The 57,671-nt window shown below is 53.4% G+C and carries 56 protein-coding genes and 2 tRNA genes; 40 read left to right on the top strand and 18 right to left on the bottom strand.

Annotated elements, in window-relative coordinates; genetic code table 11:
* The first annotated feature begins 228 nt into the window (after positions 1 to 228).
* From Q4551_RS12065 to Q4551_RS12050, 4 genes are all read left to right on the top strand, one after another.
* Entirely contained in the window at positions 229 to 1,290 is a 1,062-nt protein-coding gene (locus tag Q4551_RS12065) for a YHYH protein (RefSeq protein WP_303434093.1), read from the top strand.
* Positions 1,291 to 1,371: 81 nt separating this feature from the next.
* Positions 1,372 to 1,899, top strand: coding sequence for a hypothetical protein (locus tag Q4551_RS12060; RefSeq protein WP_303434092.1), 528 nt, complete (start codon positions 1,372 to 1,374; stop codon positions 1,897 to 1,899).
* A gap of 167 nt (positions 1,900 to 2,066) precedes the next feature.
* A complete protein-coding gene (locus Q4551_RS12055; RefSeq protein WP_303434091.1) occupies positions 2,067 to 3,401 on the top strand; it encodes a DUF3422 family protein in 1,335 nt (444 codons plus the stop codon).
* Between the two features lie 159 nt (positions 3,402 to 3,560).
* Positions 3,561 to 4,097 (top strand): RNA methyltransferase, encoded by a 537-nt coding sequence (locus Q4551_RS12050; RefSeq protein ID WP_303434090.1) that lies wholly within the window; start codon positions 3,561 to 3,563, stop codon positions 4,095 to 4,097.
* Between the two features lie 6 nt (positions 4,098 to 4,103).
* Here the strand turns inward: Q4551_RS12050 and Q4551_RS12045 are convergent, their stop codons facing one another.
* Complete coding sequence (locus Q4551_RS12045; protein WP_303434089.1) at positions 4,104 to 5,903, bottom strand: DUF885 family protein; 1,800 nt, start codon at positions 5,901 to 5,903, stop codon at positions 4,104 to 4,106.
* 161 nt (positions 5,904 to 6,064) lie between these two features.
* On the opposite strand from Q4551_RS12045, the gene Q4551_RS12040 reads away from it, so the two are divergent.
* The 14 genes from Q4551_RS12040 (at position 6,065) to Q4551_RS11975 (ending at position 16,801) form a co-directional block, all read left to right on the top strand.
* The gene (locus Q4551_RS12040; protein WP_303434088.1) at positions 6,065 to 7,009 is read left to right on the top strand and encodes a DUF4892 domain-containing protein; all 945 of its coding nucleotides are present in this window, start codon (positions 6,065 to 6,067) and stop codon (positions 7,007 to 7,009) included.
* Between the two features lie 6 nt (positions 7,010 to 7,015).
* Positions 7,016 to 7,942 (top strand): patatin-like phospholipase family protein, encoded by a 927-nt coding sequence (locus Q4551_RS12035; protein ID WP_303434087.1) that lies wholly within the window; start codon positions 7,016 to 7,018, stop codon positions 7,940 to 7,942.
* Between the two features lie 132 nt (positions 7,943 to 8,074).
* A complete protein-coding gene (gene prmB, locus Q4551_RS12030; RefSeq protein ID WP_303434086.1) occupies positions 8,075 to 9,013 on the top strand; it encodes a 50S ribosomal protein L3 N(5)-glutamine methyltransferase in 939 nt (312 codons plus the stop codon).
* Positions 9,014 to 9,098: 85 nt separating this feature from the next.
* The gene (gene aroC / locus Q4551_RS12025; RefSeq protein ID WP_303434085.1) at positions 9,099 to 10,214 is read left to right on the top strand and encodes a chorismate synthase; all 1,116 of its coding nucleotides are present in this window, start codon (positions 9,099 to 9,101) and stop codon (positions 10,212 to 10,214) included.
* 11 nt (positions 10,215 to 10,225) lie between these two features.
* On the top strand, positions 10,226 to 11,383 hold the full coding sequence (locus tag Q4551_RS12020; RefSeq protein WP_303434084.1) for an MFS transporter: 1,158 nt from the start codon (positions 10,226 to 10,228) through the stop codon (positions 11,381 to 11,383).
* A gap of 43 nt (positions 11,384 to 11,426) precedes the next feature.
* The gene (locus tag Q4551_RS12015; protein WP_303434083.1) at positions 11,427 to 11,678 is read left to right on the top strand and encodes a DUF6489 family protein; all 252 of its coding nucleotides are present in this window, start codon (positions 11,427 to 11,429) and stop codon (positions 11,676 to 11,678) included.
* Positions 11,679 to 11,914: 236 nt separating this feature from the next.
* Positions 11,915 to 12,307, top strand: a complete 393-nt coding sequence (locus Q4551_RS12010; RefSeq protein ID WP_303434082.1) for a phasin family protein — start codon at positions 11,915 to 11,917, stop codon at positions 12,305 to 12,307.
* A 76-nt stretch (positions 12,308 to 12,383) separates the two neighbouring features.
* Positions 12,384 to 14,186 (top strand): alpha/beta hydrolase, encoded by a 1,803-nt coding sequence (locus Q4551_RS12005; protein ID WP_303434081.1) that lies wholly within the window; start codon positions 12,384 to 12,386, stop codon positions 14,184 to 14,186.
* A gap of 164 nt (positions 14,187 to 14,350) precedes the next feature.
* Positions 14,351 to 14,680, top strand: a complete 330-nt coding sequence (locus Q4551_RS12000) for a multidrug efflux SMR transporter (protein WP_303434080.1) — start codon at positions 14,351 to 14,353, stop codon at positions 14,678 to 14,680.
* A 189-nt stretch (positions 14,681 to 14,869) separates the two neighbouring features.
* On the top strand, positions 14,870 to 15,313 hold the full coding sequence (locus Q4551_RS11995) for a hypothetical protein (protein ID WP_303434079.1): 444 nt from the start codon (positions 14,870 to 14,872) through the stop codon (positions 15,311 to 15,313).
* Positions 15,297 to 15,557, top strand: coding sequence for a YheU family protein (locus Q4551_RS11990; protein ID WP_303434078.1), 261 nt, complete (start codon positions 15,297 to 15,299; stop codon positions 15,555 to 15,557). Before Q4551_RS11995 ends, Q4551_RS11990 begins: the two co-directional genes overlap by 17 nt.
* 45 nt (positions 15,558 to 15,602) lie before the next feature.
* A complete protein-coding gene (locus Q4551_RS11985; protein WP_303434077.1) occupies positions 15,603 to 15,800 on the top strand; it encodes a hypothetical protein in 198 nt (65 codons plus the stop codon).
* 331 nt (positions 15,801 to 16,131) lie between these two features.
* Positions 16,132 to 16,506, top strand: coding sequence for a type II toxin-antitoxin system RelE/ParE family toxin (locus tag Q4551_RS11980; RefSeq protein ID WP_303434076.1), 375 nt, complete (start codon positions 16,132 to 16,134; stop codon positions 16,504 to 16,506).
* Positions 16,499 to 16,801 carry a DNA-binding transcriptional regulator gene (locus Q4551_RS11975; RefSeq protein ID WP_303434075.1) on the top strand — a complete coding sequence of 101 codons (303 nt, stop codon included), beginning with the start codon at positions 16,499 to 16,501 and terminating at the stop codon, positions 16,799 to 16,801. The genes Q4551_RS11980 and Q4551_RS11975 overlap by 8 nt, the downstream gene beginning before the upstream one ends.
* 364 nt (positions 16,802 to 17,165) lie before the next feature.
* Here Q4551_RS11975 and mnmC read toward each other — a convergent pair whose 3' ends face one another.
* The 5 genes from mnmC to Q4551_RS11950 form a co-directional block, all read right to left on the bottom strand.
* Positions 17,166 to 19,247, bottom strand: a complete 2,082-nt coding sequence (gene mnmC / locus Q4551_RS11970) for a bifunctional tRNA (5-methylaminomethyl-2-thiouridine)(34)-methyltransferase MnmD/FAD-dependent 5-carboxymethylaminomethyl-2-thiouridine(34) oxidoreductase MnmC (RefSeq protein WP_303434074.1) — start codon at positions 19,245 to 19,247, stop codon at positions 17,166 to 17,168.
* Between the two features lie 88 nt (positions 19,248 to 19,335).
* Positions 19,336 to 19,905, bottom strand: a complete 570-nt coding sequence (locus Q4551_RS11965; protein WP_303434073.1) for a peptidylprolyl isomerase — start codon at positions 19,903 to 19,905, stop codon at positions 19,336 to 19,338.
* An 81-nt stretch (positions 19,906 to 19,986) separates the two neighbouring features.
* Complete coding sequence (locus tag Q4551_RS11960) at positions 19,987 to 20,715, bottom strand: TIGR04211 family SH3 domain-containing protein (RefSeq protein ID WP_303434072.1); 729 nt, start codon at positions 20,713 to 20,715, stop codon at positions 19,987 to 19,989.
* Positions 20,716 to 20,737: 22 nt separating this feature from the next.
* On the bottom strand, positions 20,738 to 21,037 hold the full coding sequence (locus Q4551_RS11955; RefSeq protein WP_303434071.1) for a YciI family protein: 300 nt from the start codon (positions 21,035 to 21,037) through the stop codon (positions 20,738 to 20,740).
* A gap of 3 nt (positions 21,038 to 21,040) precedes the next feature.
* Positions 21,041 to 21,646 carry a septation protein A gene (locus tag Q4551_RS11950; protein ID WP_303434070.1) on the bottom strand — a complete coding sequence of 202 codons (606 nt, stop codon included), beginning with the start codon at positions 21,644 to 21,646 and terminating at the stop codon, positions 21,041 to 21,043.
* Positions 21,647 to 21,711: 65 nt separating this feature from the next.
* Here Q4551_RS11950 and Q4551_RS11945 point away from each other — a divergent pair, with 65 nt between their 5' ends.
* The 7 genes from Q4551_RS11945 to rluB all read left to right on the top strand — a co-directional run bounded on the left by Q4551_RS11945 (position 21,712) and on the right by rluB (position 28,456).
* Positions 21,712 to 22,575, top strand: coding sequence for a PHP domain-containing protein (locus Q4551_RS11945; RefSeq protein ID WP_303434069.1), 864 nt, complete (start codon positions 21,712 to 21,714; stop codon positions 22,573 to 22,575).
* Between the two features lie 101 nt (positions 22,576 to 22,676).
* On the top strand, positions 22,677 to 23,300 hold the full coding sequence (locus Q4551_RS11940) for an L-threonylcarbamoyladenylate synthase (RefSeq protein ID WP_303434068.1): 624 nt from the start codon (positions 22,677 to 22,679) through the stop codon (positions 23,298 to 23,300).
* A 77-nt stretch (positions 23,301 to 23,377) separates the two neighbouring features.
* Entirely contained in the window at positions 23,378 to 24,427 is a 1,050-nt protein-coding gene (gene trpS / locus Q4551_RS11935) for a tryptophan--tRNA ligase (protein WP_303434067.1), read from the top strand.
* Between the two features lie 106 nt (positions 24,428 to 24,533).
* Positions 24,534 to 25,739, top strand: coding sequence for a tryptophan--tRNA ligase (locus Q4551_RS11930; protein WP_303434117.1), 1,206 nt, complete (start codon positions 24,534 to 24,536; stop codon positions 25,737 to 25,739).
* A gap of 80 nt (positions 25,740 to 25,819) precedes the next feature.
* Positions 25,820 to 26,650 (top strand): ScpA family protein, encoded by an 831-nt coding sequence (locus tag Q4551_RS11925; RefSeq protein WP_368501392.1) that lies wholly within the window; start codon positions 25,820 to 25,822, stop codon positions 26,648 to 26,650.
* Positions 26,643 to 27,605: an SMC-Scp complex subunit ScpB gene (gene scpB / locus Q4551_RS11920; RefSeq protein WP_303434066.1), complete on the top strand. Its 963-nt coding sequence runs from the start codon at positions 26,643 to 26,645 to the stop codon at positions 27,603 to 27,605. The genes Q4551_RS11925 and scpB overlap by 8 nt, the downstream gene beginning before the upstream one ends.
* Positions 27,602 to 28,456 carry a 23S rRNA pseudouridine(2605) synthase RluB gene (gene rluB / locus Q4551_RS11915; RefSeq protein ID WP_303434065.1) on the top strand — a complete coding sequence of 285 codons (855 nt, stop codon included), beginning with the start codon at positions 27,602 to 27,604 and terminating at the stop codon, positions 28,454 to 28,456. Before scpB ends, rluB begins: the two co-directional genes overlap by 4 nt.
* Before the next feature lie 12 nt (positions 28,457 to 28,468).
* Here the strand turns inward: rluB and Q4551_RS11910 are convergent, their stop codons facing one another.
* From Q4551_RS11910 to Q4551_RS11890, 5 genes are all read right to left on the bottom strand, one after another.
* Entirely contained in the window at positions 28,469 to 29,392 is a 924-nt protein-coding gene (locus tag Q4551_RS11910) for a GGDEF domain-containing protein (RefSeq protein ID WP_303434064.1), read from the bottom strand.
* Positions 29,393 to 29,702: 310 nt separating this feature from the next.
* Positions 29,703 to 30,458: a YciK family oxidoreductase gene (locus Q4551_RS11905; RefSeq protein WP_303434063.1), complete on the bottom strand. Its 756-nt coding sequence runs from the start codon at positions 30,456 to 30,458 to the stop codon at positions 29,703 to 29,705.
* A gap of 91 nt (positions 30,459 to 30,549) precedes the next feature.
* On the bottom strand, positions 30,550 to 31,209 hold the full coding sequence (locus tag Q4551_RS11900; protein ID WP_303434062.1) for an HAD family hydrolase: 660 nt from the start codon (positions 31,207 to 31,209) through the stop codon (positions 30,550 to 30,552).
* Complete coding sequence (gene ubiG / locus Q4551_RS11895; protein ID WP_303434061.1) at positions 31,206 to 31,934, bottom strand: bifunctional 2-polyprenyl-6-hydroxyphenol methylase/3-demethylubiquinol 3-O-methyltransferase UbiG; 729 nt, start codon at positions 31,932 to 31,934, stop codon at positions 31,206 to 31,208. Before ubiG ends, Q4551_RS11900 begins: the two co-directional genes overlap by 4 nt.
* Positions 31,935 to 31,967: 33 nt before the next feature.
* A complete protein-coding gene (locus Q4551_RS11890; protein WP_303434060.1) occupies positions 31,968 to 33,272 on the bottom strand; it encodes a TRZ/ATZ family hydrolase in 1,305 nt (434 codons plus the stop codon).
* Positions 33,273 to 33,742: 470 nt separating this feature from the next.
* Here Q4551_RS11890 and gyrA point away from each other — a divergent pair, with 470 nt between their 5' ends.
* From gyrA to pyrF, 11 genes are all read left to right on the top strand, one after another.
* Entirely contained in the window at positions 33,743 to 36,424 is a 2,682-nt protein-coding gene (gene gyrA / locus Q4551_RS11885; RefSeq protein WP_303434059.1) for a DNA gyrase subunit A, read from the top strand.
* Between the two features lie 59 nt (positions 36,425 to 36,483).
* Positions 36,484 to 37,566 (top strand): 3-phosphoserine/phosphohydroxythreonine transaminase, encoded by a 1,083-nt coding sequence (serC, locus tag Q4551_RS11880; protein WP_303434058.1) that lies wholly within the window; start codon positions 36,484 to 36,486, stop codon positions 37,564 to 37,566.
* Between the two features lie 65 nt (positions 37,567 to 37,631).
* Positions 37,632 to 38,723 (top strand): prephenate dehydratase, encoded by a 1,092-nt coding sequence (pheA, locus tag Q4551_RS11875; RefSeq protein WP_303434057.1) that lies wholly within the window; start codon positions 37,632 to 37,634, stop codon positions 38,721 to 38,723.
* 112 nt (positions 38,724 to 38,835) lie between these two features.
* Entirely contained in the window at positions 38,836 to 39,948 is a 1,113-nt protein-coding gene (gene hisC / locus Q4551_RS11870) for a histidinol-phosphate transaminase (RefSeq protein ID WP_303434056.1), read from the top strand.
* On the top strand, positions 39,945 to 42,194 hold the full coding sequence (locus tag Q4551_RS11865) for a bifunctional prephenate dehydrogenase/3-phosphoshikimate 1-carboxyvinyltransferase (protein WP_303434055.1): 2,250 nt from the start codon (positions 39,945 to 39,947) through the stop codon (positions 42,192 to 42,194). Before hisC ends, Q4551_RS11865 begins: the two co-directional genes overlap by 4 nt.
* The gene (gene cmk / locus Q4551_RS11860) at positions 42,187 to 42,903 is read left to right on the top strand and encodes a (d)CMP kinase (protein ID WP_303434054.1); all 717 of its coding nucleotides are present in this window, start codon (positions 42,187 to 42,189) and stop codon (positions 42,901 to 42,903) included. The genes Q4551_RS11865 and cmk overlap by 8 nt, the downstream gene beginning before the upstream one ends.
* A 157-nt stretch (positions 42,904 to 43,060) precedes the next feature.
* Complete coding sequence (gene rpsA / locus Q4551_RS11855) at positions 43,061 to 44,743, top strand: 30S ribosomal protein S1 (RefSeq protein WP_303434053.1); 1,683 nt, start codon at positions 43,061 to 43,063, stop codon at positions 44,741 to 44,743.
* Between the two features lie 322 nt (positions 44,744 to 45,065).
* Complete coding sequence (gene ihfB, locus Q4551_RS11850; protein ID WP_303434052.1) at positions 45,066 to 45,377, top strand: integration host factor subunit beta; 312 nt, start codon at positions 45,066 to 45,068, stop codon at positions 45,375 to 45,377.
* Between the two features lie 23 nt (positions 45,378 to 45,400).
* Positions 45,401 to 45,685 carry a LapA family protein gene (locus tag Q4551_RS11845; protein ID WP_303434051.1) on the top strand — a complete coding sequence of 95 codons (285 nt, stop codon included), beginning with the start codon at positions 45,401 to 45,403 and terminating at the stop codon, positions 45,683 to 45,685.
* A gap of 9 nt (positions 45,686 to 45,694) precedes the next feature.
* On the top strand, positions 45,695 to 46,879 hold the full coding sequence (locus tag Q4551_RS11840) for a hypothetical protein (protein ID WP_303434050.1): 1,185 nt from the start codon (positions 45,695 to 45,697) through the stop codon (positions 46,877 to 46,879).
* Positions 46,876 to 47,610 (top strand): orotidine-5'-phosphate decarboxylase, encoded by a 735-nt coding sequence (gene pyrF / locus Q4551_RS11835; protein ID WP_303434049.1) that lies wholly within the window; start codon positions 46,876 to 46,878, stop codon positions 47,608 to 47,610. Before Q4551_RS11840 ends, pyrF begins: the two co-directional genes overlap by 4 nt.
* 314 nt (positions 47,611 to 47,924) lie before the next feature.
* On the opposite strand, the gene Q4551_RS11830 is transcribed toward pyrF, so the two are convergent.
* The 5 genes from Q4551_RS11830 to purM all read right to left on the bottom strand — a co-directional run bounded on the left by Q4551_RS11830 (position 47,925) and on the right by purM (position 51,313).
* Positions 47,925 to 48,000 (bottom strand) — tRNA-Asn (locus tag Q4551_RS11830).
* 143 nt (positions 48,001 to 48,143) lie between these two features.
* Complete coding sequence (dcd, locus tag Q4551_RS11825) at positions 48,144 to 48,725, bottom strand: dCTP deaminase (RefSeq protein WP_303434048.1); 582 nt, start codon at positions 48,723 to 48,725, stop codon at positions 48,144 to 48,146.
* 26 nt (positions 48,726 to 48,751) lie between these two features.
* A complete protein-coding gene (locus Q4551_RS11820; protein ID WP_303434047.1) occupies positions 48,752 to 49,567 on the bottom strand; it encodes a DUF3108 domain-containing protein in 816 nt (271 codons plus the stop codon).
* Positions 49,568 to 49,595: 28 nt separating this feature from the next.
* Complete coding sequence (gene purN / locus Q4551_RS11815; protein ID WP_303434046.1) at positions 49,596 to 50,264, bottom strand: phosphoribosylglycinamide formyltransferase; 669 nt, start codon at positions 50,262 to 50,264, stop codon at positions 49,596 to 49,598.
* Complete coding sequence (gene purM, locus Q4551_RS11810; RefSeq protein ID WP_303434045.1) at positions 50,261 to 51,313, bottom strand: phosphoribosylformylglycinamidine cyclo-ligase; 1,053 nt, start codon at positions 51,311 to 51,313, stop codon at positions 50,261 to 50,263. The genes purN and purM overlap by 4 nt, the downstream gene beginning before the upstream one ends.
* 441 nt (positions 51,314 to 51,754) lie before the next feature.
* On the opposite strand from purM, the gene Q4551_RS11805 reads away from it, so the two are divergent.
* Positions 51,755 to 52,765, top strand: a complete 1,011-nt coding sequence (locus Q4551_RS11805; protein WP_303434044.1) for a DUF2066 domain-containing protein — start codon at positions 51,755 to 51,757, stop codon at positions 52,763 to 52,765.
* The gene (gene hda, locus Q4551_RS11800; protein ID WP_303434043.1) at positions 52,765 to 53,466 is read left to right on the top strand and encodes a DnaA regulatory inactivator Hda; all 702 of its coding nucleotides are present in this window, start codon (positions 52,765 to 52,767) and stop codon (positions 53,464 to 53,466) included. Before Q4551_RS11805 ends, hda begins: the two co-directional genes overlap by 1 nt.
* Before the next feature lie 227 nt (positions 53,467 to 53,693).
* Here the strand turns inward: hda and Q4551_RS11795 are convergent, their stop codons facing one another.
* Positions 53,694 to 54,881: a pyridoxal phosphate-dependent aminotransferase gene (locus tag Q4551_RS11795; RefSeq protein WP_303434115.1), complete on the bottom strand. Its 1,188-nt coding sequence runs from the start codon at positions 54,879 to 54,881 to the stop codon at positions 53,694 to 53,696.
* A gap of 125 nt (positions 54,882 to 55,006) precedes the next feature.
* On the opposite strand from Q4551_RS11795, the gene uvrB reads away from it, so the two are divergent.
* Complete coding sequence (gene uvrB / locus Q4551_RS11790; RefSeq protein ID WP_303434042.1) at positions 55,007 to 57,037, top strand: excinuclease ABC subunit UvrB; 2,031 nt, start codon at positions 55,007 to 55,009, stop codon at positions 57,035 to 57,037.
* Between the two features lie 99 nt (positions 57,038 to 57,136).
* A tRNA-Val gene (locus Q4551_RS11785) sits at positions 57,137 to 57,213 on the top strand.
* A 200-nt stretch (positions 57,214 to 57,413) separates the two neighbouring features.
* Here Q4551_RS11785 and Q4551_RS11780 read toward each other — a convergent pair.
* Positions 57,414 to 57,671 (bottom strand): integrase core domain-containing protein (locus Q4551_RS11780; RefSeq protein WP_303434041.1); only part of this gene is annotated, 258 nt, incomplete at its 5' end.

Genomic DNA, 57,671 nt, shown 5'->3' with positions numbered 1-57,671 from the left:
CGTTATGCTATTTGTCAGATATTTGTAAGTAATCGTTGTTTATTATTAAGTTGGCCGGTTTTGTTTCTGGAGGAGTGTTTTAATGTCCTTAATTTATTCCGTATTGATACGGTGAATATAAAACCTTTAGTGTCAACTGTTGAATGTAAAAGCACTCATACAAAAGCTGACATTTTATGATAAAAGGCTTGAGTGGTTATGCGATCTATTATGTTAGGAAGTGCGTTAATGTGCTTATATTCAATAAGTGGATGTGGCGGCTCCGACAGTGTCTCAACCACCGATTCCGACACCACGTCAGATACAGAAACAAGCACTGAGACCAACACGGACAGCAGTGGTTATTTTGACGCTTCGCTGTTTGATACATCGGCATTGTCGCAAACGCAAGTGAGCTGCACGCTGGAGAACAATAGCACCACAACCTGTTACCAGCTGACCTTTGCTGCCAACACCGTGGGTGATACCGAAGACAGCGGCACGATTGGACCTTATTGCCCGCCTTCCATCAATACCTCTCGGGATGAAGCCGGTGTTGGTATCTATGATGGCACCACCACCCCTGGGTTTCAGTCTTTGGTGGATGCTGCTGTGGCGATGGACGCCGACGGCTACGATATTGTTGATGAAGACGGCAATATCCGCTTTAGTGATCTGACCCAGGGCAGTGAGGAAGCGGGTTTCAGTTATTGCCTGTCGGCCAATTTTGATTCTTCCCTGGAAGTGACATTTTTGATTCCGGTGACACCAGAGCTCAGAAGTGAGCCTTATTATTTTGGCACCATCGACAGTATTGGCATGGGGGTTAACGGCATACCGCTGACCGCCAATCCACCCAGCGTTACCGTTGCTGAAGCCGGAGTGGGCGGCACCGGAAGTGGCAATATCCCGGCTCTGGATTTATGTGGTGGTCACCCTGATCCTTCCGGTTATTATCATTGGCATTTTATCCCGCAATCCATTAATACCGTATATGCGGCGGATGATTATAACTACACCGAGCTATATGATATCAGCTGCAATAATATTTATATTGATTATGACAACCCGTCGGCATTTGCTGGCCTCGCCAAAGATGGTTTTCCTCTTTATGGCGCATTGGATTCCGTCGATGGTCTGGATACCGAGCCTGCTACTGTGGCCGAGCTGGATGAGTGTAACGGACATAGCCATGCAACCAATGAATACCCTGACGGAGTTTACCATTATCACGCGCTACAGGATCAGGCACCCAATAATCCTCCTTGCCTGATGGGCAGTTTTGTTGATCGCAGTGTGAGCGTGCAGTAGGACGTGCACTGGGGAGTAAAGGTGCGCAGGATGGAAACATGTTTTGCGGCATCTGTTTTTACAATAAAGCAGGAGGTTTGAGTGTTACGTCTTTTTCAACTGTGTCTGCTGTTGGGCGTTTATGTGGTATCCCCTGCAGTGTTGTCGCACGATGTGAATATGGCGACGTTCCAGGTTCGCTATGTCGAGTCACAGGGTTGGGTCTATGAAGTGATGACGCCGTTATACAACCTCGACCGCTCGTTACATATGACGCACCCGGACGCCCCGGATGCGGACTTCGACAGTGTGGCGTACAAAGAAAGTGTGGTTGCCTATATCAAGCAAGGGTTTGATATGTCGGTGTCTGATGCTCAGGCTGCCCCGGATTCTGGTGATCTGGCCGTCAGCCTGGGACGAGGGCGCATCAAGCTGGACAATCACCTCAGTGTGTTGCTCTTCGAGATAAAGGGCATGCCGACAGATGTATCAAAACTGGCATTTCATATCTCCAGCATGACGGAATACCGGCCTGCCAAAAATGTCTTCAGGGTTATCCATGGTGAGCATATCCAGCGTTATTGGCTGACGCCTGGGAATCACTATGCCGGGGCTATAACGTTATTGTAGCGGCTGGTTCTGGATCAAGTTCAGAACGACGCTGCTGCGAGGTCATGGATCACTTGCCGCTCAAATATAAATAACTCTCTGGTATTGGGCCTAATAGACACCTTGGCGACAGGGTGTTGTTCCCTGTAGTCTGGTTTCATTTTTGACCACTCAGGATGTGTCGACTCATGATCTGTAATACCCATGCGCCGGATATCGCCAGTCCCAGTCTGTCGTTGAATGTGCATCCGATGCGCTCTGTGTTGTATGAAGAGCTGCATAACCGTCCTTCCCCGGTGATTGAGGGCAGCTGCCAGGTCGCGCATTTTACCGTCAAGCTGAATGACAACCGCCAGGAACTGCATGCCCATGTGGTGGAGTTGTGCCGCCGTTACAGTGTGCCAGCGCCGGACCCGGATTCTTCCTGTTTGTATCAGGATTTTGGTGGCTTTGAGTTGCGCTGGGAGCGCCATCTGGAGTTTGCCAACTTCACCTTTATTGTTGCAACCGAAACGCCATTCGCAACCGATGCACTGGCGTTTATTCCCAAGGACTGGCTGGCGGCGATGCCCGGAGAGCTGGTTGTGGCCGTGAATCTGTCGCTGGTCAAGGAGACACCCGACGATCAGCAGCTGTTTGACTGGTTCGAAGGACAGCGGGTGTCCGGGGCATCGGTGGCCAGTGGTCAGGCCCTGGTGTGGACGGCCTTCCGGCTGCACAGTGATGGTTTTGGCCGTATCGTGGCCGTCAACAGAGGCTTGAATCCGTATCAGACCGGGCGTTTGGTGCAGCGGCTGTTTGAGCTGGAAACCTACCGGCTGATGTCGCTGCTGGCATTGCCGGTGGCGCGTAAAATGAGTAATCAACTGACCTTGGTGGAAACCAGCCTGGCGCAACTGATCCAGAATATTTCCGAGTTGGAGAACCAACTGGAAGACCGGGATTTGCTGACGTCGTTGTCGCAGTTGGCTGCCGATGTTGAGCGCTATCGCTCGGATACCAATTTTCGGTTTGCGGCCGCCAAGGCGTACCACGATCTGGTGCGAGACCGTCTCGACCAGCTAAAAGAAGAGCCGCTGGAGGGCGTGCAGAGTTTGCGGGAATTCCTCGAACGGCGCTTAACTCCAGGGATCAAAACCTGTAATTCGGTACGGGATCAGCTTGAAGACTTGTCTCGCCGTATTCACCGTACCACCAGTCTGTTACGTACCCGAGTGGACTTGTCGATCCAGGAGCAAAACCAGCGTTTGCTGACGTCGATGGATAAACGCAGTGAGCTGCAGTTACGTTTGCAGCAAACGGTCGAAGGGTTATCCGTGGTGGTTATCTGTTACTACTTGCTGGCACTGATCGGGATTGGTGCGGATGGCCTCAAGGCGCTGGGCGTTCCTATTGAACCGTATCTGTTGAAGGCGTCGGCCTTGCCGGTGGTGCTGGTGGTGGTGTTTGTTGCGATTCACCGCTTGCGTCATCATCTGAATGAGAAGATGGCGAGTCTGGATGGAAAATCCGGAACGGATTAGTGGATTGGCTACCGGTTTGAGTCGCTGCTTGTGAGCCAGCCGTGAAAGCAGGGGCTGCCACGCCATGGAAGGCGGGTATCGGATTCGTGGCCGGGGCGATTTTTACATAAGAATTTTTAGTATGATGGGCCTGAATACCTTCAAATTCAGGAATTTGTTTTGGACAACTCCAGATCGTCAGCCATTGCCCTGTGCAATCCCAAAAGTCCTTCTAATGTTGGTGTGGTGATGCGCGCCGCGGGGTGTTATGGCGCCAGTGCGATTTATTATACCGGTAACCGTTTTGCCCGAGCGGCCAAGTATCATCAGGATACCCAGAACGTCAGCCAACATATTGAGTTAAGCGCGATTGAGTCGTTTGCCGAGCTGGTCGGGCAGGAGCGGAAGCTGGTGTGTGTGGAGCTGGTGGTTGGCGCGACGCCATTACCGGAGTTTATTCACCCGGATCAGGCGCTGTATGTTTTTGGCCCGGAGGACGGGTCGATTGATCAGTCCCTGATCGATATGGCTGATGAGGTGGTGTATATCCCTACCGTTGGCTGTATGAACCTGGCGGCGACAGTAAATGTTGTGCTGTATGACCGCATGGCCAAACAGCAGCAGTCGATCGATCATAACGAACGGGTTAAAAGCAGCCGGGATGTTAATAACCGGCTGGTCTTTCGTCACCACCATCCGTGTCCGTCTGATCATTAATCCCTGTTATTGCTCGATCCATAATCTTAGCCACTGGCCATACAGCGCCGGTGGTAACAATCCGGCGGCCAGCCAGTCACTGTAAAACTGTTGAGGACTGAAGGCGCTGCCTTGTTCGGATTCTGCCGAGCGGATCAGGCCCAATAAATTGGCCCGGGAGATAGCCGGTCGAGCCAGTTGTCCGGGCGCTTCCATAATCTGTTGCAGGCGTTGCTGGCAGTCTTGTGCCGATAAAAAGCTGTTGCTCTGGCAATAGTCGATGGCCTGGTCCTGGGGCCACTGATACAGATGAATCCCAATATCCAGAATCAGGTTCAGTTCCTGCTCCATGTCATCCAGTAACACCCAGGCGTGTTCGGCGCTGCTTTGATAGCCACCCAGGTCGGTTGCCAGCTCGGCGGCAAGGGATAACCAGCCTGGCTCAAAGTCGTTATTGAACGGTGTTTGCATAAAGTCGGGCAGCTGATCATTTTCCTGGGCCATGGCTACTTGCAAGTGTTTGCCGGGCAGGGTGTTGCGATACAGGTCCAGCGGCCAGCGCCAGTGGTGATCCGGGTTGGTGGCAAGAGTCCAGTAAATACCTGGTTGTGCCAGTGCCGGTTGCGGCGCCTGGTACCAGGGAGCCTGGATGCCACGACGTTGATTGGGCTGGATGACCAGTGCTGTGCTGGGCAGGTAGGCAAACTGTTGTGGCAGTTGCTGGTTCAGCTGTTGCAGGCGCTGGCGGGCGGAGTCTTGTTGCTGGAGTGGCCGGGAACGTTGTGATGCCAGCCAGGCGCGCAGCTGAGGTGCCAGCAGCTGTGCCGGGTCGAGTGACAAGGCCTGAATCAGTTGTTGCTGTATGTCTGAGAGACGGGCTTTGGCTATTTCTTGCAGCAGTTCCGGGGATTCGGTACTGCCCATTTCTGTCAGTTGTAAGCGATAACAGGCATCGCCATTGGGGTATTGCTGCCAGCTCAGGCTGGTCTGGGTGGTGAGGTCTTTGAGTTGACGACGCAGTGCTCGCAAGGCCGGCAGCAGGTGATTGGTCAGCGTGCTGGCGGCTTTGGCTTCGAGTATTTCATGGCTGGCGGGGTATAACTCCAGCTGTGTCAGCCGGGTTTGAATATCTTGCCACAGTGGCGATGGCTCCGGGCTGTCGGTAAAGGGGTAGCCGGTCAACATGATGTCGAGTTGGCTGAGGGTGTGCTGTCGGCTGCTGTCCAGGATCGGGATATGGTGCTGGCTGCGTTCGCTGATTTGCCGTTGCCATTGCTGCAGCAGGATGGCAGCGGACTCCAGCCGGGTCAGGTAACGATGAAAACCGGGGATGTTGTCGACCGGGGTGTCGTTCGCCAGGCTGCTTTCTATGATATGCAGCCAGTCGTGTTCACTGCCCAATGGCATGGTGCTCTTGCTGCACTCGCGCCAGTCCAGTTGTTGGTTGATGCGGTAAATCAGCGTACTGGCGATCAGTTGTTCTTGTGCCGTCAGGGCATCCAGTGGCAATTGTTGCAGCTGTTGTTTTTGCGCCTGCAATTGCTGGTAGTGGTTATTCCGGGTGATCTCTGACAGGGATGACCAGGCAGCTTCCGGCTCGATCCCCAGGGTACGGGCGCGTTCAGGGAAACGGTCAGCCAACTGTTGAAAATAGTCTGCGCTGATATTATTTAACTGGCTTCGGGCATCGGCTTGCTGCGTATCAGAATAGCTGACCGACTCATCATCCAGTGTATCCGGAATGGTTGGCAAAGTGGCTTGGCATCCTCCCAGTAATAATAGGGTCAGAGGCAAGGTGCGCAGCAATGGAGCAAAAAGGAGTGACATGGGGACTCGGTGTCGCTGGATTCGGAGGCCGCAGTGTAGCAATCTGTAACGCTGCGTTGTAGTCACGCTGTGATCGGCAGGTGCTAATGCCGCGGTGAAGGGCAAGGCTCGTGGTAGGCTGTGGTCTATAATGGGCATGAATGTTGGTGTGAGGTAGTTTTGTGACTGAAAATCTGCAGCAAAATAATTGGGTCGGTGATGGTATGTGCCGGTTTGTTCTGGCCATGCTGATGGTCTTGTGTGTCGTCCCGCTACACGCTGCTGAGGAGAACCGCTTTGGCCAGTTGCTGGCACCGGTGGGTGCGCGGGTTCTGACAGACCGGACGTCATCGATCGATCACTTCCGGCTGGTGTTGTCGGCGCAAAAACGGACGGTGACCAAGACCGTCGCTGATCGTGAGTTAAGGGTGTCTGGTTCGTTACGGCGGATGGCCTGGGAATCCAGTGAAAAACGGGATCTGGATGAGTTGCTGCAACCGCTGCGTAATGAACTGGCCCGGGGCATGTCGGCTCGGGTGTTGTATCAGTGTCAGGATCTCGATTGTGGCAGCAGCCATTTTTGGGCCAATGAAATATTCAGCAATGGCCGACTGGTGGGCAGAGACAATCAGCAACGTTATATGGCGGTCTATTTGCCGCCAGCCAGTGCCGATGCGCCCTCAACCCTGTTGCTGGTATACGCCACCCAGCGTGGCCCACGCCAGACAGTGGTGGGCCTGGATGTTATAGAAACGACAGACGAGGTGCTGCCTGGAGTCGCCAGTCGTGAGGATATCAATAATATGTTGAGCCTCAGCAGTGGTTGGTTGCCTGGTTTTGAGTTAGCCGATAACCAGCTGGACCCTGTCGCCAGCGAGCCATTATTAGAGGTTCTGTCATCCTTGTCTGAAGGAGTACAGCAGCGTTTGTTTCTGGTGGTGCATTGTTACCAGTCCAATGAGATGTCGGTGAACCAGGCCTGTTCTGACCGCCTGGCAGAACAACTGCGGGTGGCGGCTTTTGATCATGGTGCTGAACTGAATGTCAGTGGGCAGGCGGCGCTGGTGTTGCCTGCGGGTGACAGTCTGGTACCGGCTTTACGTTTTGTATTCTGGCCTGGGAGATAACTGGCAATGTCGAAAACCGTGGCGTTGGCGTTAGGCAGTGGTGGTGCACGGGGGTACGCTCATATTGGTGTGCTGGATGTACTGGAAGAACGTGGTTATCAGGTGGTGGGCATCTCCGGCTGTTCCATGGGGGCGCTGGTAGGAGGGTTTTATTGCGCGGGCAAATTGCATCTCTATCGTGATTGGGTCTGCAAATTGGGCTATCTGGAAGTGCTCAAACTGGTGGATGTATCCTTGTTGTCGAGCGGAGTGATTCGTGGCGACAAGGTATTCAATATGATCAGCGAGCTGCTGGGGGATTGCCTGATCGAAGATCTGGACATTCCTTTTACTGCGGTTGCGACGGATATGGCAGCCAAAAAAGAAGTCTGGATGCAGAACGGCTCGCTGGATCTGGCGATTCGGGCATCGGCGGCGATCCCCAGTATTCTGCACCCGGTGAAAGTGAATGGCAGAACCCTGGTCGACGGTGGCGTGCTGAACCCGTTACCGATTGCTCCCTGTATCTCGATTCATGCCGATTATCTGTTTGCTGTCGATCTGAATTCAGACGCGGCGATACCGGATGACTTTGTCTTTGGCCAGATCGATACTCGCCAGCAAAAACGTGACTGGTTCAACTCGGTGGTCGACAAGGCCACCAACTGGCTCGATTCAAAGCGGCGTGATGATATGTCCAGTCATGTGGATGAGAACATTGGCAAGCTGGAAATGATGAACCAGATGTTTGAAACCATGCAGCTGTCCCTGACCCGTTTCAAGACGGCAGCTTATCCACCGGACCTGATGATCAATATGCCGATCGATTCTTGCGATATTTACGAATTTTATCGCGCCCGGGAAATGATTGAACTGGGCCGCCATATTGCCGAGAAAGCTCTGGATGCTTTTGAGCAGGGTAGCTGCAGCCCTTATGGTCAGCGGATGGCCTGAGGCCAGGGTGGTTGGGTGTGCGAGTGATGCAGCCGGATGGCTGCCAGGACGATTTTGCGCTTGTCTGATTGTCACTCGCGACATTTTTGTACACAGCCAGTAAACTAGCCGGATTTTATCGTCAGGCCAATTATGTATTTGCATCAGAGTGCCGCTGCGGCAATTGCAGAGCTGAGTACTATCCAGGATATCTTGAGATGGTCGGTCAGCCGCATGAACGAATCCGATCTCTATTTTGGTCATGGCACCGACAACGCCTGGGATGAAGCCCGGTTGCTGGTGACGCATGGGTTGGCGTTATCCTGGGATCTGGCACCGGAGTGGTATAGCGCTCGTCTGACCCGACAGGAACGTGAAGCTGCCGTCGGACTGGTCGTCGAGCGGATTGAAAGCCGCTTGCCGGCACCGTATCTGACTGGCGAAGCCTGGTTCTGCGGTTTGCCTTTTGTGGTGGATGAGCGGGTACTGATTCCGCGTTCGCCGATTGCTGAATTGATCCAACAGGATTTTCTACCCTGGTGGCAAGGGGCAGCTAAACCCCAGCGTATCCTCGATTTGTGTACCGGTTCTGGCTGTATTGGTATTGCCTGTGCGGTGCAGTTTCCAGAGGCTGAGGTTGAGCTGCTGGATATTTCCTTCGATGCGTTGTCGCTGGCGGAAGCAAACATCCATCGTCATGGCTTGTCGCATCAGGTACAGGCGTTACAGTCTGACTTGTTTGATGCTGCCCATGGTCAATACGATCTGATTGTCTCCAATCCTCCTTATGTCGATGCAGAAGACATGGCCAGCCTGCCGGAAGAATTCCATCACGAGCCGGAATTGGCCTTGGCAGCAGGGGAGGATGGTCTCGACCTGGTGCGTATCATGCTGCGTCAGGCGCGGCAATATCTCAGTGATGATGGGTTACTGGTGGTGGAAGTGGGTAATAGCTGGCCAGCACTGGAAGACGCTTTCCCTGAATTGCCGTTTGTCTGGCCTGATTTTGAACGTGGTGGTCATGGGGTGTTTGTATTGCAAGCCCGTGATCTTGATCCGTTTGTGGAGCCACCCGTTAGACCCGTCAATTGACGGATGATTACTGAATACCGATTGAATTTACTGCCCTTGTTGCCGCCCGTGTCGCGGGCCGCCGGGCCGCTACCTCGGAATGATTATGTCTGGAAATAGCATAGGAACACTGTTCACCGTCACTACCTTTGGTGAAAGCCATGGTCTGGCTCTGGGGGCTATTATTGACGGATGTCCGCCGGGGATTGAACTGACAGAAGCCGATTTACAACGGGATCTGGATCGTCGTAAACCCGGTACCTCGCGTTATACCACCCAGCGTCGTGAAGACGATGCCGTACGGATTTTGTCCGGGGTTTTTGAAGGCAAAACCACTGGTACATCGATTGGCCTGCTGATTGAAAACACCGACCAGCGCTCCCGTGATTACGCCAATATTGCCGCGACCTTCCGTCCGGCTCACGCAGATTACAGCTACAACCAGAAATACGGCTTCCGCGATTATCGTGGTGGTGGTCGTTCTTCCGCCCGTGAAACTGCCATGCGTGTGGCGGCCGGAGCAATTGCCAAAAAAGTGCTGGCCGCCAAAGGGATCGAGATTCGTGGGTATCTCTCGCAGCTGGGGCCAGTCTGCATTGATCACAGCCAGTTTGACTGGCAACAGGTGGAGCAAAACCCGTTTTTCTGTCCGGATGCCAGCAAGGTCAGCGCGATGGAAGACTATATGACCGCGTTGCGGAAAGAAGGCAACTCGGTCGGGGCCAAGATCTCGGTGGTCGCCACTGGCATGATGCCAGGTTTGGGGGAGCCGGTATTTGATCGTCTTGATGCCGAGTTGGCGCATGCCCTGATGAGCATCAATGCGGTGAAAGGTGTTGAAATTGGTGACGGCTTTGATGTTGTGACACAAAAAGGCACCGAACACCGTGACGAAATGACCCCCCAGGGATTCCTCAGTAATCACGCCGGTGGCATTTTGGGCGGCATCTCGACCGGCCAGGATCTGATAGCCCATATTGCTCTCAAGCCGACGTCCAGTCTGGTGATTCCAGGGCAGTCCATCGATGTCGAAGGAAACCCGATCGAAGTGGTCACCAAGGGCCGGCATGACCCGTGTGTCGGTATTCGTGCCACTCCCATCGCCGAGGCGATGATGGCTATTGTGATCTGTGACCACTGGTTACGCCAGCGTGGCCAGAATGGCGACGTGCACTGTACGACGCCGGTGATTGCCGGGGCCGCTCCTCAAGCCGGTCAGTAACGGAGCGCAATATGTCTGCGAACGATCGCCAGGTGCGCCAGCCTCTGGCGGTTTTTTATACGCTGTTTTTTGCGCTGGTTGGCTGTAATGCCCCTTACTGGGGGCCTTATCTGCAATCCCTTGGCTTTGATTATGGCGATATTGGCAGCGCCATTGCCTCCTTCTCCCTTGTTCGTATTGTTGCCCCCATGCTCTGGGCTCACTGGAGCCGCTACTTCCACACTCCTTTACATATGGCCCGCATCGCCGGACTAATGACTGCTGTCTGTTTCAGCGCGATTTGGCTGGTGGACGGCTTCTGGCCGGTGCTGGGGGTAATGTTGCTGTATGGCTTCTTCTGGTCGGCGATGTTGCCGCAGTACGAAGTAATCACCATGCATGCCATTGCCAACCGTGTTGAGGATTACAGTCGTATTCGTCTTTGGGGATCGGTTGGCTTTGTGATTACCGTGGCCCTGCTGGGCTGGCTGTTTGAGTACATCCCGGTGGATTGGTTGCCTGCGGTGATGCTGGTATTGATGCTGGGCGTGGTGGTGAATAGCTGGCGACTGAAGCCTGCCGCAGACCAGCAGCCAGGCCGTGATAATGGGGAAGACAGCTCACTCTGGGCGTTATTGACACGTTGGCCGGTGATGGCCTTTTTATTGGTTAATCTGTTGCTGCAAGTCAGTCACGGGCCGTTATACACTTTTTTAAGTATTTATCTGGATGACAATGGTTACTCCTCCAGCAGTATCGGCTTGCTCTGGGCTCTGGGGGTGGTTGCTGAAGTGATACTGTTCTGGCGTATTCGCTGGTTGTTGCAGTGGCTGAACTTGCGTCACTGGTTACTGGTCAGCCTGCTCATCACCGCCTTGCGCTGGTTGTTGATTGCGGCTTTTCCACAGCAGTTGTGGGTGTTGTTATTGGCTCAGGCTTCCCATGCGTTCACTTTTGCCATGTTACATGCTGTTTGTATCCGTTATGTGTCGGTACTGTTTGCTGCAAGCCATGGCCGGGGTCAGGCGCTGTATTCCAGTGCCGGGTTTGGCCTGGGTGGGGCGTTGGGCGCCTGGTTGAGTGGCTATTTCTGGCATCTGGGTGGGGAATGGGTGTTTGTTGGTGCAGCGGTTGTTGCCGTTTTGGCATTGATTGTTGCCTGGAAAGGAATGAATATAAAAATCGAATAGCTAATAAGTTATAAGAATTTATAAGAATCAAAAGGAATAAAATATGAAAATTAATGTAAGTTTTGATTTAACACCTGAAGAATTCCGTCGTGTTATGGGCTTACCGGACGTTCAGGAATTCCAGCAGGAAGTGTTTCATCAAATGATGGAAAAAATGAAGTCAGGCGAGGAAGGTTATGATGCCATGTCGTTATATAAACCTCTGTTCAGTGAAAGTATGACAGCGATGAACAAGTTTCAAAATATGATGTTTGGCATGATGGCCGGAAAAACAGATGAAAATTCTAACGGGTGATAGCCTGTATTTATAGGGCTTTACGGGTGTTCTTCTAACACTGGTTAGAATTTTGGTCAAAAACGGGCCTTGTTTGTGCCAATTTTCTGACGAATTGAACGCAAGATTAAATAATATGTGATTTGGCGCAATAAAATTTGTCAAATAATGTTATTTGTCATTTAAGTGTAAAACGGCATCAGCTAGTATGACTGTGGCAATACTTGCTAACCACGACCTTTTGAAGGAGCAAAACCATGCAAGATAACGTCCTGAATGCGTTCGCAGAACAAGCGAAAACCATGTACGCGCCAATGTCCAAATTCAACAGCCTGTTTGTTGAAAATATGGAAAAAATGACCGATTTCCAACTGAACTCTATCAAAAGCTATGCTGAGATGGGTTTGGATCAGATGAAAAAAGCATCTGAAGTAAAAGATACCGAAGGTATGCGTGCCTACACTGCTGCACAGGCTGAAGCTGCCAGCTCGCTGAACAAAAAAATCATGGAAGATGCGAAAACTTTCTCTGATATGGCCATGGAGTTCAAATCCCAGGTCGAAACTATCATGGAAGAAGCTCGCACCACAGCGGCTACTACTGCTACGACTGCAAAACCAGCGACCAAAGCGACTACTAAAGCCGCTTAATCCTGGTCGAAGTTTCTGAGGCCACCTTTGGGTGGCCTTTTTTCTTTCTTCTGTTCGGATTATGGGTTTGATAAATATGACCAAGGAAAATTTTGAAGTCGCAGTCGGCGATTTTTACGAGATGTCAGGTCGGCTGGCAGAACAATACGGGCATTTGCTGGAAAAAGTGGTTACCCAGCCAACATCAGGGGAAGATCCTTCTGCGTCTGTATTGTCCGACTTTTCTGCGGCACTCCAGGAGGTTGGGTCAGCCATGCTGAACAACCCCAACAAGTTGATTGCTGATCAGATGGATTTGATGAAGCAGCAGCAGATGTTGTATCAAAATACAGTATTACGTTTTCTGGGGCAGACTCCAGACCCTGTGGTTACTCCCGATCCATCCGATCGTCGCTTCAAGAATGAAGAATGGGAAGAAAACCCGGTTTTTGACTATATCAAGCAGTTGTATCTGATCCAGGGTAACTCGCTGATGAAAATGATCAGTGACACCGATGGCCTGAGTGATCATACCCGCCAAAAAGTAGAGTATTTTATACGTCAGTACGTCAATGCATTGGCACCAACCAATTTCCCTACTCTGAACCCTGCTGTTATTCGCAAAACGATTGAAACCGGCGGCTCCAACCTGACAAAGGGTATGGAGCAGCTTATGGAAGATATCGAAGGTAGTGTCAAAGGCTCTCTGAACGTCGCCATGACAGATACCAGTGCCTTTCAGGTCGGTCGTAATATTGCGGTGACGCCAGGCAAGGTGGTGTATCAGAACGACGTCATGCAATTGATCCAGTATAGCCCGTCGACCGACAAGGTCTTCAAACGGCCGTTGCTGGTTATTCCGCCCTTTATCAACAAGTACTATATTCTGGATCTGCGCGAAGATAACTCCTTCCTGAAATGGCTGGTGGATCAGGGCCACACAGTATTCTGTATCTCCTGGGTGAATGCTGGCTCGGAACTACGCGACAAGGGCTTTGACGATTATATGCTGGAAGGCCCGATCGCTGCTGTTGATGCGATTCAGAAAGCGACCGGAGAAAAAGAAGTCAACGCCATTGGTTACTGTGTTGGTGGTACCTTGCTGGCATCAACGATGGCTTATCTCAAGAAAAAACGTAAGTCGCCGATCAAGTCAACGACCTACCTGGCTACCTTGATGGACTTTTCTGAGCCCGGTGAAATTGGTGTGTTTATTAACGAAACCGCTATTTCTGCCCTGGAACGCCAGATGGATCTCGTGGGTTATTACGATGGTCGACAAATGGCATTCAGTTTCAGCACCTTGCGTGAAAATGATTTGTTCTGGTCGTTCTTTATTAACAACTATCTGATGGGTGAACGTCCGGCGGCCTTTGATTTGCTGTACTGGAACACCGACAGCACCAACCTGCCAGCGGCAATGCACAGTTTTTACCTGCGCAATATGTACCTGTACAACAAGTTGATCGAACCTGATGGCATCATGCTGGACGGTGTTCCGATTGATATCAGCAAGATCACAACACCAAGCTACTTTATCTCCTGTGCCCAGGACCATATTGCTTTATGGAAAAGTACCTACAAAGGGGCCACCATCCTGGGCGGAAAAAACCGCTTTGTACTGGGTGGGTCTGGTCATATTGCCGGTATTGTGAATCCGCCACACAAGAAAAAGTACGGCTACTGGACCAACGACGAGCTGCCGGAAGATGCCGATGAGTGGTACAAGGGCACAACTCACAATGCAGGTTCCTGGTGGATAGATTGGCAAGAATGGATTCTCAAACAAGGAGGCATGGAAGAAGTGGATGCTCGTCAGCCAGGCAGCGATGAGTTGCCCGTCATTGAAGACGCACCGGGCTCTTACGTACAACGCCGGATCGGGGTTGTGGCAAAATAGGGCCGGAGTGACTGTCTTGTTCAGGCAAGCGCATATTGGCTTGAACTGAATACGACCACTGACCGATCAGAGCGCCGGATTGTCTCGCTGACAATCCGGCGTTTTTATGCGCTTATTGGAAGGCAGACAGATACACTGGCCGCTTACCTGTCTGGAGTGAAAGAATGAACCACTGGGTCTTGTTAGCAATTGCCATCCTTGGCGAAGTGATTGCAACATCAGCGTTAAAATCAAGCGACAGTTTCACCCGCCTGGGGCCGTCGATTATTGTTGTATTGGGATATGTGGTTGCGTTCTACTTTTTATCTGTCGCGTTAAAAACCATTCCGGTGGGTATTGCCTACGCCGTCTGGGCTGGGTTGGGGGTCGTACTGGTGGCCGTTATTGCCTTTTTCCTGCACGGGCAAAAACCTGATCTTTGGGCATTGGCTGGTATGGGGTTGATTATTACCGGTGTTGCCATGATCAATCTGTTTTCAAAAGCAGGGCATTGACAGGGCCAACCAACCGGCCTGAAGAAAAATCCTGCACAATGTGTGACAGAGAGCACGGAGTGGCAGCCTGAGTAAACATCACAAAATAGCAATTGTGGCGATCAGTATGCGCAATGGGCTTCAGGCGCTTGCCGCCATGGTGGTTTTGTTTATGATTATGTTATCGAGCCTCTAGTTCAGGACAGACCCGTGAACCACTTTGATCAGGAATCCATCGTGTATGGCGTGATACGCCATAGCCCCAGTACTCGGGAAGTGATTGCCGAGAATGAGCGGCGTACAAATTGGGCGGCCTTGCAGAGCCTGCCTCTGGGGGTGGATGATGATTGGTCGTTGTTGTGCCGGGAGATGTTCTCAATGCCCGGTCAACATCTGCTGAATGGTACCTATCAAACTCATATTATTCATTTTGCTGCTTCTTATCGGGCGGTCGAGTATGAATGGGAATCCTGGTTACGGCAGTTTGAATCCTTGCTCAAGTCGATGTTCTGGGTATCCGCGACCGTACACCTGGAAACGGAATTATCAGGAAAACATACGTTTAACTGGCAAGCTGATCGTGGTCATATCCCCTCGGATGCTGAATTACGTATGAGCTGCGAGTGGGAAAGAGAGGTTGGCTTTGCATTCTGAGACACCACAAGACGATACCCCGGATCATGGCGTGCTTGAAATTCCCTGGAATCGCCTGAGTACGGATGCCCTGGATGCTGTGCTGGCGGAGTTTGTATTACGAGAAGGCACCGACTACGGTGAACAAGAATTCAGCCTGACTGATAAAAAGCAACACGTGAAGCAACAACTGGAATCCGGCAAGGCCCGGTTGTTATTTGACCCGATAGAAAATAGCTGCCACATTGACCTGGTTCGTAACTGAGCTGATTGTCGTTATCTCAAAACCACACCTCCGGAGGCTGCCACCATGACGGATATTCGAGTTCAACGGTTACGCCGTCGGGTGGCGGATGCGGTGGATGATATGGATACCATGAAAGACCAACTGGCCGAGATTCGTGATTGTTGCGCTGAGTTATCGGCTTCCATGCGCAAGATCCGTGAAGACTCGATACGTGCCAGGCAAGCCGCCAAGCGGCGAAATATGCTGAAACGAGTCGTTTAGGGGCGGTGTGATGGTTTTCCGTTGCACTTCAACCAGCCCCAATGCGGGCGTTAAATCAGTAATGGTAGCGAAGCTGAGCGATCAGGGCTGTCATCCGTTGCTTTGTCTCCCATTCGCTTCTGTACCGGAAGCTGCAGGTAAATGATTCAACAAACACAAGCACACGTAACAATTTTTCGTTCCGCTACAAACTGTCCGGAATCATTGAGCGACTACACAGAGAACGAACAGTTGGTGGGAAAGCTGGCTGTGAAAGGGACTACCGGTTAGTTTTCTGGCGAGCATCCAGAAAACTTTCAGTATATGAAAACATACCCTTGTGGAGTATACTTTGATCTATAAAACAAAGGGTTTTGTGTCTTCAACCAAAAAAGAAAGTTTATCTGATGACGATCTTGTCCTTGCTTGCAGGGAGATGACAAATGGGCTTTACGATGCTGATTTAGGTGGCAATGTATACAAGAAACGCATATCAGTAGGTAATAAAGGTAAGAGTGGTGGTTATAGGACCATCGTGGGAGCGGTTATGGGAGACAGATATTTTTTCTTATATGCTTTTGCGAAAAATGCAAGGTCGAATATAAATACAAAGGAAAAACTAGCCCTCAAAGAGTTGGCTAAAGAGTTTCTCAACTTCACTCCAGGTGAGCTGGACCAGCTTGTTCAAGATGGTGAACTAATAATAGTAGGTAATCAAAATGAGTGATATTTTAGAGTCGGTTCATAAAACAGCTAAAGGCTTAAAAAAATCAGGAGTAATTGACAAAACGACAATGCGTAAATTTGATGCATTATGTTTAACTAACGTCCACGAATTCACTCCTGATCAAGTTCGTAATCTTAGGTTGAAATACCGTCTTTCTCAGCCCGTTTTTGCTCAATATTTAAATGTTAGTGATAAATTAGTTAAAAAGTGGGAGCAAGGTGATAGTTCGCCAAGAGGAGCTGCGTTGAAAATGTTATCTATAGCTGAAAAAAAAGGGCTTGAAGTTATTGCGTAAGTAAAAGAAGAGAGTTCGAATCTCTGTGTTCGCCACTGTTTTTCGACCTTGTCGATCTGGCCTTCAAAATGGATACAGCGGTGAGGCTATCTGAACCAGCTCTGCACAAAGGCTGATAAGTGAGAGCGAAAGACTTGTTTATAAAAAGTATCTGCCTGCGTGATCATTATAATGTTCATGTTCGATTAATAAATAACCCTTACATCAAGAAGATCAATAAGCTGGTTACGATTAGGCTGGATGAAGATACCATTGTGCATGTCAATAATCTGGCCGAGGATAAAGTCCTTCCGCACCAGACCCTTTTAATTTCTGTCTACACCTCCGCGCATAGGCATATATAGCCGCCTTGGTTTGGCCGCAATCAGGTTCGAGCTGGCAGTTTGCGCCGAATCATATCCCGCAATAAAAAACGTCCTGGCCACAAGGCGGCTGCGACCTGGGTACTGACGGGCAAGGCCGCTCCTGTGATCTGGGCGGCGAGCAGTTCTGCGCACAATGGCGTTGATGCCAGGCCCCGGGAACCATGCCCGATATTGAGCCATAAGCCCGTGTGCAGCGGGGCCTTGCGCGCCGGTATTTGCTTGGCGTTTTTGATCATGGGAGCGTAGCAGCGGATAAAGGCATCGGTATCCACCACTGGTCCGGCCATGGGCAGATAGTCGGGGGTGGTGCAACGGAATCCGGTACGACCACCAATAACCAGGCCGCTCTTGTCGGCGGTGTCCGCCAGCGCATGCCATGATGAGCCAAAATCTTTCAGGTGATCAAGGTTGGTCTGGTGGTCTTGAGGGCGGAGCGTCAGATCCAGGTCGTTCTGATGATAGGTTGCCCCCAATACCAGCTGACCTTGCCGTGCCGGTGCCATATAGCTGCGGCCACACAGCACGGTTTGTAATGGAGGGCTTTGCTGGGCATCGAGGTAGCTGAGCTGACCACGAATGGATTTGATCGGCAGGTAGGTATCCGGCAGTAATGACGGGCTGGCACCGGCTGTCGCAATCACCAGTTGTCGGCTGGTCAGGGTGGGGGCGTTGCCGAGCTGCAACTGCCAGCGAGTGTCGGAATCTTGCTGTATTGATCGGACGGTAGAGATTTGGACATCAATCAAGGGGTGATCAAGCAGTTGCTGACACAAGTCCGCCGGGCTGACCCAACCGGCATCCGGGAAAAACAACCCGCCTTGCTGTAGCGGATTCCCTGACAAGGCACTGGCTTCTGCCGCGGATACCGGTCGAATCAAGCTCTCAGGGTAGTGGAGGCGGTCGAGAAATTTTTGCTGGCGTTGTTGTTCGGCTGCAGACCAGGCCAGTTGTAATACGCCACAAGGGTTCCAGGCGCCATCGGGACCGGCTGCCAGCTGTCGCTTCATCCAGCGCAGGCTGGTGAGATAAGCCTGCAAATAAAATTCAGTATGGGTGGCTTGGTCATTGGCGGCCAGTTTGACGTATAGCCCACCTTGAGGGTTGCCAGAAGCGCCGCTGGCAATACCGGTCTGGTCGATTACCCTTACCGGCATCCCCCGTTCTGCCAGGGCTCTGGCGGTGGTGGCACCGGCCAGCCCAGCGCCGACAACGACCATGGCGAGATCGGGCGTGTCGGTCTCGGTAGTGTTCTCTATTAACCATGGCCGCACCGGTGTCAGCCATGGTTGGGTGTTGGCTTCGGGTGGACGCTCTGGGCCAATGGTGGCGGCGTATGTTGCCGCCAGCATTTCCCGTTTGCCGTTGAAGCCCTTGGGCCTGTTGACCTGAAACCCGGCTCCTTGTAACCCGCGGCGTACAGCACTGGCAGCGGTAAAGGTGGCCAGGGTGGTAGTGCCTGCCAGGTGGGGATGACGACAACTCAGGCGGCGAATCTGGTTAAACAGCTCGGGTTGCCACATCTGCGGATTGGTCGCCGGAGCAAAGCCGTCCAGATACCATGCATGAACCGGCCCGGACAGTTCGCTCAGGGCATTGTCTACATCGTCCAGTACCAGCGTTAGTTGTACCCGTTGTGCGGGCCAACAGAGGCTGTGGAAGCCACGAATGGCGTCCGGGTACTGAGTGAGTAATTGCTCGCTCAGCTCTGCCAGTTCCGGCCAGTGTGCCAGTGCCCTGGCGAGCTGCTGGCGGCTGAGTGGGTATTTCTCAATGCTGGTGATGTGTAACCAGCAGTCAGGGCCGGCGTGTTGCTGGAAGGCCTGCCAGGTAGCGAGAAAATTCAGCCCGGTGCCAAACCCGGTTTCGACGATACAGAAAGGCCCATGCCAGTCGGCCCAGCGCTGTGGCAGCTGATTGTGTTGCAGGAAAACATAGCGGCTTTCGGCCAGACCATCGTGCAGGGAAAAGTAAGGGTCGTGAAACTGTCGGGATACCGGCAGATCATCGTTTTGCCAGATAATATCGGCATTGCCCAGAGCGAGAGGAGAAGACGAAGCGGAGTGGGAGGTCATGTTGGCCATGGCGTTACAGGAAATGGGTATCGGATTCAGTCATACCGGAAAAAGTGAACAAGGCACCGGTATGGCTGTGACTGGCTGCTGCCGGTCGCTACTGGATTTTTTCCACACTGATAAGGATCACCGGCTCTGCGGGTTTGTCTCCTCGCAGGGTTTTGACCTTGCCGATGGCATCCACTACATCCATCCCCTTGGTGACCTTGCCGAATACAGCGTAACCGAAACCCCGGCTGCCGTTATCGAGAAAGTGGTTATCGCTCAGGTTGATAAAAAACTGGCTGGTGGCGCTGGCTGGATCGTTCCGGCGAGCCATGGCGATGCTGCCCCGTACGTTTTTCAAGCCGTTTTCAGCTTCGTTGGCAATGGGAGGCAAGGTAGCACGCTGGCGCATGTCGGTGGTGAAGCCGCCGCCCTGAATCATGAAATCGTCGATAACGCGGTGGAACAGCGTTTGATTGTAATGGCCGCTGTTCATATAGGTCAGAAAGTTCTCTACCGAAATGGGGGCCTTGTTACGATCCAGGGCCAGCTCAATAACACCCATATTGGTGGTCAGGCGGACGGCAACCGGTGCTTGCGGGGTGGCATCGGCCCAGGCGGGGGATAACATCAAAACGGCGCTCAGGGCCAGTAGCTGTTTAACTAACAAACGACGGAACATCGATTTACTCCAGAAATAAATAGGTATCAGGCCGGTGTCATTCCGGCACCGGCCGGAATGACGGGCGGTGCCGGGCCGCGATCAGGACCAGCTGCTGGTGTGCTTGCGACCACCACGAAGGGAAGGCAGGATCAAGCCGGCCAGAATGCCGAGAAAGACCAGACCTCCACCATAAATCAGGCGGTTAAGGTCGCGGTCTTCGCGTAATTGTGCGTTTTCGACACTTATCGCTTCGAGCTGGATTTCCAGCTCCTGATTACGGGTCGATAATTTGCGGGCTTTTTCATCCAGTGCCAGCGCACCAGAAGATACTTCACGGATATTGTTCAGTTCCTGGGTGACCTGAACGGTTTTTTGCTCCAGGTCGCTGCGTTCGGAACGTAATCCTTTGACCTCTGTCTCCAGGGCTTGCAGGCGTTCGGTTGCAGTGGTGAGTTCTGCTTTGGTCCGTTCCAGCTCCTGGTTGACAACAACCAGATGTTCCCGTGCGGTGGGCTGGTTGTCGAGGTAGCGGGTCAGAACCCAGCCTTCGTTGTTCTTGCTGGTTCGTACCAGTGAATAGCCAGCATCGGTATTTTCGCCAATCAGGGTCAGGTGCTCACCGCTTTTCAGCGCCTGGATAATCCGGTGTTGGGCAGAAGGGCCGGAACGCAGTTGCAGCCACAGCGTGTCGGTGACATAGCGTTTTGAACCGGCAGAGACGGCAACATAACTGTCACCGGCCGCGGTTTGTTCTGCCTGAGCGCCGCTTGTCGCTGTTGTGCCTGCGGAGATGATCAGGCATAACCCCAGTTGCGTTAACAGTTTCACGTCTTACTCCTTGCGGGTTGCCTTAAGGCAACACTTTCTTGAACGGTTTTACGATGACCTGCTGGTATACGCCCGCATCGATATAAGGGTCACTGTCAGCCCACTGCTGGGCATCGTGCAGTGAGTTGAATTCGGCAATCACCAGGCTGCCGGTAAATCCGGCCTTGCCTGGATCGTCGCTATCGATGGCAGGATGAGGCCCGGCAACCAGTAAACGGCCTTCGTCCGACAGGGTTTGCAAACGCTTCAAATGGGCCGGACGGGCAGACAGGCGCTGATCGAGACTGTTGTCAACGTCTTGACTGATAATGGCATACCACATGGTTCAGGACTCCTCGTGATTCATGTATTTGTATAAAAATATCGACTGCGCCACGATAAATACAATGGTCAGTCCCAATAGGCCAAACAGTTTGAAGTTAACCCAGATATCTTCAGAAAAGTTATAGGCAACCAGCAGGTTGGTGATGCCACTCAGCAGGAAAAAAGCCACCCAGGCGTAGTTCAGCTGAACCCAGACTTGCGTAGGAAGCGTCAGGTTCTGCCCCATCATACGCTGCAGCAGGGTTTTTCCTGTGATCCAGTAGGTACCCAGAAAAGCCGCTGCAAACAGCCAGTTTACAACGGTGGGTTTCCATTGAATAAAGGTTTTGTCCTGCAGAATAACCGTGGCGCCGCCCATCAGTACCACCAGAGCCAGAGTCACCAGATGCATGTTCTCGATTTTACCCGTGGTGAAGCGGGTATAAAGGATTTGCAAAATGGTGGCCGGAATCAGTACGGCGGTGGCCAGTACGATCGGTTCCATGGCATGTAATGAGGCCTGCTGGTCGACATTCAACCAAGGCGATACCCACTCAATCAGCTCGGGAGCGAACTTGTAGGTCAGAAAAAAAACAACGATCGGTAAAAAATCCAGGAGTAACTTCATTCGCTTCGCATTCTATGTCCCATTACAATAGGCCGATTATGGCTGAACCTACCAAGAGCGTCCATGTGAACTCAGAGATCGATTTACACTGCCACAGCAATGCCTCCGATGGCCACTTTCCGGCAGACGAGCTAGTGCGTCTTGCTGCCGAGCGCGGTATCAAAACTCTGGCGATCACAGACCACGATACGGTTGACGGGTTCCGTCGCGGCCAGCATACCGCAGCGGAGCTGGGGATACAGCTGATCCCCGGAATTGAGCTGTCGACTGTCTGGAGTGGTGTATCGGTACATATTGTCGGGCTCGGCTTTGATCCGGAGGCGGCGGTGATGCAACAGGCGGAACAGCATCAGAGTACTGTGCGGGCAGCGCGGGCAGAAATTATCGCTGCGCGGCTGGCGAAAAAACTGCGGTGTGAGATCCCGCTGGCAGAAGTGATAGCCTTCGGTAACACCACAGCGGATCAGTTGGGGCGTCCACATTTTGCCAAATACCTGGTCGAGAAAGGCCTGGTGCCCAGTGTGCAGCAGGCGTTTAGCAAATTATTGGGTGCGGGGAAGATCGGTGACGTCAAAAGCGGCTGGCCTGATATGGCTACTGCAGTGGAGTGGATTGTGGCAGCGGGTGGCATACCGGTGTTGGCCCATGCCCACCTTTACAATATGACCCGTACCAAATTACGCAGCTGTGTGCGGGATTTTATCGCTGCGGGTGGTCAGGCGCTGGAAGTCAGTTACGGTAAAATGGACAGCAATCAGGCGGGGCAGATGGCCTCGCTGGCGCGGGAGTTCAATATGCTCGGCTCCTGCGGTAGTGATTACCACGGCCCGAACCGTTTTGGCCTCGAGCTGGGTATGATGCCGGCTTATCCGTCGCTGATTACCCCGGTGTGGCAGCAATGGTCAGCTTCTTCCTCCGCGCCATGTTGAGCACGGGTTGCCGTTGATCTGCGTTATGGTTTTTTAAGCAGGCGAGTGACCGTCGGCGTATGATCAAGATGGCAGATTGATTGAAAGAGACAGGAGTTAACATGAGCCAATTTTTACAGATTCATCCAGACAATCCCCAGGCACGACTGATTAATCAGGCTGTTGAAGTGCTGCGCAAAGGCGGCGTTGGTATTATTCCCACCGAATGCTCGTATGCGCTGGCGTGCCGTATCGGAGACAAAAAAGCCACAGAAACAATCCAGCGTTTGCGCCAGCTGGGGCCGAAACACAATTTTACTTTGTTGTGTCGGGATTTCTCTGAATTGGCAACGTTTGCCAAGGTAGACAACAGCCAGTACCGGTTGCTCAAAGCCCATACACCGGGGGCATTCACGTTTATTTTGCCCGCCACCCGTGAAGTACCAAGACTGCTGATGCACCCGAAAAAACGCACCATCGGTATTCGGGTACCAGACAACGCCATCGCCATGGCCTTGCTGGAGGCCATGGATGAACCACTGATGACCAGTTCATTGATTATGCCCGGAGACGATATGCCGCTGTCCGATCCTTACGATATTCGTCAAACCCTGGAAAACCAGCTCGATCTGATTATTGATGGCGGTTATTGCGGTTTTGAAGCCACGACCGTGATTGATATGACCGGCGACGCACCAGAGCTGATTCGACAAGGGGTCGGGGATGCGGCGGATATCCTCGACTAGTCATCGGCCGGGCTGTCAGTCGGGGATAAAACCGGTATGATGCGCGTTTTGTTGTTTCGCTTGCCTGGATGATTAGAATGACTCAAGACGCTTCGAATGCCACTGCGCCAAACGGCCCCAAACGGGTTCTGACCGGCATTACCACCTCCGGAACACCTCATTTGGGGAACTACGTCGGAGCCATTCGGCCAGCCATTGAAGCCAGCCAGGAAGACACCAACGAGTCGTTCTATTTTCTGGCAGATTATCATGCCCTGATCAAATGTCAGGACCCGGCCGCGGTCCAACAGTCCACCAAGGAAATTGCCGCGACCTGGCTTGCCTTGGGGCTGGATACCAGCAAAGCCGTTTTTTACCGGCAGTCAAATATTCCCCAGATCACGGAACTGTGTTGGGTTCTCAGCTGTATTTGCGCCAAGGGATTGATGAACCGGGCACATGCCTACAAGGCATCCGTGGACGTCAACGTAGCCGACGGTGTGGATGCCGACAAAGGCATCAGCATGGGCCTGTTCAGCTACCCGGTACTAATGGCAGCGGATATCCTGATGTTTGGTGCCACACATATACCGGTTGGCAAGGATCAGATCCAGCATGTGGAAATGGCCCGCGATATCGCCCAGCGTTTTAACCATATCTATGCCAACAAGGCCCCGATTCTGACGCTGCCCGATTACGTTGTGAGTGATCAGGTGGCCGTACTGCAAGGGCTGGACGGTCGTAAAATGAGCAAAAGCTACGGTAATACCATTCCGCTCTTTTTGCCTGAGAAACAACTGAAAAAACACATCAACAAGATCAAGACCAACCTGTTGGAACCCGGTGAAGCCAAAGACCCGGATACCTCTGCGGTCTTCCAGATCTGGCAAGCCTTTGCTTCCGACGAACAAACCGCCGCCATGCGCCAGGCCTTTGCTGATGGTATTGCCTGGGGTGAAGCGAAGAAACAACTGTTCGAGCTGATCAACGCTGAGCTGGCTGAATCACGGGAGCGTTACAACGACTTGATGAGCCGTCCCCAGGATATCGAAGAACAGCTGCAGGCCGGTGCTGCCCGCGCTCGCGCCATCAGTGAACCCATGATGGCTGAGGTGCGGCAGGCGGTAGGTATCGCCCGCTTGTTTTGAAAACCCGTTCGGTGAATCGGGTTATCCGTATTTGTTGTCACTGGCACCTGCGTTTGGCAGGTAGTCCGTATCAGGATCAATACAAGAGGGATGTTATTTGAGCTCCATGGATTCCCAGCGGCGCGTGGTTTCCGGTATGCGCCCGACAGGGCGGTTGCATCTCGGGCACTATCACGGCGTATTAAAAAGCTGGGTGCGTTTGCAGCACGAATATGAATGTTTTTTCTTTGTTGCCGACTGGCACGCCATGACCACTGAGTACGAGCAGCCACAGGCATTGTCGACCCATGTCTGGGACATGCTGATCGACTGGCTGGCAGCGGGGATCAATCCGGGGTCTGCGACATTATTTATCCAAAGCAAAATACCGGAGCAAGCCGAGCTGCATTTGTTGCTGTCGATGCTGACGCCACAAGGCTGGCTGGAGCGGGTACCGAGCTACAAAGACAAAAAATCGTCCCTGCATGAATCGGAATCATCGACGTATGGCCTTCTGGGTTACCCCTTGCTGCAAGCCGCCGATATTCTGACCTATCGTGCCGGTCTGGTGCCGGTCGGTGCCGATCAGGTGGCTCATATCGAAATGGCGCGAGATCTGGCCCGCCGTTTTAATCATTTATACGGCCGCGAAGCCGGGTTTGAAGACCATGCCCGGCTGGCGTTAAAAAAAATCGGTAAAAAGACCGGCAAGCTGTACAAGGAATTGCGGCGGGATTTTCTTTCGCATGGCAATAACGACGCCTTGTTGACTGCCCAAGCGCTGGTGCGGGAACAGGTCAGCCTGACGCTATCCGATCGGGAACGCCTGATCGGTTATCTTGAAGGCGTAGGGCGAACCATTCTGCCGGAACCCCATGAAATGCTGACGGCTACGGCGAAAATGCCCGGCCTGGACGGCGAAAAAATGTCCAGCTCCGGGAATAATTTTATTCCATTACGCGCTGAGCCTGATGAGGTCAGCCAGAAAATCCGCACCATGCGTACCGATCCGGCACGAGTCCGGCTGACAGACCCCGGCAACCCGGATGTGTGCCCGGTATGGCCCTTTCATCAGGTCTATTCCGATGAATCACTGCAGCAGCGTGTCCAGGGCGCCTGTCGTGGTGGTGAGTGGGGATGTCTGGAATGCAAGCAGCCGGTGATCGATGCGATCGTGGCTGAGCAGGAACCGATTCGTGCCCGCGCGGCACAATATGAAAACGAGCCGGATTTGCTCCGCAGTCTGATTGCGGATGGTACCGACAACGCGCGGGATGCAGCGCGAGCGACACTGGATGAAGTGCGCGAGGCCATGGGATTAAGCTATCGCTAGGAGAGGCTGTGACACACGCGCAGAATAACGCCGCCCCAGCACCCGGCAATACCTCCGTTGCCGCTGTGGATGTCACTGAAGTGACCGAATCTTTTGAGTCGACGCCGCCAGCGATATCCTTTGCTTTGGTACAAGGGCAGCCCCTGACCCAGTTGCCGCTGGATTTGTACATACCTCCCGATGCGCTGGAGGTGATTCTGGAGCAATTTGAAGGGCCACTGGATCTGCTGCTGTACCTGATTCGCAAACAGAACCTGGATATTCTCGACGTCAACGTGGCTGATATTGTTGATCAGTACCTGCGCTACATTGATGTGATGCAAGAAATGCAGCTGGAGCTGGCGGGGGAGTATCTGGTCATGGCCGCCATGCTGGCAGAAATCAAAAGCCGCATGCTGTTGCCTCGTCACAGTGACGGCAGTGATGATGAAGAAGAAGACCCTCGCGCCGAGCTGATCCGCCGCTTGCAGGAATATGAGCGTTTCAAGACGGCCGCTGAAGACCTGGATGCCCTGCCGCGTATGGAGCGGGACTGGCAACAGGCCAGCCTTCGTATCGAGCAGCCGACAGTGACCCGTATGCACCCGGATGTTGACATGCGGGAGCTGATGCTGGCCTATGCCGATATTCTGCGGCGGGCTGACCGTACCGAACATCACGAAGTACAACGTGAGCAGCTATCAACCCGGGAGCGTATGAGCCAGGTACTGGAGCGACTGGATGGCGATGAATTCAGCCCGTTCCTGCAGCTGTTTGATCCGACGGAAGGTCGTCTGGGGGTTGTTGTGACCTTTCTGGCGGTGCTGGAACTGGTAAAAGAAAAACTGATCGAGCTGGTGCAACAGCAGCCATTTGGTCCGATCCATGTGCGGATGAAGCCCGCAAGCGGAGAGTACACTGACGATGAATAATCCTGACCGTCATCACCGCAATCAGTCACTGGTTCGCCATGGCCTGACAGCAGAGCAGCTGGCTGCTGTACTGGAAGCTGCGATGCTGGTTCATGCCGCACCGATGTCGCTGGAGCGTATGGCCAGCCTGTTTGAGGAGTCGCAGAAACCGCTTAATTCAGAACTGCGCGCTGCCCTTGAGTTGCTGGATCAGCAGCTACAGGGGCGAGGTATTGAACTGGTCAAGGTCGCCAGTGGCTATCGATTGCAGGTGCGTCAGCACACCATGCCCTGGGTCAGCCGGTTATGGCAGGAGCGGCCACCGCGTTATACCCGGGCTTTACTGGAAACCCTGGTGCTGATCGCCTATCGACAACCAGTGACCCGAGGTGATATTGAAGATGTACGTGGCGTGGTGGTCAGTTCCGGTATTATCAAGACCTTGCTGGAGCGTGAATGGATCAAGGTGGTCGGCCATCGTGATGTACCGGGGCGGCCAGCGCTGTTCGCCACCACGGCAGAATTTCTCGATTATTTTGGCCTCAGTAGCCTTGATCAACTACCCTCTCTGATGGCTATCCGAGAGCTGGATGAGGACAATCGCAAGCAGGCGTTGGGCGAGAATGCCGACGCCAGGCGCCGTCCCGATGAAGATTACACATTTACCCGCGACGAAGACGTCGCTCGGCGTGGTGCCGATGTTCTGGATGCCACCGCCGATGACTTGGCCGAGGCCGATGCACTGGTCGCCCGAGTTGAACAGAATTTGCTGGCCCGTAATGAGCATGACTCAGGCAGCAATAACAAGATCACCAAAGGTAGCAATACAGAGGGCGTCCCCGCCCGGAAGCAGCTTGACGATTTGATCGACCGGCTGCAACAACCAGCACAGCGGGACGCTTCCCAGACACCTGCAGACTCAGCGGCATCGGAAGATGATGCAGAGGATGCCCGTAAACAAGATAAACCGTCATGAAAGAACGTATACAAAAAATCCTGGCCGTCAGTGCCATTGCCAGCTCCCGTCGTGAAGCCGAACGCTGGATTGCTGAGGGCCGTGTGGGCCTGAATGGCAAAACCGCCGTATTGGGTGATCGCGCCGATAAGTATGATGATGTGCGCCTCGATGGTCGCCCGCTCAAGCTGGATGATATTGGCCGGGATCGCCGCGTGCTGGCTTATAACAAGCCGGTGGGCGAAGTGTGCAGCCGTACCGACCCGGAGAAGCGCCCGACGGTTTTTGATCACTTGCCCAAAACCAAAGGCGAACGCTGGATCAATGTTGGCCGTCTGGATATCAATACCAGTGGTTTGCTGCTGTTCACCACCGATGGTGAACTGGCCAACCGGTTGATGCATCCATCGACCGGTGTCGATCGTGAGTACGCGGTGCGGGTTCGGGGTGATGTGGATGAGGCGATGATTACCCGGCTGAAAGAAGGCGTCTTGCTGGATGACGGCATGGCCAAGTTTGCCGATGTGAAATACTTCGATGGCGAAGGCCAGAACAAGTGGTATCACGTGGTGGTGATGGAAGGTCGTAACCGCGAAGTGCGGCGCTTGTGGGAAAGCCAGGGAATTGAAGTCAGTCGTCTTAAACGGGTGCGCTATGGCTGTATTTTTCTGCCATCCAATATTCCGGTCGGTACCTGGGTTGAGCTGGGCCAGCGTGAGCTGAATGACCTGTCAGACTCGGTCAGCCTGGAGCGTAAACGCGTGCGTCGGTTGGTCGGGAAAGAAAAAGAACAATTCCAGCGCCAGCAAAAGCGTCAAAAAATACGTCAGCAGGTTGGCCCACGTCCCAAGCGGCGTAACCCCGAAGCCTGATCCGTTCTGGTATTAATCCGGTGGCGTGGCGCAGGATTCTGGCAATGCCTGCTCACCCACCACCCGGTTGCGTCCCTGATGCTTGGCGCTGTACAGCGCCTGGTCGGCACGATGAATCAGACTGCGGCGACTGTCAGATACCCTCAGGCTGGCACAGCCAATACTGGCGGTGGCAGCGATATTGACCCCATGTGATGAAATACGCCGTTGGCTGATGGTCTCGCGAATCCGGTTGGCAACAATCATGGCATCGCTCTGATGGGCATTGCTGAGTAATACCAGAAACTCTTCCCCTCCAAAACGAAAGCACAGGTCCGTCTGGCGCATACAGTCGGTAATGGCTTGTACCGCGCTTTGTAGTACTTCATCGCCACTGTTGTGGCCATACTGGTCGTTAATCGCCTTGAAGTTATCCATATCGAGCATCAAGAGCGACAGTTGCTGGTTATGGCGATGGCTCAGTTCAATTTCCCGCTCCAGCGTCTGTTCCATGGCAATCCGGTTACCAGCTCCGGTCAAGGGGTCACGAAACGAGGCATCCCGTACTTTCTGATACAGCAAGGCATTACGCAGAGGATGGCGTAAAACCCCAAGCAGTACGTGCAAGCAGGATTGTTCGTGGTCATACAGGGGGGTGGCGCGAAAAAAAATCAGTTCGCCCAGGTCATCATCATGAAGATTCAGGGAGTGATTGACCCGGTGTGGGCCAACCCGCCCGAGGCAGACCGCCATAGGCAGGTCATACGAGCGATAGCTGATGCCATCAATAGGGATAGTGTTCTGGATATTCTGGAAGAAGAGTTCAATCAGCAGTCGCAGTTCCAGCGTGCTCTGGAGTTGCAGGGCGAGATGAAGCAGGGTTTCGGGTCGAATGGGGTCATCAATAACGGTGGCGTCGTTCGGCCCAGGCGGGTTACTGCGTTGTGATCGGTTCACCCCATCTTGCCTCTTGTTGTTTTATGACCAGATTATAGTTCATAAGCAAAGTTAATGCCTGAACTCTGGTGTTGATAAAATACTATATAACTCAATAACTTGTCTTTATAGCATCGGCTTTGCTGAAAAATACTCTTGGTTGGTGTCATTAAAAAGAACATATTTTTGACGCAGCAAGTCAATTTATTGTCAGTTGTTGACGTGGCGTGGATATAGAGAGCAGAGAGAATGGCGAGGGAATCGGAGCAAGAGTGTCTGACCGGAGAACACCCCGGCCAGACATCTCATTCAGCCTGAGTCCGCTGGTGGTCTATTCCGGGCGAAATGCGTGTTCGCCCTGGGCGTCCAGGCTCTGGCCATGAATACCGGTCGATGCCGGGCTCATCAAATGCAGGTACAACGGCATAATATCACTGGGAGGAGTTACATCGGCGGGGTTTTCAACCGGATAAGCGGCTGCCCGCATGGTGGTGCGGGTCGCTCCCGGGTTGATGGCATTGACGCGGATATTGCTGGTGTTTTCCAGCTCTTGCGCGAGTACCTGCATCAGCCCTTCGGTAGCGCATTTGGATACCGAATAAGCTCCCCAATAAGCGCGACCAACACGGCCAACGCTACTGCTGGTAAACAGAATGGCGGCATCGGCGGGTGCCTTGTGCAGCAATGGCAGCAGCTGCTTGATCAGTAAAAACTGGCTGTTGAGGTTAATTTGCATCACCTTCATCCAGGTGTCGGCATGGTAGTTGTCGATGGGGGTACGCTGGCCGAGCACACCGGCATTCAACAGCAAGCCATCCAGATGCCCAAAGTGGGTTTCGATCATCTCGGCCAACTGACGGTAAGGTTCTTCGTCGCTGGTTTCCAGATCAAACGGCATAACGGCGGCTTGTGGCAATTGCTCGGCTTCAATCAGGTCGTAGGTATCGTTCAGGGCTTCCTGGGTACGTCCCAACAATAAAACGGTGGCTCCGGCCCGGGCATAAGTCAGGGCTGCTTCGCGGCCAATTCCGTAGCCAGCGCCGGTGATCAGAATAGTACGCCCTTGCAGGGCTTGTGTTGCGGTCATGCGAAAATCCTTGGTCTGGTGGTTCGGGTCAGGGGGATGGCCTGGATCAACCGATACGCCGCCCTGGTGGTGCTGATCAACAGGGTGGCGGCTAGCGGCCGAGCAAGGTGATCAGTTCATCCGCGGTATGAATACTGTTATCGGCTTGCCAGCGCTGCGGGTCATCGTGGTCTTCTATATAACCAAACAGGGCGGCAATGGTGCGCATACCGGCAGCCTTGCCGGCTTGAATATCGCGCAGATGGTCGCCCACATACCAGCAGGCCTCCGGTTGCAGTTCCAGCTGGGCTGCGGCCAGCAGCAGGCTTTCCGGGTCTGGTTTGGCGATACGAACATCGTCGGCACAGACCAGTACCGGTGCGCTAATGGTCAGCTTTTCCAGCAAGGGAACAGCAAAACGGCGTGGTTTGTTGGTGACAATGCCCCATTGCACCCCCAGCAGTTGCAATTCATCGAGTACGGCCCGGAAGCCGGGAAACAAGGCGCTGGCGGTGGCAAGGTAGTCGCCATAACGGTTGAGCAACTGCTCGCGGTAGTCACTGAATTCCGGGTGATCCCGGCTTATTTCCCAGGTGATTTCGGTCAGTGCCGCACCGCCATTACTGACTTGCTGGCGAATGGTTTTATGGTCCAGAGGGGGCTTGCCCTGTTCTTGTCGCAGCGAATTGACAACACCAAAAAAGTCGGGGGCACTGTCGAGCAGGGTGCCATCCAGGTCGAACAGGATGGCGTGTGGATGCGGCTGGCTCATACGTCGTCCTGTGCTGGCCGGATGGTGGTCATCAGGTAATTGACGCTGACATCCTGGTCGTTCAGTTTGTAGCTTTTGAACAGCGGGTTATAGGTCATGCCGGTAATATGGGTCGCTTGCAAATCAGCCTGGCGGCACCAGCGTGTCAGCTCACTGGGCTTGATGAATTTGGTGTAATCGTGGGTACCGGCCGGTAGCATTTTTAACAGGTATTCCGCTCCGATAATCGCCATGCCATAAGCTTTGGGGTTGCGATTCAAGGTAGAGAAAAACACATGGCCGCCGGGTTTTACCAGAGTGGCACACGCACGGATGATGGAAGCCGGGTCGGGTACGTGCTCAAGCATTTCGAGGCAGGTGACGACGTCGAAACTGGCCGGTTGCTGTTCGGCCAGTGCTTCAACGGCAATATGCTGGTAATCAATTTTGACGCCGGATTCGAGGGCGTGCAAACGGGCGATATTCAGCGGCGCTTCACCCATATCGATACCGGTAACCGTGGCACCTCGCTGGGCCATGGCTTCGCTGAGCAAACCACCACCACAGCCAACGTCCAGAACCTGTTTGCCAGCCAGTTCGGCAGCCTGGTCGATGTAGTTGCAGCGTAATGGGTTGATATCGTGCAGGGGTTTGAATTCGCTTTCCGGGTCCCACCAGCGGCTGGCCAGGGCTTCAAATTTGGCGACTTCGGCGTGGTCGACGTTTGCTGTACTGTGTTCGGTCATCATTGTTTCCTGTTGTCCCGTCGAGGTCTTGGGTTAATTCGGACGAATACGTTGTGACCACTGGCGCGCAGTGGCGGTCAGCTGGTCGATATCTATGTGGGTAAACTCGGCGTTATGCAACAGCGCCTGGCCAGCCACCCAGACATGGCTGGTATAACGACTGCTGTCGGTGTAAACCAGCTGGGATATTGGATCATACAGTGGTTGCTGTGATAGCTGCGACAGGTCAACTGCTTGTAAATCAGCCCATTTGCCAACTTCAATCGAACCGGTGTGCTGGTCGATGCCCAATGCCTGGGCACTGCCCAGCGTGGCCATATGCAAGGCTTGCAAGGCCGGTACGGCGGCGGCATCGGCGGCGACGGCCTTGGCCAGCATGGCAGCGGTTTTCATTTCGGCCTGCAGGTTCAGGTCGTTGTTGCTGGCGGCACCATCGGTGCCCAGTCCGAGCGGAATACCGGCCTGCAACAGCCGAGCCGTGGGGCAAAAGCCACTGGCAAGTTTCAGATTGGATTCCGGACAGTGGACGACGCTGGCACCGCTCTGGCGCATAAGCTCGAGGTCCTGGTCGTTGATCTGGGTCATATGGACACAGCTGACGCCAGGGGCCAGAAAGCCCAGATCGAACAGGCGTTCGATAGGGCGCTTGCCGTATTTTTCCAGGCTGTCTTGCACCTCAAAGGCGGTTTCATGCAAATGGATCTGTACCGGTAGCTGCAGCTCATCAGCCATGGCGCGTACCTGGCGCAAAGGAGCATCGGAGACGGTGTAGGGGGCATGAGGCCCGAGTCCCAATGTCAGCAGATCGTGCTGTTGGCACTGGGTATGGACTGCCAGGGCTTTCTGTAGATAGTCATCGGCGTTGCTGGCGTAGTTGGTAGGAAAATCCAGAACCGGCATCAGGTTAACGTGGCGCATGCCGACGGTCAGCGAGGCCGCAATGGCATCCTGCGGATAAAAGTACATATCGGCAAAGGTGGTGGTGCCGGAACGAATCATTTCCGCCATCGCCAGTTCGGTACCCTGACGGACAAAGTCACTGTTCACCCATTGGGTCTCGGCAGGCCAGATATGCTGCTGCAGCCAGGTCATCAAGGGTAAATCATCCGCCATTCCCCGGAACAGCGACATCGCGGCATGACCATGGGCATTGATATAGCCGGGCAGCAGTGCATGGTGGGGCAATTCGATGGTTTGCCGGGCGTCACGCTCAGATTCTGACGACTCAATGGCTTCAATACGGCCGTTTGTTACAAAAACCGAAGCGTGTTCGATGATCGGTTGATTACCGTCCATTGGCACCAGCCAGCGAGCGTTGAGACGGAGGTCTGCAGTCATGAATAATCCTCATGTAAAAAGAGAGTAGATCGCCGTCAACGGTGGCGGGCACGAAGACGATTATATCCACCGCCCGGAGTGTTCGCGACCGCAGACTTGCAGAGTCTGCAAGATTGGAATCCAAAAGTGCGGTTTGGGCGGCCGTCAAGGGCAATGGAGCGCTTTTGCCCGAAAAGATGTTCGTTGCCGGGTATTTTGTTAATGCTGGGCTTGTGGTTGTTCTGAGACGCTTCTGGCAGGGAGTGTATTAGGTTATCGGGGCTTTTATGGTATGATGCGCGCTTTGTTTTGCGCTGCAAAATAACGCTGGTTCTGAACCAGTCTGTTGTCTGCAGCCAGGGCAGCGGTACGAATGGGTAGCGGTTGTGATTGCTGCCTGCTCCGGCGGTTGTTCTGTTAATCAATACAGTCAAGTGAATGCCATCGCCACGGTATGTGGCCAAGCGATACAGCACGGATCTTAATAGTCTATGGGTGAGTTAGCCAAAGAAGTTCTCCCGATTAACATCGAAGATGAATTGCAACAATCGTACCTTGATTACGCCATGAGCGTAATTGTCGGGCGAGCATTGCCCGATGTTCGGGATGGTCTCAAACCGGTGCATCGTCGTGTTTTGCATGCGATGAACGTACTGAACAACGACTGGAACAAGCCATACAAAAAATCCGCTCGGGTGGTTGGTGATGTCATTGGTAAATATCACCCGCACGGTGACTCTGCTGTTTACGACACTATTGTGCGTATGGCGCAGGATTTTTCCATGCGTTACACGCTGGTGGATGGCCAGGGTAACTTTGGCTCGGTCGACGGCGACTCGGCCGCAGCCATGCGTTATACCGAAATCCGCATGGATAAAATCAGCCACGACATGCTGGGTGATATCGAAAAGGAAACCGTCGACTGGGTGCCCAACTACGACGGTACCGAGCAGATTCCGGCAGTATTGCCGACCCGTGTGCCCAATTTGCTGGTGAATGGTTCCTCCGGTATCGCCGTGGGTATGGCAACCAATATTCCGCCGCATAACCTGACCGAAGTATTGACCGGTTGTCTGGCGCTGATTGACAACCCGGATCTTGATATCGACGCCCTGATGGAATACATCCCGGGGCCGGATTTCCCGACGGGCGCCTTTATTAATGGTCGTGACGGCATTATTGAAGCCTATCGCACCGGTCGAGGTCGCATTTATCTGCGTGCTCGCCACCATTTTGAAACCGACGAAAAGAACAGCAAGGTCAGTATTGTGTTCACCGAGATTCCTTATCAGGTGAACAAGGCCCGCTTGATTGAAAAAATTGCCGAGCTGGTCAAGGAAAAAAAACTGGAAGGCATTACCGAACTGCGTGATGAGTCCGACAAGGACGGTATGCGGATTGTGATAGAGCTGCGTCGTGGTGAAATGCCCGAAGTCGTGCTCAACAACCTGTTCGCCCAGACCCAGTTACAAGGCGTGTTCGGCATCAACGTTGTGGCACTGGTCGAAGGCCAGCCCCGCACGCTGAACCTGAAGCAGCTGCTGGAAGCTTTCGTCAAGCACCGTCGTGAAGTCGTTACCCGTCGCACCATTTTTGATCTGCGCAAGGCCCGGGAGCGCGGCCACTTGCTGGAAGGTCTGGCACTGGCACTGGCGAATATTGATCCGGTGATCCAGTTGATCAAGGAATCCACCAACGCTGCCGAAGCGAAGGAAAAACTGATCGTTACCGCCTGGCATCCGGGCGATGTCCTGGACATGCTGGAGCGAGCCGGTGAAGACGCCTGTCGCCCGGATGACCTGCCGGAAGAATTTGGCTTCCGGGATGGCAAATACCATTTGTCGCCGGCCCAGGCACAAGCCATTCTGGATCTGCGACTGCAAAAACTGACCGGCCTGGAACATGAAAAACTGATCGAAGAGTACCAGCAAAAACTGGAAGAAATCGCCGAATATCTGGAGATTCTTGGTAGTGCCGATCGCTTGATGACAGTGATCCGGGAAGAGCTGGAAGCCATTCGGGCAGAGTATGGCGATGAGCGCAAGACCGAAATCATGGCGGTGAAGCGCGACCTGAGCATGGCTGACCTGATTCCGGAAGAGGATCTGGTGCTGACGCTGTCCCACAGCGGTTACGCCAAGACCCAGCCGATCGATGCCTATCAGGCCCAAAAGCGCGGTGGTAAAGGACGTTCTGCCACGTCAGTAAAAGATGAAGATTTCATCGAACACCTGTTAGTGGTGAACAGTCACGATACCGTGTTGTGCTTTACCGATGCGGGCAAGGTGTACTGGCTGACGGTGTACAATATTCCGCAAGCCAGCCGTAATGCCAAAGGCCGTCCGATTGTCAATGTACTGGCACTGGATGAAGGCGAACGTATTACCGCCATCCTGCCCGTGGTCGAGTACCGTGAAGACAACTTTGTCTTTATGGCCACCGCTCGCGGCACGGTGAAGAAAACCTCGCTCGACCAGTTTTCCCGTCCACGCTCCAGCGGTTTGATCGCCTGTGAGCTGGATGACGGTGATCATCTGGTTGGTGTGGCCATTACCGATGGCTCGCGCGATATCATGCTGCTGTCTGATGCCGGTAAAGCGGTGCGTTTTTATGAAGGCCAGGACAGCGAAGGCAAAGGCGGAGTACGGCCGATGGGACGTACAGCCCGTGGGGTGCGAGGCATCACACTGGGTCAGGACCAGAGCGTTATTGCACTGATCATTCCAGAAGAAAACGGTGCGATTCTCACCGCTTCAGAGCGTGGTTTTGGCAAACGCACGGAAGTGACGGAGTTCCCGACCAAGGGGCGCGGCACACAAGGTGTGATTGCCATGGTCACCAACGATCGTAACGGCCGTATGGTGGGAGCCGTGCAAGTGTTCGACGGTGATGAAGTGATGCTGATCAGCGATCAGGGCACGCTGGTGCGTACCCATGTCAACGAAGTATCACTGTTGGGTCGTAACACCCAGGGTGTGACCCTGATTCGTGTCAGCGAGAAAGAAAAGCTGGTCGGGCTGGAACGGATCTGTGATCCGGAAGATGATGAAGCCCTGTTGGCGGTATTGGCGAACGCTGATGATGCCGGCGATACGGCCGACCATAGTGATCAAAGCGATCAAGAAGCCGGTGTTGAAAGCAATACCGACGACAACGGTGACGACGCAGAATAACAAGCTGCGTTCGTCTGGACGGGGCGCTCCGGCGCCTGCAATACAGAGCAATCAATCTGATGAACCGAGTGTTTAATTTTTGTGCTGGCCCGGCGGCATTGCCGAGTGCGGTACTGGAGCGGGCGGGTCTGGAACTGGCAGACTGGCATGGCAAGGGCTTGTCGATCATGGAAATGAGCCACCGCAGCGCTGATTTTGTTGCCGTGGCCAAAAAAGCCGAACAAGACCTGCGTGACCTGATGGCCATTCCCGACAACTATAAAGTGTTGTTTATGCAAGGTGGCGCCAGCAGCCAGTTTGCGATGGTGCCATTAAACCTGGCCAACGGCAGCGGCAAGGTCGATCAGATCGTGACCGGCCAATGGTCAAAAAAAGCGCTGGCAGAAGGCAAGCGTTTTGCGGATGTCCGGGTGATTGCCTCGACCGAAGACAATAAGTTTACCTCGGCGCCGGCACCATCAGAATTGGCCTTCAACGCCGACGCCGACTATGTCCATTACTGTCCGAATGAGACGATTGGTGGTGTGGCGTTTGATTATATTCCTGACACTGGCGACGTTCCTCTGGTGGCGGATCTGTCATCGGCGATTTTGTCTGATACGCTGGATGTCAGCCGTTTTGGCATGATCTACGCCGGTGCCCAGAAAAACATCGGCCCGGCGGGCCTGTGTGTGGTCATTATTCGTGATGACTTGCTGGGCAAGGCCCGGGCAACCACACCAACGATGTTCAACTACACCGTGTGTGCCGATAACGGCTCGATGTACAACACACCACCAACGTATAGCTGGTATTTGGCCGGGCTGGTGTTTGAATGGCTGAAAGAACAGGGCGGTATTGCGGCCATTGCGGCGGCCAACCATCGCAAAGCGGCACATTTGTATCAGTTTATCGATACCAATGACTTTTATGCCAACCCGGTTGCACTTCCCAATCGCTCGATCATGAATGTGCCCTTCACCCTGGCCGATGCGAATCTGGACTCCTTGTTCCTGCAACAGAGTGAAGCGGCCGGGCTGTTGAATCTGGCCGGTCATCGCAGTGTGGGTGGTATGCGTGCCAGTATTTACAATGCCGTTTCTGAAGCGGCTGTTGTTGCATTAACCGACTTTATGGCCGACTTCGCTCGTCGCCACGGTTAAGCTTGTACACTGGCTCGCCTGTCGGGTCAGTGATCCCATTCCAGATTAACGAAGCAAGGCAACTCATGAGTGAAGCTCAGGAACTCGAACAACTGCGCCAGTCGATTGACTCTATTGATCGGCAAATTCAGGAGTTGATCAATCAGCGTGCCCGCTGTGCCCAGCAGGTTGCAGAGGTGAAGGAAAAATACGCAGCGCCGGGTGAATCGGTGATTTTTTATCGTCCTGAGCGGGAAGCACAGGTACTGCGTAATGTAATGGCGCGTAATACCGGCCCGTTGCCGGATGAAAATATGGCGCGCCTGTTTCGCGAAATCATGTCGCAATGTCTGGCTCTGGAAGAGCCATTGAATGTGGCGTTTCTTGGCCCGGAAGGGACCTTCACCCAACAAGCGGCAGTAAAACATTTTGGCCATGCCGTGTGCTGTCACAGCCAGGTCTCGATTGGTGATGTGTTCCGTGAAGTGGAAAGCGGTGCTGCCAATTTTGGGGTGGTGCCGGTAGAAAACTCGACCGAAGGTGTGGTGACCCATACCCTCGACAGCTTTTTTGATTCAAACTTGCAGATTTGTGGCGAAGTATCGCTGCGGATTCATCATCACCTGATGTCGCAAGACCCGGCCCAACCGATCGAACGGATCTACTCCCACGCCCAGTCACTGGGGCAGTGCCGACGCTGGCTTGACCAGCATTATCCGGACGTGGAGCGGATTGCGCTCAGTTCCAATGCCGAAGCGGCGCGTCGTGCCAGCCTTGAACCGGGCAGTGCGGCGATTGCCGGTGAAGTTGCTGCTGATCTGTATCAGCTGGTTGTCTGCAGCGCCAATATTGAAGATCGCCCGGACAATACCACGCGCTTCTTGATTGTTGGCCGTCAGGCAACCCTGTCCAGTGGTGAAGACAAAACCTCGATCATGGTGTCCAGCCGCAATCAGCCGGGTGCCCTGTATCAGGTGCTGGAGCCATTTCATCAGGCCGGAATCAGCCTGACGCGTATCGAAACCCGACCAGCACGTACCGGCACCTGGAATTACGCCTTTTTTATTGATTTTGAAGGCCACAGTGACGACGCTGTGATCAGTACTGTGCTGGAACAGCTGCAACAGGTTGCGGCGGATTACAAATGGCTGGGTTCTTACCCGAAAGCCGTTCTGTAAGCGACCTGGTTACCGAGCCTTGTCTGTCCATTGATTGACAGGGTTGATTAAACAAGTGTTAGACATCTGGCCGTGCGGCTCCCTTGTCTGGCCCATGCTATGAGAGCAAATCATGAGTGTAGATTTTCAGCAGTTGGCCGTTGCCGGAGTGCGCGGTCTGAAACCTTATCAGCCTGGCAAACCGATTGATGAGCTGGCGCGTGAACATGGGCTGGATGAGGCCAATATTGTCAAGCTGGCCAGCAATGAAAATCCGCTTGGCCCCAGCCCGAATGTGATTGCCGCCATTCAGGGGCAACTGGCAGAACTGACCCGTTACCCGGATGGTGCCGGTTTTGATCTCAAGGCTGCCTTGTGTGAACGCCTGGGCGTGACCGCGGATCAACTGACACTGGGGAACGGTTCCAGTGATATTCTCGATTTTGCCGTGCGGGTTTTTGTCGACAAGGGCGATAACGTCGTTGTGTCGCAACATGCTTTTTCCATTTACGGTCTGGTGACCCGCGCCATTGGTGGCGAAGTGATCGAAGTGCCTGCCCTGAATTTTGGCCATGATCTGATGGCAATGGCGGCGGCGATCAATGACCGTACACGGGTTGTATTTGCCACCAATCCGAACAACCCGACTGGTACCTACAGTACCCGTGCAGAACTGGAAGCTTTTCTGGCAGCGGTACCTGAGCGGGTGCTGGTCTTGCTGGACGAAGCGTATTTCGAATATGCCGAAGTTGAAGACTACCCCAGCGGTCTGGATTACCTGTCACAGTATCCCAACCTGCTGGTCGTGCGTACTTTTTCCAAGGCCTATGGTCTGGCATCGCTGCGGGTCGGTTATGGCGTTTCCAGCCCGGTTGTGGCTGACCTGATGAACCGGGTTCGTCCGCCATTCAATGTGGATTCCTTTGCACTGGCCGCTGCCACCGCAGCGCTGAAAGATAGCGACTATCTGGCCAACAGTGTTGCGCTTAACCGTCAGGGTATGGCGCAGTTGGTTGCCGCGTTTGAGTCGCTGGGATTGAGTTATATTCCGTCAGTAGCCAATTTTGTGACCTTCAAGTTGCCTGAAGGCAAGGATGATCAGACGGTGAATCAGCAGTTGCTGCAAATGGGGGTGATTATTCGCCCGGTCGCCAACTACGATATGCCCGGATACATTCGGGTATCGGTCGGAACGACGGCAGAAAACCAGACATTTATTGATGCGTTGACGAAGGTGCTGGCTTGACCACAGAGAATGGATTCTTTGTTCACCGGGTCGCGGTAATTGGCCTGGGGCTGATTGGTTGCTCCTGGGTCAAGGGACTGCGTGCCCAGGGGGGCGTAGGCGAGGTGGTCGGCTTTGATCGCAACCTCGATTCAATGGAACTGGCTTGCGAGACCGGCATTATTGACCGCTACGCAACCTCCCCCGGGGCAGCGGTTGCCGACGCCGATCTGGTGATTGTATCGGTGCCGATTTTATCGGTACGTCCGGTGCTGCAGGCATTGAGTGCGAGCTTGCCGCAGCATGCGGTGATTACCGATGTCGGCTCGGTCAAGGGGTCGGTTGCTGCAGATGTCAAGGCGGTATTCGGGGCCGGGTTTGGCCGCTTTATTCTCGGCCACCCGATTGCCGGTTCTGAACGCAGTGGGGTGGCCGCGGCGGATGAACATCTCTACTGCCGGCACAAGGTGATCATCACGACCGAAGCCCATACCGACAACACCGCACTGCAACTGGTCATGCAGGCCTGGCAAGCGGTGGGAGCCGACGTCGAAATCATGTCGGTGGGTCATCACGACGAAGTACTGGCCGCGACCAGCCATCTGCCGCATTTGCTGGCCTATTCGTTGGTGGATACCCTGGCCAACAATCATGAAAACAAAGAAATCTTCAATTATGCGGCGGGTGGTTTCCGTGACTTTACCCGGATTGCTGCCAGTAGCCCGGAGATGTGGCGGGATATTTTTACCGCCAACCGGGAGCAATTACTGGCAACCCTGGACCTGTTTAACAAAGACCTCCTGCAGTTACGTGAGGCCATTGTCCAGAATGACACCACGACCCTGATGGGGGTACTGACTCGTGCCAAGGCTGCACGGGATCATTTTTCAAACATACTTGCCCGCAGGGCCTTTGTGGAACCTATGAAAACCAGTTCTCTTTCCTATCTGGTGCAACCGGCCAAGTGTTTGTCCGGCACCTTTCGCGTACCTGGCGACAAATCCATTTCTCATCGCTCCATCATGCTGGGTTCGCTGGCCAATGGTGTTACAGAAGTCAGCGGCTTTCTCGAAGGTGAAGACAGCCTGGCAACCTTGCAAGCCTTCCGGGATATGGGTGTGGTGATTGAAGGCCCGCATCGTGGTCGTGTGACCATTCATGGTGTTGGCCTGCATGGCTTGAAAGCACCGGCCAATGCCCTGTATGTCGGCAACTCTGGCACCTCCATCCGGCTGTTGTCCGGTCTGTTGGCCGGTCAGTCTTTTGATGTCGAAATGAGTGGTGATGAATCCTTGAGCAAGCGTCCAATGGGGCGGGTGGCTGATCCGTTACGACAAATGGGCGCCATTGTGGAAACCGAAGAAGGTGGTCGTCCACCGTTAAAAATCAAGGGTAACCAGGCTCTGAAAGGTATTCACTACGTGTTGCCCATGGCCAGTGCTCAGGTCAAGAGCTGTGTGCTGCTGGCGGGTTTGTACGCCGAAGGCAGTACATCCGTGACGGAACCGGCACCGACCCGGGATCATACCGAACGCATGCTGAAAGGCTTTGGCTACGATGTGCAGGTGGATGGCAGCACGGTGACGATCCAGTCTGGCGGTGAATTGACGGCGACCAGTATTGATGTCCCGGCAGATATCTCGTCCACTGCGTTTTATATGGTGGGAGCCAGCATTGCACCGGGTTCCGATATTACCTTGCAGCATGTTGGTATCAATCCGACCCGTATTGGCGTGATCAATATCCTCCGTGCCATGGGCGGCAATATCGAGGTTATGAATGAGCGTGAAGTTGGCGGTGAACCGGTAGCTGATATCCGGGTACGCTCGGCCCAGCTCAAGGGTATCCATATACCGGAAGACCAGGTGCCGCTGGCGATTGACGAATTTCCGGCGATCTTTATTGCCGCCGCCTGTGCCGAAGGGGAAACCATCCTGACGGGAGCAGAGGAATTGCGCGTCAAGGAGAGCGACCGTATCCAGTCCATGGTTGATGGCTTGAATAGCCTCGGCGTTGCGGCGCAAGGCACTGCCGATGGTGCAATTATTCCTGGTTTTGGCCCTGAAGGCAGCTTTGGTGCTGGCGTGATCGCAAGCCATGGCGACCATCGTATCGCCATGAGTTTCTCAATGGCCTCATTGCGGGCAGAGGCAGCGATTGTTATTCATGACTGCGCCAACGTCGCGACCTCTTTCCCGGGTTATGTTGAACTGGCCAATAGCACAGGTTTACAGCTGCAAATACAAGGAGATGTGGGTGGTGACTGATTCGAGAGCAACGTCAATTCCGGCAGCAGTCCCGACGACGTCTGCGGTTATCGCCATTGATGGCCCCTCCGGTGCTGGTAAAGGCACCGTTTGTGCGCTTTTGGCTGAGCAGCTGGGCTGGCATTTGCTGGATAGTGGTGCGCTGTACCGGATTACCGGTCTGGCCGCCAGCCGCAAACAGATTGCGCTGGATGACGAAGTCGCTGTCGCCGCTGTCGCTGCGGTGCTGGATGTGCGTTTTGAACCACGCAGCACTGGAGTGCAGGTGATTCTGGAAAACGAAAACGTGACCGACACCATTCGCACTGAAGACGTTGGCAGCCTGGCCTCTCAGGTTGCGGCTTTACCTGCAGTACGCGATGCCCTGTTGCAGCGGCAACGTGACTTTTGCCAGGCCCCGGGTCTGATTGCTGATGGCCGGGATATGGGCACCGTGGTGTTCCCTCTGGCCGAAGTTAAAGTATTCCTGACCGCCAGCGCCGAAGAGCGGGGCAGAAGGCGATATGAGCAGTTGCTTGACAAGGGATTTGATGCTAGTTTACCCGCCCTTATCGAAGACATCCGAGCTCGCGATGAACGCGACAGCAACCGGGCTGTTGCTCCGCTGAAGCCTGCCGATGACGCTATAACCATTGACAGTACTGAGCTGACGATCGACCAGGTGTGCGGACACGTGGCAGATCTTGTTCGCAAAGCAGGACTGGTCTGAGATGAAATCCGGTACGTTTGCCAGCCCCCTGCTCTAAGGAATCAGAAGCGTACCAGGGTTTTTGTATGATTTGACCCAAATGTCTGGCCATTTGGAACGCGTCACTATTCCGTCAACCATTTCATCGGAATATACGCTTTTATATAGGTATTAATTCATGACCGAAAGTTTTGCTGAGTTATTTGAAGAATCCTTGAAAGAACTGGACATGCAGCCCGGTTCTATCGTCACTGGTACCGTAGTCGACATCGACAGCGACTGGGTAACTGTGAACTCAGGTCTGAAATCTGAAGCTGTTATTCCCCGCAGCCAGTTCCTGAATGAAAAAGGTGAACTGGAAGTTGCTATTGGCGACGAAACCCAGGTTTCCCTGGAAGCGGTTGAAGACGGTTTTGGTGAAACTAAGCTGTCTCGTGAAAAAGCCAAGCGTGCTGAAAGCTGGAAAGAGCTTGAGAAAGCCTTTGAAGCTGAAGAAATGGTTACCGGTATTATCAACGGTAAGGTTAAAGGTGGTTTCACTGTTGACCTGAAAAACATCCGTGCCTTCCTGCCAGGTTCTCTGGTTGATGTCCGTCCAGTACGTGACACAGCCCACCTGGAAGGTAAAGAGCTGGAATTCAAGGTTATCAAGCTGGACGCCAAGCGTAACAACGTTGTGGTTTCTCGTCGTGCCGTTCTGGAAGCTGCCAACAGCCAGGAACGTGAAGAATTGCTGGCTAACCTGCAAGAAGGTCAGTCTGTCAAAGGTATCGTCAAGAACCTGACCGATTACGGCGCATTCGTCGATCTGGGTGGTGTTGACGGCCTGCTGCACATCACCGATATGGCCTGGAAGCGCATCAAGCATCCAAGCGAAATCGTTGCTGTTGGTGACGAAATTGACGTTAAAGTCCTGAAATTCGACCGTGAACGCAATCGCGTTTCCCTGGGTCTGAAACAACTGGGTGATGATCCATGGGTCAACATCAATGATCGTTACCCTGAAAATGCCCGCGTTAAAGCCCGCGTCACCAACCTGACTGACTACGGTTGTTTCGCAGAGCTGGAAGAAGGCGTTGAAGGTTTGGTTCACGTTTCCGAAATGGATTGGACCAACAAGAACATCCACCCATCCAAGGTTGTTCAGGTTGGTGATGAGATCGACGTGATGGTTCTGGATATCGACGAAGAACGTCGTCGTATCTCTCTGGGTATCAAGCAGTGCACCATGAACCCATGGGAAGAATTCGGTACCAAGTGTAACAAGGGCGATAAAATCTCCGGCAAGATCAAGTCAATCACTGACTTCGGTATCTTTATCGGTCTGGACGGTGGTATCGATGGTCTGGTTCACCTGTCTGACATCTCCTGGAACGACACGGGCGAAGAAGCCGTTCGTAACTACAAGAAAGGCGATGAGCTGGAAACCGTTATCCTGTCTATCGATCCAGAGCGTGAGCGTATCTCTCTGGGTGTGAAACAGCTGGAAAGCGATCCGTTCTCCGAGTTTGTTGCAGTTCACGATAAAGGCGCTGTTGTTGTCGGTAAGGTCATTTCTGTTGATGTCAAATCAGCGGTTGTTGAATTGTCTCCAGGCGTAGAAGCTTCCCTGAAAGCTTCTGAAATCAGCCGTGACAAAGTAGACGATGCCCGTACTGTGCTGAAAGAAGGCGAAGACGTACAAGGTGTTATCACCATGGTTGATCGTAAAAACCGTGCGTTGAGCATCTCTATGAAAGCCAAAGACAATGCAGAAGATCGTCAGGCTCTGAAAGAACAGCGTACCAAAGCGGATGCTGAAGTATCTGGACCGACCACCATTGGTGATCTGATCAAAGAACAGCTGAACCAGAAAGACTAAGGTCAAGCTGCTCTGAATAAAAACCCGCTTCGGCGGGTTTTTTTATGCCTTGTTATCCAGTTTTGATAGCAGGGTATTATTTCGGTATTGCTTGAGACGGTATTGTTTGAAGCGGTATGGTTCCAGACAGTCAGGACAGGTTTTCCTTGATTGGCAGTGCGCTTTTATGTCGATTAGCTATAGGGATTGTCTGGATATTTCAGGTAACATCGTGGATGAAATGGCTTTCCCATCTTTGAGTACATAAACAAACATCGAACGGTTGCATTTGTTGTCTGCTAACTGCATGATTTGACAACAGTTATTGTCATGCAGTCACCTCATGGAGGAAAACACTGTGACTAAGTCTGAACTGATAGAACGTATCGTCAGTCGTCAGCCGCAGTTATCTGCCAAAGATGTCGAGTTAGCCGTTAAAACGATGCTCGATTATATGTCGTTGAGCCTGTCGTCGGGTGAGCGGATTGAGATTCGCGGATTTGGCAGCTTCTCGTTGCACTATCGTGCACCGAGGATCGGGCGTAATCCCAAAACTGGCGAAACGGTCGAGTTGCAAGGCAAGTTTGTGCCGCATTTCAAGCCGGGTAAAGACTTGCGCGACCAGGTTAATGACAGTATCGATGGCGAACACTAGGGCCTTGTCGGCCAGGTAATATCATGCTGCAAAAAATCAGGATCGGCATAAGTCTGATCTCATTCCTGCTTATCTTTCTCTATTGTCTGACATTCGCGACTCGTAACAGCGAGTCGCTGGATGTGTTTTTTCTGGTAGGGGCTCCTGTCAGTCTGCCGGTTGCGCTGTGGTTTGGTCTGATGTTGGCACTTGGTTGTGCTATTGGCCTGCTGGCGGGTGTGATGTCCGTCTTATCAAAGAAACGCAAAATCCGCCGCTTGCAAAAAGCGCTGGATGAATTAGAGAAGCGATCTGGCAGGCTGCCCTAGGCTGGCATCATGATAGAATCCGCAATTGTGTTTATACTGGTGCTGGTAGGTACTGGCATTGGCTGGACACTGGGCTATCGTTCCGGTAAGGCTCGCCCCAAAAGTACACCGGTTGACTGGATTCCCAGTATCGATTTTATTCTTGCACAAAACACCGACCTCACTCTTAAACGTATTGTTAATGCCCAGACACTGGATGATGATTCGGTTGAATTGTTTCTCCGTCTCGGCTGTAGTTTGCGGGAAAAAGGCGAAGTCGAACGTGCTATCCACTTGCACCAGACCCTGTTTGCCCGGACTGACCTGAAGGGCGTACTGCTGCAAGAACTGGAGCTGGAACTGGCGATGGATTTTTCCATGGCGGGTCTGCATGACCGGGCGGAACGCCTGTTGCTGGAATTACTGGAGAGTCGTGGCCGTATCCAGGAAAAAGCAGCCATGGTTTTACTGGAATTACTGGAAGGCGAGGGCGAGTGGCAACAAATTCTCGACCTGAATCAGGCCAAAAAATTACCCACTTCCCCTTTGTTACAACGCCGTGTGGCACATGCGGCGTGTGAATTGGCTGAACGGGTGGCAAGTAGTGGCAATTATGTTGAAACCCGTCAGCTGTGCCGCGCCGCACTCAAATCAGACAGTCGCTGTGCCCGTGCTTTTGTGGTGCTGGGGAATATGGCGTTTGAGCAAAACGAACCCCATGAAGCGGTACGCTGCTATCTGAAAGCGCTGGATCATGATCCAGGCTCCATTATTGCCATGCTGGAACCGATGGTGAAGTCGTTCCGTCAGCTGGGTGATCCCCGTGGTTTGCTGGCCCACTTGCAGCGTCATGGTGAAGAGCTGAATTACGTGCCTGCTCTGGTGGCCCGTGCCGAAACCCTGGCCGATCTCGAAGGGGCGGACAGCGCCATCGCTGGATTTATCGAGGATCTTGAACGTTATCCATCCTATACCGGGTATGTGGCGATGTTGGGCTTGTTGCTGCGCCACAAGCAGCGTTTGACCGAGTCGCAGGCCCATGGGGTGTATGATATTCTCCATCGCATCGATACCGATGACCCGAGCTTTGTCTGCAGTCAATGTGGTTTCAAGGCGCGGGAATTCCATTGGCGCTGCCCAAGTTGTAAAAACTGGGCCAGCTTCAAGGCTATCACCTCTTCCAGTCACTCCTCCGTTGTTATTGAAGACCTATGACTATTGATTCTTTCCATTCTGCTCCACCTGTTTCCGCTGCTGTAACTTCTCCTATCGTGGTGGCGCTGGACTACCCCTCATCGGAGGGCGCACTGGCAACCGCCAGATTGCTGGACCCTGCCAGTTGTCGGGTGAAGGTGGGTAAAGAGCTGTTTACCGCCGCAGGGCCGAGTGTCATCGAGCAATTACACGGGCTTGGATTTGATGTGTTTCTCGATTTGAAATTTCACGATATTCCCAATACCTGCGCCAAGGCTGTCGCGGCTGCGGCCGACCTGGGTGTCTGGATGGTGAATGTACACGCCAGTGGTGGTCGTCGCATGATGGAAGCCGCTCGTAATGAACTGGACAAGCGTTCCAACCCTCCGTTGTTGATTGGTGTCACGGTGCTGACCTCCATGGATGGCTCTGATCTGGCGGAGTTGGGCCTGACGGTGACACCGGAGCAGCAGGTAGCACGACTGGCAAGCCTGGCGCAGTCATCCGGGCTGGACGGTGTTGTATGTTCTGCCAATGAGCTCGCGGTTATTCGCCAGCATTGTGGGGCAGAGTTCAAAACAGTAACGCCGGGTATCCGTCCATCCTGGAGCATGAATCAGGATCAAAAACGCGTTATGACACCCGAACAGGCAATGGCTGCAGGGGTTGATTATCTGGTCATTGGCCGACCGATTACCCAGGCGGAGAATCCGGCTGCAGCGTGTCAGAAAATTCTCGATAGCCTGGCCTGATCGCTGATGTGTCTGCTGCTGGGAGTGCTTATGGATGAGCACTTATTCAATACGCTGTCAGTACTGTGATAGCGCAAGCGCAGCAGTAGATTTAACCAGACCAGACCAGCGGCGGAATGGGGCTGAGTTGGCGTAACAATCAATGGGTAACAATCAATGACGTAATAATCAACGACGCCATAATTAATGACACCATCAAGCAACAACGGCAAATCGTCGGGATCTGTTTGGATATAGCAAGAAAGAAAACATAGATAGGATCAATCGAAGCAGGAATCGGCGAGAGCGATTAGCAGAACTTCATATTACTTGCCTGGCTCCCCGAGCTGGACTTGAACCAGCGACCAATAGATTAACAGTCTACTGCTCTACCAACTGAGCTATCGGGGAACATCAGCAAGTGGTGCGCATTATACGGAGCCAGCGGTTTGTGTCAATAGCCCAGAATTAAATAAACAAGAGAAAATTCAAGGCGTTAGGCGTTCTGCCGGAGCGTCGGTAGAAAGTATTCGACGCATCAGCAGAAGCCATCTTTAATCTTTGGCGATACGGCTGAAAACCACACCCTTCTGGTTTTTGTATTTGGCGTTTACCCGTTTGTTATACGGACGTTTGGCAGGGCTGCTGAGCGTTTCGAACGACAAGGCACAAATCACCATGGCTGGTCGTAATGCCAGCGGCAATTTGCCATTGTTATAAAACTCCAGAACGATCTGGCCATCCCAGCCCGGGTCGATTCGTCCGGCGGTCAGGTGAACCACCAGACCAAGGCGTGCCAGTGAGCTGCGACCATCAAGCCATCCAACCAAGTCGTCCGGGATGGTGACAGATTCCATGGTTGCTCCGAGTACCAGCTCCCCCGGATGGATATAAAGCGACTGATCATGTGCAATTTCGATTTCCTTGCTCATGATATGGTCGATATCGCGCTCCAGCTGTGCACGTTCACCGGAAAGATCCAGATGAGTGGCAGAGTTATTGCTGAAGACTCGAAAACGGTGGTCGAGGCGCAGGTCAACACTGATGCCAGCAATCGCATCGGGGCCTGGAGCTGGCTCGATAGTAATGCTGCCCTCACTCAGGCGCTGTTCAATGTCGGCATCACTTAATCGCATGGCGGTTCTCTGATTATTGGGTCGATTTACAGGTCGCTACTGACCAGGTCGATCTGGTATTGGATTTTGCCTTTTTTGCGATCCACCAGTTTTACCAGCAGGTAACCCTTGTCTTTCGCCAGCCAGGCATAAATGTCTCGTTGATCATCACGGACTTGTTTGATCTTGATGGTATCCAGCACGCCAATTCTGGTTTTTAACGGCTCTTCCGCAACGATAACAAATTCATAATTGCGTACCCGGTTTTTCTCGAACACCTGATAGCTGAGTTGATCCTGACCACTGGCAAGATCCAGGCTGACTTGCAGCATATAGGTCAGCTTGTCTTGCAGCTTGTCTTGCCAGACATCGTTAAATTCACGCGACTGCAACGGTGAATAAATCCGCTGCCGGGCAGCGTCAAACTGATATTCCTGATCATCTTCCTGGATCAGTCCTGAGCCCCGGTAATGGTAGCTTTGCGGCTGGATAATGCCATCCTGCAGTGAAAAAACCGCCTGCTCCTGCACCGATGCGGCGGAGGCGTCAGCCTCAAAGGTCATCTGCCAGAGCTCATCCTGGCGCTGTACCAGACGGCGCTCAGCATCAATGTTGAAACTGAAAAACCCCCATTCGTAGCGACTGGTATATTGTGCCCTGAAGGGTTGCAGTGTGGCGTGTTGTACTGCTGGCAGCTCGTCTGGTATCGCGTTGTGCTCTGGTTGCAGTCCGGCATCGTCCGTCGATGACGGGTAGGTACTATCCGTGCTGTCCAGAGTAGGGGGCTGAGTGTCACCGTTACTGGCCAAAGCCAATAAGGGTGACAGTAGCAGAGTACAGGCCAGGTATTTGATTCGTCTCACAGATCATCCTCACTGCGATGGTGATTGATTACTGGGCTGTCAGTCTGAGTCCGGATGGCGGCAGAAGTTTACTATCAAGAGTGACACCTTTATCAGTCATCTCCAGTCTGCCTTGTGTACACCATTTGACGATGATTGGATACAACACATGCTCCTGGGCCTGTACCTTGCGTTGCAGGCTGGCGGCGGTGTCGTCTTCCTCAATGGGCACACTGGCTTGAGCGATCACTGGGCCACCATCCAGCTCTTCGGTGACAAAGTGTACGGAGGCTCCATGCTCTTTGTCACCGGCATCAATGGCGCGTTGATGGGTGTCCAATCCTTGATACAAGGGCAGTAGGGATGGGTGAATATTGATCAGGCGGCCGCGGTAACGACGAACAAAGTCAGCGGTCAGGATGCGCATGAACCCCGCCAGCACTACCAGATCCGGGGCAAGGTCATCGATGGCCCGCATCAGATGGGCATCAAATTCCTCGCGGCTGTTGAACTGCTGATGGTCCACCAGTACCACCGGAATATCGCGGTCGCGGGCATATTGCATACCCGCTGCCTCTGGGCGATTACAAACAACACCGGCAACCATGGCGTCAATATCGCCCGTCTGGACAGCGTCGGCAATGGCCAGCATATTACTCCCCGTACCGGAAATCAGTATCACGATACGAGGTTGATCAAGTGCCGAGTCGGTCATCATACGGTGCGGTGACCGATGAATTCCACGCTGGCTTCTTCATCGGTTTTTTCAACGATATTGCCAATAATCCAGGCTTGTTCACCTTCAGCGTTCAGCAGGGCGATCGCCTGGTCTGCTTTGTGTTCCGGCAAGGCGATGATCATGCCAACACCACAGTTAAAGGTGCGGAACATTTCTGCGGTGGCGACATTACCGGCTTGTTGCAGCCATTCGAACACCGCAGGCCAGCGCCAGCTGTTGGTATTGATCACGGCTTTGCAGTTGTCTGGCAAAACGCGGGGGATATTTTCCTGGAAACCGCCGCCGGTGATATGCGACAGCGCGTGCACTTCGGTGGCATTGATCAGTTGCAAGGTTGATTTGACGTAGATGCGAGTCGGTGCCATCAGAGCGTCGGCCAGCGGCACACCGTCGAGGTCCTGTTGCAGATCGGCATCAGCAACGTCAAGGATCTTGCGTACCAGCGAGTAGCCATTGGAATGCGGGCCACTGGAGGCCAGCGCGACCAGGGAATCACCGGCCTGAACCTTGGTGCCATCAATGATGTCGGCTTTTTCAACAATACCAACACAAAAACCGGCGAGATCGTAGTCTTCGCCTTCGTACATGCCGGGCATCTCAGCGGTTTCACCGCCAACCAGTGCGGCACCGGCCTGTTCACAGCCGGCACCAATACCACTGACAACGGCTGCGGCAACGTCAACGTTCAGGTGGCCGGTGGCATAATAGTCAAGAAAAAACAGCGGCTCGGCACCAGAGACCACGAGGTCATTGACACACATGGCGACCAGGTCGATACCAATGGTGTCGTGCTTGCCCAGATCCATAGCCAGACGCAGCTTGGTGCCCACGCCATCGGTACCCGATACCAGAACGGGTTGATGGTAGCCTTGTGGCAGTTCGAACAGAGCGCCAAAACCGCCAAGGCCGGCCATGACTTCCGGGCGGCGAGTGCGTTTGGCTACGTCCTTGATGCGTTCTACCAGTGCGTTTCCGGCATTGATGTCAACGCCAGCGTCTTTATAGCTTAGGGATTTTGATTCGGTCATTCGGATTCACAGGGTGGCTGCAAAGAAGCGGGGTATTCTAGCGATTTGTGTCCGCCACTTCACCTGCTGCGACAAAGAAATAGTACGACAGGCCAGTTAATTGGCGCAGAAGCGCATGGAAACCGGCTTTTGTTACGATCAGCATCCCCAGATCATCAAGTCACTGGCGGAGTTCTCTTGGGTGCGTGGCTTGTGCGTGGCACAATAGCCACTGTCCGATGTCTTGGTGTTGTTCCTGCTCCCGGTATTGTTGTTGTGATGGTTATGATGGCCGCAGTCAATGTGGGGCTATCAATAATGGAGCTTATAAGGCTTGCAATATAAGGCTTATAAACCAGTCGCAGTACCGATAGTCGCAGCAACCCCTTTGGCGTCAGAGCAAGAACCCATGTTCGCGGTGGTTGTACGCCGTAAACCGGAATGACAAAGGAATTTTCACGCGTGCGCTCAGTCTTTCTGCGATTGATGTATTGTCTGTTGTTACTCTCTCCCGTGGCCTCTGCCGGGGTAGTAACGGATCTGTATCTGGCCTCTATTGAAGTGGCAGATAGAACGCCCGCGACGCGAGAAGCGGCGATGCCCGCGGCATTGCTGCAGGTGTTGACCAAGGTGTCGGGCAAACCTGCGGCAGAGCTGAAATCTCTGACCGGTAAGTCATCGAGCCGTTATCTGGCCAGTTATCGTTACACCTCGCAGACGGATGGCGGGGCTCTGGTACTGCAAGCCATGTTTGCGACAGGCCCGGTCAATGACTTGCTGGCCCGTCATGGATTGCCGGTGTGGGGCAGTAATCGACCGGATGTCATGTTCTGGCTGGGGTTGTCTTATAATGGCAGCCGATCGGTTATCAGTGCCGATCAATATCGGGGCTGGCGCAATGTATTTGCACTGCACGGGATTCCAGCCGTCTGGCCGATTCAGGACCTGGACGACCAGATGGCGCTACCGGCCGAACGCCTGTTCGGCTTGTTCCGGGATGATATCCGGGCAGCTTCTGAACGCTATCACACGGATGCCATTGTTGCCGCCCGGATCACTCCGTCTGGGGATGGCTGGCGTGCGGATGGTTATCTTGAATATCACCATGACCACTTTCCGCTGGATATTCGCGGCAAATCGGAGTCGGCAGTTATTGCTGCACTGGCCGAGGCAGTGAGTGGCTATTTTTCCAGTCGCTACGGCGTGGTGACTTCAGCAGCCGATTTGGCAATAGAGCAACAGACGCTGACCATACAGCAGGTTAGCCGCTACGACGATTATCGGGCTGTGTTGGCATTACTGGCTTCGGTATCCGGGGTAGAGCAGGTGTCGGTTCTGGGCGTTCGTGGCGACAGTCTCGATCTGGGGCTGACGCTGAATGCCAGTTGGTCGCAGGTGCTGACTAATATCCGTTTTGACCGACGAGTCAGTGATAGCAATTTGCCGGATACACTGCTCTGGATGGGGCATTAATGGTGACGCCGCACCCTCAGCTGACCTTGTCCGTCTATGTGCGGGATGATGCGCGCATTGCCAATTTTTATGCCGGACCCAACGAAGAAGTCATCCAGGCTGTGCAGCGCCAGTGGACGTTATCAGGAGACCCTTTTCTGTTCCTTTGGGGGGATTCCGGTTGCGGCCTGAGTCATTTGTTGCAAGCGGCGTGTCATTATGCCGATGGTCTCGGTCATCACAGTGTCTATCTGCCATTAAAAGAGCTGGTGAACTACAGCCCCGAGGTGCTGGATTCACTGGAACAATTACCCTTGGTGGTACTGGATGATATCGAGGCAGTACTGGGCCATGACGACTGGGAGCTGGCCCTGTTTCATCTGTTTAACCGGGTGCGGGAAAACGATGGCCATTTGTTGATCTCGGCACGTTGTCCGCCTCAACAGCTGGCTGTGGCGCTGCCGGATCTGGGGTCCCGATTATGCTGGGGCGTGGTGTACCATTTGGCATTGCTGCAGCCAGAAGAGCGGGCTCTGGCGCTGGTCTTGCGGGCGCGGCAGCGGGGTATTTTACTGGCAGAAGACGTGGCGCGTTTTATCGTCTCGCGAGGGCCGGAACATATGGAAGGCCTGGCTGATATTCTGGATCGTCTGGACCATGCTTCGTTGACCCATCAGCGCAAATTGACCATTCCGTTTGTCAAGGAAGAGATGGACTGGTAACACAACCAACCCTGGCAAGGCCATATCGGTGCTGTTGGTGCTGGTGGAGTAGGTGTGTTGATGGTGCTGGTATAGGTGTGCTGCAGGTGTTGTTGGGCAGGATAAACAAGACGGTCTTGATAAAACGTTACAGCTAATTCTGAATATTCAGCTATTGATGTCTGGCTGCCTTGTCCCCACGCCAGGCATGGGAACAAGGAAGACTGAAGCCAAAATACGTCGCCGGATCAGTTACCCAGCGCTTTTTGCAGGCGCGCAATGGCATCTTTCAACGTCGCCAGACTGGTTGCGAACGACAGTCGCATAAAGCCTGGCGAACCAAACGCCGACCCAGGCACCATCGCCACACCGGCTTCGATCAGCATCTTCTCTGCAAAGTCGATATCATTGGCAATGCCCATCGTATCCATCGCGCCCTGAAAGCTCGGGAACGCGTAGAACGCGCCATCCCCTTCAAGGCACTCAACGCCGGGTAACGCATTTAATGCCGCTACCAGATAGTCGTGACGTTCCTTGAACGCAGCCACCATGGGTTTGACGCAGTCGTTACCGCCTCTTAAAGCGGCTTCCGCCGCCACCTGGGAGATCGAGGCCGGGTTTGATGTACTTTGTGACTGGATCTTTTTCATCGCCCCAATCAGCTTGGCTGGCCCGGCAGCATAACCAATCCGCCAGCCAGTCATGCTGAACGCCTTGGATACACCGTTCAGAACGATGGTGCGCTCGTACAGCTCAGGGCAGGCGTTGAGAATATTGTGGAAGCCACACTCAGCCCACAAAATCAGCTCATACATATCATCGGTGGCGATCAGCACATCCGGATACTGTTGCAGCACCGCGCCGAGCGCTTTCAGTTCATCCAGGCTGTAGGCTTTGCCAGACGGGTTGGATGGGCTGTTCAAGACCACCAGACGCGTTTTGGGAGTAATGGCCGCATCCAGTTGCTCAGCCGTCATCTTGAACTGGTTGTCCATCGATGTTTCAACAATCACCGGTGTGGCTTCCGCAATCTTGACCATATCCGGGTAAGACACCCAGTACGGCGCCGGGATAACGACTTCATCGCCAGGGTTTAACAAGGCCAGGCTCAAGTTGAAAAAGCTTTGCTTGCCACCACACGACACCAGAATCTGATTTGCTTCATATTCCAGGTTGTTGTCGTTTTTGAACTTGCTGATAATGGCTTGTTTGAGTCCCGGCGTTCCATCCACAGAGGTATACTTGGTGAAGCCTGCATCAATAGCCGCAATAGCCGCTTTTTTTATGTGCTCAGGGGTGTCGAAATCCGGTTCGCCGGCGCCAAGGCCGATAATGTCCTTACCTTCTGACCGCAAAACCGCAGCACGATTGGTGACTGCCAGCGTAGGGGAAGGCTTGATCTGTTGAACGCGATCAGACAGTTGCAGGTCCAAAATGTGTATCCTCAAAACAGGCGTGATAGAAAATTGACAACCGGAGCAATGTTGCAAAATGATGAATTGTCCGGAATGAATGCCAAACTGCGGAATCTTACTAAATCTACTGACATACTGGAATCCCTATGAGCAAGACGTTTGCGCTCACGTCCAAATATTCCCCTGCCGGAGATCAGCCTGAAGCCATTCGGCAGTTAGTTGCCGGTATTAACGCCGGACTTCTCAAACAAACCCTGCTCGGCGTTACGGGTTCCGGTAAAACCTACACCATGGCCAACGTTATCGCCCAGTGTCAGCGGCCGGCGATTATCATGGCGCACAATAAAACATTGGCGGCGCAGCTGTACGGTGAGTTCAAGGAATTTTTCCCCGACAACGCTGTGGAATATTTTGTTTCCTACTACGACTACTACCAGCCAGAAGCCTATGTGCCCTCATCGGATACGTTTATCGACAAGGATGCTTCCGTCAACGAACACATCGAGCAGATGCGGCTGTCGGCCACCAAGGCACTGCTGGAACGCCGCGATGCCATTATTATCGCCACCGTATCGGCCATCTATGGCCTTGGTGATCCGGATTCCTACCTCAAGATGATGCTGCACCTGGTGCGCGGAGACCAGGTTGATCAGCGTACTATTCTACGCCGTTTGGCTGAGCTGCAATATACTCGTAACGACATGGATTTTCACCGCGGCACCTATCGAGTACGGGGAGAAGTGATCGACGTCTACCCGGCAGAAAGTGACGACGAAGCCGTACGTATCGAACTGTTTGACGACGAAGTCGAACAGCTCAGCAGTTTTGATCCACTGACCGGTGCCATACACAACCGCCTTGGCCGCGTTACGATCTACCCCAAAACCCACTACGCCACCCCGCGCCAGCGTATTCTCGATGCCATTGACGGCATCAAGGTCGAGCTGGACGAACGGCTGGAATATTACCGCAACGAGAATTTGCTGGTCGAAGCCCAGCGGCTGGAACAGCGCACCCGCTACGATATTGAGATGATGCAAGAGCTGGGGTACTGCTCCGGCATCGAAAACTACTCGCGCTACCTCTCAGGCCGAGAGCAGGGGGCCGCGCCGCCAACCCTGTTTGACTACATCCCCAAAGACGCGCTGGTATTTGTGGATGAAAGTCACGTTACCATCCCCCAGATTGGCGGCATGTATCGGGGCGACCGTTCCCGCAAGGAAACCCTGGTGCAATTTGGCTTTCGGCTGCCATCGGCACTCGACAACCGGCCGATGCAATTTGAAGAGTGGGAAGCCATCGTACCGCAATGCATCTTTGTCTCCGCCACCCCCGGCAATTATGAAAAAGAGCACCAGGACGCAGTGGTCGAACAGGTGGTGCGGCCCACCGGCCTGGTCGACCCGATTATCGAAATCCGCCCAGCCACCGGTCAGGTCGACGATGTGCTGCATGAGCTGCGCTTACGGGTCGACAAGGGCGAACGGATACTGATTACCGTACTCACCAAACGTATGGCCGAAGACCTGACCGACTTCCTGTTTGAGCAAGGCGTGCGCGTTCGTTACCTGCACTCCGACATCGACACCGTCGAGCGGGTAGAAATCATCCGCGACCTGCGGCTGGGCGAGTTTGATGTGCTCGTGGGTATTAACTTATTGCGAGAAGGGCTGGATATCCCGGAAGTTTCGCTGGTGGCTATTTTTGATGCCGACAAGGAAGGCTTTTTGCGCTCCGAACGCTCACTGATCCAGACCATTGGCCGCGCCGCCCGTAACCTGAATGGCCGGGCAATACTCTACGCCGACCGGGTAACCGACTCCATGCGCAAGGCGATGGAAGAAACCGACCGCCGCCGGGAAAAACAGGTCGCCTTCAACGAAGAGCACAACATCACTCCCCAAGGCGTCTTCAAATCGGTTGAAGACATCCTGGAAGCGGCTCCTGCACCCGGTAAAAAAGGACGCAATGGCAACCGTAACCGCAAAGTGGCAGAAGACAAGCCGGATTATGGATCAGCCGACTGGAGCCGACTCACCGCCCCCGAGCTGGTGAAAAAAGTCGCCGAAGTTGAAGACCGCATGTTCAAAGCCGCCCGCGACCTCGATTTTGAAACCGCCGCCAAACTCCGCGACCAGCTCCACGACATGAAAGCCAGAATCATCGCCAACAGCTAATATAAAAAGTGGCAGCCGACCGATTTCCCCCTTTTTCGAAAAAATTCAGAAAAAGGGTTGCACGACTACAAAACCAGAAGTAATATGCGCGCTCTCTTTAGGACTATAGCTCAGTTGGTTAGAGCGCTACCTTGACATGGTAGAGGTCCCCAGTTCGAATCTGGGTAGTCCTACCAAGAATTCTTTTACAAATCAGCCGCTTACGAGCGGATTTTTTGTGTCTGTCAGGCTGGTTTCGACGTGTTGGCAATTCGTTGGCAATATACAGTGGTTCTTGCAGCTCTTTTCCTGTTCTATTTTCGTCACTAATCATCTGATCAGGTAGTGAGTATGTAGCTGTCTGTCAAATGGACTTGGACACGTTGGGTTGTAGTGGTCAACTAATCCCGGACAGTATTTTAAAGTTTTCCTCAGCTGCAACGGGCGAAATGCCGTCGTTGAATGTATGAGGTCGCGGCCGGTTGTAGTCGTCCATCAGATAACCACCAACATCCTTCTTGGCCTCGGCTAGGTTGCGATAACCTAGGGCCGGTATCCACTCAGACTTCAGACTTCGGAACAGTCTTTCCATCGGTGCGTTATCCCAGCAGTTGCCACGACGGCTCATGCTTTGGGTCATTCGATAACGCCATAG

Origin of the sequence: Oceanobacter sp. 5_MG-2023, from assembly GCF_030548165.1 — a bacterium.
Taxonomy (GTDB): domain Bacteria; phylum Pseudomonadota; class Gammaproteobacteria; order Pseudomonadales; family Oceanobacteraceae; genus Oceanobacter.
Note: the sequence above shows the minus strand (reverse complement) of the source record. Positions and strands in the feature narration are given on the sequence as shown.

Excerpts from the sequence above, each read along its gene's own strand:
- scpB (WP_303434066.1), top strand. The coding sequence starts at position 26,643 with ATGAATAATCCTGACCGTCATCACCGCAATCAGTCACTGGTTCGCCAT.
- Q4551_RS12015 (WP_303434083.1), top strand. The coding sequence starts at position 11,427 with ATGAAAATTAATGTAAGTTTTGATTTAACACCTGAAGAATTCCGTCGT.
- Q4551_RS11975 (WP_303434075.1), top strand. The coding sequence starts at position 16,499 with ATGAGTGATATTTTAGAGTCGGTTCATAAAACAGCTAAAGGCTTAAAA.
- prmB (WP_303434086.1), top strand. The coding sequence starts at position 8,075 with ATGTATTTGCATCAGAGTGCCGCTGCGGCAATTGCAGAGCTGAGTACT.
- gyrA (WP_303434059.1), top strand. The coding sequence starts at position 33,743 with ATGGGTGAGTTAGCCAAAGAAGTTCTCCCGATTAACATCGAAGATGAA.
- rluB (WP_303434065.1), top strand. The coding sequence starts at position 27,602 with ATGAAAGAACGTATACAAAAAATCCTGGCCGTCAGTGCCATTGCCAGC.
- Q4551_RS11985 (WP_303434077.1), top strand. The coding sequence starts at position 15,603 with ATGACGGATATTCGAGTTCAACGGTTACGCCGTCGGGTGGCGGATGCG.
- rpsA (WP_303434053.1), top strand. The coding sequence starts at position 43,061 with ATGACCGAAAGTTTTGCTGAGTTATTTGAAGAATCCTTGAAAGAACTG.
- Q4551_RS11965 (WP_303434073.1), bottom strand. The coding sequence starts at position 19,905 with ATGTTCCGTCGTTTGTTAGTTAAACAGCTACTGGCCCTGAGCGCCGTT.
- Q4551_RS12020 (WP_303434084.1), top strand. The coding sequence starts at position 10,226 with ATGTCTGCGAACGATCGCCAGGTGCGCCAGCCTCTGGCGGTTTTTTAT.
- hda (WP_303434043.1), top strand. The coding sequence starts at position 52,765 with ATGGTGACGCCGCACCCTCAGCTGACCTTGTCCGTCTATGTGCGGGAT.
- Q4551_RS11950 (WP_303434070.1), bottom strand. The coding sequence starts at position 21,646 with ATGAAGTTACTCCTGGATTTTTTACCGATCGTTGTTTTTTTTCTGACC.
- aroC (WP_303434085.1), top strand. The coding sequence starts at position 9,099 with ATGTCTGGAAATAGCATAGGAACACTGTTCACCGTCACTACCTTTGGT.
- dcd (WP_303434048.1), bottom strand. The coding sequence starts at position 48,725 with ATGCGATTAAGTGATGCCGACATTGAACAGCGCCTGAGTGAGGGCAGC.
- Q4551_RS11930 (WP_303434117.1), top strand. The coding sequence starts at position 24,534 with ATGGATTCCCAGCGGCGCGTGGTTTCCGGTATGCGCCCGACAGGGCGG.
- purM (WP_303434045.1), bottom strand. The coding sequence starts at position 51,313 with ATGACCGAATCAAAATCCCTAAGCTATAAAGACGCTGGCGTTGACATC.
- Q4551_RS12000 (WP_303434080.1), top strand. The coding sequence starts at position 14,351 with ATGAACCACTGGGTCTTGTTAGCAATTGCCATCCTTGGCGAAGTGATT.
- hisC (WP_303434056.1), top strand. The coding sequence starts at position 38,836 with ATGAGTGTAGATTTTCAGCAGTTGGCCGTTGCCGGAGTGCGCGGTCTG.
- serC (WP_303434058.1), top strand. The coding sequence starts at position 36,484 with ATGAACCGAGTGTTTAATTTTTGTGCTGGCCCGGCGGCATTGCCGAGT.
- ihfB (WP_303434052.1), top strand. The coding sequence starts at position 45,066 with ATGGAGGAAAACACTGTGACTAAGTCTGAACTGATAGAACGTATCGTC.
- Q4551_RS12010 (WP_303434082.1), top strand. The coding sequence starts at position 11,915 with ATGCAAGATAACGTCCTGAATGCGTTCGCAGAACAAGCGAAAACCATG.
- Q4551_RS11905 (WP_303434063.1), bottom strand. The coding sequence starts at position 30,458 with ATGACCGCAACACAAGCCCTGCAAGGGCGTACTATTCTGATCACCGGC.
- Q4551_RS12045 (WP_303434089.1), bottom strand. The coding sequence starts at position 5,903 with ATGTCACTCCTTTTTGCTCCATTGCTGCGCACCTTGCCTCTGACCCTA.
- Q4551_RS11890 (WP_303434060.1), bottom strand. The coding sequence starts at position 33,272 with ATGACTGCAGACCTCCGTCTCAACGCTCGCTGGCTGGTGCCAATGGAC.
- Q4551_RS12035 (WP_303434087.1), top strand. The coding sequence starts at position 7,016 with ATGTCGAAAACCGTGGCGTTGGCGTTAGGCAGTGGTGGTGCACGGGGG.
- mnmC (WP_303434074.1), bottom strand. The coding sequence starts at position 19,247 with ATGGCCAACATGACCTCCCACTCCGCTTCGTCTTCTCCTCTCGCTCTG.
- ubiG (WP_303434061.1), bottom strand. The coding sequence starts at position 31,934 with ATGACCGAACACAGTACAGCAAACGTCGACCACGCCGAAGTCGCCAAA.
- Q4551_RS11840 (WP_303434050.1), top strand. The coding sequence starts at position 45,695 with ATGATAGAATCCGCAATTGTGTTTATACTGGTGCTGGTAGGTACTGGC.
- Q4551_RS11845 (WP_303434051.1), top strand. The coding sequence starts at position 45,401 with ATGCTGCAAAAAATCAGGATCGGCATAAGTCTGATCTCATTCCTGCTT.
- trpS (WP_303434067.1), top strand. The coding sequence starts at position 23,378 with ATGACTCAAGACGCTTCGAATGCCACTGCGCCAAACGGCCCCAAACGG.
- Q4551_RS12065 (WP_303434093.1), top strand. The coding sequence starts at position 229 with ATGTGCTTATATTCAATAAGTGGATGTGGCGGCTCCGACAGTGTCTCA.
- purN (WP_303434046.1), bottom strand. The coding sequence starts at position 50,264 with ATGATGACCGACTCGGCACTTGATCAACCTCGTATCGTGATACTGATT.
- Q4551_RS11940 (WP_303434068.1), top strand. The coding sequence starts at position 22,677 with ATGAGCCAATTTTTACAGATTCATCCAGACAATCCCCAGGCACGACTG.
- uvrB (WP_303434042.1), top strand. The coding sequence starts at position 55,007 with ATGAGCAAGACGTTTGCGCTCACGTCCAAATATTCCCCTGCCGGAGAT.
- Q4551_RS11955 (WP_303434071.1), bottom strand. The coding sequence starts at position 21,037 with ATGTGGTATGCCATTATCAGTCAAGACGTTGACAACAGTCTCGATCAG.
- Q4551_RS12055 (WP_303434091.1), top strand. The coding sequence starts at position 2,067 with ATGATCTGTAATACCCATGCGCCGGATATCGCCAGTCCCAGTCTGTCG.
- Q4551_RS11900 (WP_303434062.1), bottom strand. The coding sequence starts at position 31,209 with ATGAGCCAGCCGCATCCACACGCCATCCTGTTCGACCTGGATGGCACC.
- pheA (WP_303434057.1), top strand. The coding sequence starts at position 37,632 with ATGAGTGAAGCTCAGGAACTCGAACAACTGCGCCAGTCGATTGACTCT.
- Q4551_RS12005 (WP_303434081.1), top strand. The coding sequence starts at position 12,384 with ATGACCAAGGAAAATTTTGAAGTCGCAGTCGGCGATTTTTACGAGATG.
- pyrF (WP_303434049.1), top strand. The coding sequence starts at position 46,876 with ATGACTATTGATTCTTTCCATTCTGCTCCACCTGTTTCCGCTGCTGTA.